Origin of the sequence: Olivibacter sp. 47 (assembly GCF_030372825.1) — a bacterium.
GTDB lineage: Bacteria > Bacteroidota > Bacteroidia > Sphingobacteriales > Sphingobacteriaceae > Olivibacter > Olivibacter oleidegradans.
Window position 1 is genome coordinate 4,938,019 of the sequence record NZ_JAUCNR010000001.1, and the last position, 57,671, is coordinate 4,995,689.

The 57,671-nt window shown below is 41.5% G+C and carries 56 protein-coding genes and 2 pseudogenes (2 of these 58 only partly in view); 33 read left to right on the forward strand and 25 right to left on the reverse strand.

The features are described from left to right. The 7 genes from QT327_RS21390 to QT327_RS21420 form a co-directional block, all read right to left on the reverse strand. Window positions 1–481: the 5' portion of a DUF3164 family protein gene (locus QT327_RS21390; protein WP_289553991.1), read on the reverse strand. The gene continues 146 nt to the left of window position 1, outside the view; only the first 481 of its 627 coding nucleotides appear in the window; its start codon is at window positions 479–481; its stop codon lies beyond the left edge, outside the window. A 134-nt stretch (window positions 482–615) separates the two neighbouring features. Next, window positions 616–1,251, reverse strand: coding sequence for a helix-turn-helix domain-containing protein (locus QT327_RS21395; protein ID WP_289553992.1), 636 nt, complete (start codon window positions 1,249–1,251; stop codon window positions 616–618). Further along, on the reverse strand, window positions 1,248–1,637 hold the full coding sequence (locus tag QT327_RS21400; RefSeq protein WP_289553993.1) for a hypothetical protein: 390 nt from the start codon (window positions 1,635–1,637) through the stop codon (window positions 1,248–1,250). Before QT327_RS21400 ends, QT327_RS21395 begins: the two co-directional genes overlap by 4 nt. After that, the gene (locus tag QT327_RS21405) at window positions 1,637–2,497 is read right to left on the reverse strand and encodes an AAA family ATPase (protein ID WP_289553994.1); all 861 of its coding nucleotides are present in this window, start codon (window positions 2,495–2,497) and stop codon (window positions 1,637–1,639) included. The genes QT327_RS21400 and QT327_RS21405 overlap by 1 nt, the downstream gene beginning before the upstream one ends. A 47-nt stretch (window positions 2,498–2,544) precedes the next feature. After that, window positions 2,545–4,527: a hypothetical protein gene (locus tag QT327_RS21410; RefSeq protein ID WP_289553995.1), complete on the reverse strand. Its 1,983-nt coding sequence runs from the start codon at window positions 4,525–4,527 to the stop codon at window positions 2,545–2,547. 60 nt (window positions 4,528–4,587) lie between these two features. Further along, a complete protein-coding gene (locus tag QT327_RS21415) occupies window positions 4,588–5,061 on the reverse strand; it encodes a hypothetical protein (RefSeq protein ID WP_289553996.1) in 474 nt (157 codons plus the stop codon). Between the two features lie 4 nt (window positions 5,062–5,065). Then, entirely contained in the window at window positions 5,066–5,302 is a 237-nt protein-coding gene (locus QT327_RS21420; protein WP_289553997.1) for a hypothetical protein, read from the reverse strand. 86 nt (window positions 5,303–5,388) lie between these two features. Here QT327_RS21420 and QT327_RS21425 point away from each other — a divergent pair, with 86 nt between their 5' ends. Beyond that, on the forward strand, window positions 5,389–6,297 hold the full coding sequence (locus QT327_RS21425) for a S24 family peptidase (protein ID WP_289553999.1): 909 nt from the start codon (window positions 5,389–5,391) through the stop codon (window positions 6,295–6,297). 213 nt (window positions 6,298–6,510) lie between these two features. Here the strand turns inward: QT327_RS21425 and QT327_RS21430 are convergent, their stop codons facing one another. Further along, window positions 6,511–7,227, reverse strand: coding sequence for a ferritin-like domain-containing protein (locus QT327_RS21430; RefSeq protein WP_130856259.1), 717 nt, complete (start codon window positions 7,225–7,227; stop codon window positions 6,511–6,513). A gap of 339 nt (window positions 7,228–7,566) precedes the next feature. After that, the gene (locus QT327_RS21435; protein ID WP_242627199.1) at window positions 7,567–9,666 is read right to left on the reverse strand and encodes a CehA/McbA family metallohydrolase domain-containing protein; all 2,100 of its coding nucleotides are present in this window, start codon (window positions 9,664–9,666) and stop codon (window positions 7,567–7,569) included. 246 nt (window positions 9,667–9,912) lie between these two features. Here QT327_RS21435 and QT327_RS21440 point away from each other — a divergent pair, with 246 nt between their 5' ends. The 4 genes from QT327_RS21440 (at window position 9,913) to nudK (ending at window position 12,027) form a co-directional block, all read left to right on the forward strand. Next, window positions 9,913–10,203, forward strand: a complete 291-nt coding sequence (locus tag QT327_RS21440; protein WP_041387273.1) for an HU family DNA-binding protein — start codon at window positions 9,913–9,915, stop codon at window positions 10,201–10,203. Between the two features lie 251 nt (window positions 10,204–10,454). Further along, the gene (locus QT327_RS21445) at window positions 10,455–11,045 is read left to right on the forward strand and encodes a Crp/Fnr family transcriptional regulator (protein WP_130856260.1); all 591 of its coding nucleotides are present in this window, start codon (window positions 10,455–10,457) and stop codon (window positions 11,043–11,045) included. 57 nt (window positions 11,046–11,102) lie between these two features. Continuing rightward, the gene (locus QT327_RS21450) at window positions 11,103–11,459 is read left to right on the forward strand and encodes a DUF4406 domain-containing protein (protein ID WP_130856261.1); all 357 of its coding nucleotides are present in this window, start codon (window positions 11,103–11,105) and stop codon (window positions 11,457–11,459) included. Further along, window positions 11,449–12,027, forward strand: a complete 579-nt coding sequence (gene nudK / locus QT327_RS21455; RefSeq protein ID WP_289554000.1) for a GDP-mannose pyrophosphatase NudK — start codon at window positions 11,449–11,451, stop codon at window positions 12,025–12,027. The genes QT327_RS21450 and nudK overlap by 11 nt, the downstream gene beginning before the upstream one ends. Before the next feature lie 215 nt (window positions 12,028–12,242). Here nudK and QT327_RS21460 read toward each other — a convergent pair whose 3' ends face one another. Beyond that, window positions 12,243–12,419 (reverse strand): hypothetical protein, encoded by a 177-nt coding sequence (locus QT327_RS21460; protein WP_289554001.1) that lies wholly within the window; start codon window positions 12,417–12,419, stop codon window positions 12,243–12,245. A 318-nt stretch (window positions 12,420–12,737) separates the two neighbouring features. On the opposite strand from QT327_RS21460, the gene QT327_RS21465 reads away from it, so the two are divergent. Then, the gene (locus QT327_RS21465) at window positions 12,738–13,094 is read left to right on the forward strand and encodes a response regulator transcription factor (protein ID WP_130856263.1); all 357 of its coding nucleotides are present in this window, start codon (window positions 12,738–12,740) and stop codon (window positions 13,092–13,094) included. 19 nt (window positions 13,095–13,113) lie between these two features. Here QT327_RS21465 and QT327_RS21470 read toward each other — a convergent pair whose 3' ends face one another. Next, complete coding sequence (locus QT327_RS21470) at window positions 13,114–13,587, reverse strand: hypothetical protein (protein ID WP_130856264.1); 474 nt, start codon at window positions 13,585–13,587, stop codon at window positions 13,114–13,116. 78 nt (window positions 13,588–13,665) lie between these two features. Beyond that, entirely contained in the window at window positions 13,666–14,019 is a 354-nt protein-coding gene (locus tag QT327_RS21475) for a response regulator transcription factor (RefSeq protein ID WP_130856265.1), read from the reverse strand. Window positions 14,020–14,332: 313 nt separating this feature from the next. Here QT327_RS21475 and QT327_RS21480 point away from each other — a divergent pair, with 313 nt between their 5' ends. Beyond that, on the forward strand, window positions 14,333–14,872 hold the full coding sequence (locus tag QT327_RS21480; protein WP_130856266.1) for an RNA polymerase sigma factor: 540 nt from the start codon (window positions 14,333–14,335) through the stop codon (window positions 14,870–14,872). Between the two features lies 1 nt (window position 14,873). Further along, complete coding sequence (locus tag QT327_RS21485; RefSeq protein ID WP_130856267.1) at window positions 14,874–15,707, forward strand: anti-sigma factor; 834 nt, start codon at window positions 14,874–14,876, stop codon at window positions 15,705–15,707. Between the two features lie 57 nt (window positions 15,708–15,764). Here the strand turns inward: QT327_RS21485 and QT327_RS28345 are convergent, their stop codons facing one another. The 3 genes from QT327_RS28345 to QT327_RS21495 form a co-directional block, all read right to left on the reverse strand. Then, the gene (locus QT327_RS28345) at window positions 15,765–16,118 is read right to left on the reverse strand and encodes an OmpA family protein (RefSeq protein WP_354004830.1); all 354 of its coding nucleotides are present in this window, start codon (window positions 16,116–16,118) and stop codon (window positions 15,765–15,767) included. 76 nt (window positions 16,119–16,194) lie between these two features. Continuing rightward, window positions 16,195–17,799, reverse strand: a complete 1,605-nt coding sequence (locus QT327_RS21490) for a hypothetical protein (RefSeq protein WP_130856269.1) — start codon at window positions 17,797–17,799, stop codon at window positions 16,195–16,197. Window positions 17,800–17,929: 130 nt separating this feature from the next. Next, entirely contained in the window at window positions 17,930–18,904 is a 975-nt protein-coding gene (locus QT327_RS21495) for a YihY/virulence factor BrkB family protein (RefSeq protein WP_130856270.1), read from the reverse strand. An 872-nt stretch (window positions 18,905–19,776) separates the two neighbouring features. On the opposite strand from QT327_RS21495, the gene QT327_RS21500 reads away from it, so the two are divergent. From QT327_RS21500 to QT327_RS21515, 4 genes are read left to right on the forward strand one after another with little or no spacing between them, the layout of a single operon-like run. After that, window positions 19,777–22,104 carry a TonB-dependent receptor gene (locus QT327_RS21500; RefSeq protein ID WP_130856271.1) on the forward strand — a complete coding sequence of 776 codons (2,328 nt, stop codon included), beginning with the start codon at window positions 19,777–19,779 and terminating at the stop codon, window positions 22,102–22,104. An 18-nt stretch (window positions 22,105–22,122) separates the two neighbouring features. Then, window positions 22,123–22,716, forward strand: a complete 594-nt coding sequence (locus tag QT327_RS21505) for a MotA/TolQ/ExbB proton channel family protein (protein ID WP_130856272.1) — start codon at window positions 22,123–22,125, stop codon at window positions 22,714–22,716. 1 nt (window position 22,717) lies between these two features. Further along, window positions 22,718–23,062, forward strand: a complete 345-nt coding sequence (locus QT327_RS21510; RefSeq protein WP_130856273.1) for a DUF2149 domain-containing protein — start codon at window positions 22,718–22,720, stop codon at window positions 23,060–23,062. Beyond that, window positions 23,052–27,062, forward strand: a complete 4,011-nt coding sequence (locus QT327_RS21515) for a cobaltochelatase subunit CobN (RefSeq protein WP_289554005.1) — start codon at window positions 23,052–23,054, stop codon at window positions 27,060–27,062. The genes QT327_RS21510 and QT327_RS21515 overlap by 11 nt, the downstream gene beginning before the upstream one ends. 22 nt (window positions 27,063–27,084) lie before the next feature. Here the strand turns inward: QT327_RS21515 and QT327_RS21520 are convergent, their stop codons facing one another. After that, on the reverse strand, window positions 27,085–27,528 hold the full coding sequence (locus QT327_RS21520; protein ID WP_130856275.1) for a pyridoxamine 5'-phosphate oxidase family protein: 444 nt from the start codon (window positions 27,526–27,528) through the stop codon (window positions 27,085–27,087). 704 nt (window positions 27,529–28,232) lie between these two features. Here QT327_RS21520 and QT327_RS21525 point away from each other — a divergent pair. Continuing rightward, complete coding sequence (locus QT327_RS21525) at window positions 28,233–28,538, forward strand: hypothetical protein (RefSeq protein WP_130856276.1); 306 nt, start codon at window positions 28,233–28,235, stop codon at window positions 28,536–28,538. A gap of 250 nt (window positions 28,539–28,788) precedes the next feature. Then, a complete protein-coding gene (locus QT327_RS21530) occupies window positions 28,789–30,282 on the forward strand; it encodes a glycoside hydrolase family 130 protein (protein ID WP_013665400.1) in 1,494 nt (497 codons plus the stop codon). Here the strand turns inward: QT327_RS21530 and QT327_RS21535 are convergent. The 3 genes and pseudogenes from QT327_RS21535 to QT327_RS21545 form a co-directional block, all read right to left on the reverse strand. Continuing rightward, complete coding sequence (locus QT327_RS21535; RefSeq protein WP_289554006.1) at window positions 30,279–31,289, reverse strand: glycosyltransferase family 4 protein; 1,011 nt, start codon at window positions 31,287–31,289, stop codon at window positions 30,279–30,281. The genes QT327_RS21530 and QT327_RS21535 overlap by 4 nt on opposite strands. After that, window positions 31,240–33,522, reverse strand: coding sequence for a glycosyltransferase family 4 protein (locus QT327_RS21540; protein WP_289554007.1), 2,283 nt, complete (start codon window positions 33,520–33,522; stop codon window positions 31,240–31,242). Before QT327_RS21540 ends, QT327_RS21535 begins: the two co-directional genes overlap by 50 nt. Before the next feature lie 254 nt (window positions 33,523–33,776). Then, window positions 33,777–34,670 (reverse strand): annotated as a pseudogene (locus tag QT327_RS21545) (bestrophin family protein). A gap of 638 nt (window positions 34,671–35,308) precedes the next feature. Here QT327_RS21545 and QT327_RS21550 point away from each other — a divergent pair. Beyond that, on the forward strand, window positions 35,309–35,782 hold the full coding sequence (locus tag QT327_RS21550) for a lipid-binding SYLF domain-containing protein (protein ID WP_289554008.1): 474 nt from the start codon (window positions 35,309–35,311) through the stop codon (window positions 35,780–35,782). A gap of 141 nt (window positions 35,783–35,923) precedes the next feature. On the opposite strand, the gene QT327_RS21555 is transcribed toward QT327_RS21550, so the two are convergent. Continuing rightward, the gene (locus tag QT327_RS21555; protein ID WP_289554009.1) at window positions 35,924–36,988 is read right to left on the reverse strand and encodes a 3-oxoacyl-ACP synthase III family protein; all 1,065 of its coding nucleotides are present in this window, start codon (window positions 36,986–36,988) and stop codon (window positions 35,924–35,926) included. Window positions 36,989–37,303: 315 nt separating this feature from the next. Between QT327_RS21555 and QT327_RS21560 the strand changes: the two genes are divergently transcribed. Then, window positions 37,304–37,495, forward strand: coding sequence for a cold-shock protein (locus QT327_RS21560; RefSeq protein ID WP_130856280.1), 192 nt, complete (start codon window positions 37,304–37,306; stop codon window positions 37,493–37,495). A gap of 396 nt (window positions 37,496–37,891) precedes the next feature. Here the strand turns inward: QT327_RS21560 and QT327_RS21565 are convergent, their stop codons facing one another. The 3 genes from QT327_RS21565 to QT327_RS21575 form a co-directional block, all read right to left on the reverse strand. Further along, on the reverse strand, window positions 37,892–38,638 hold the full coding sequence (locus QT327_RS21565; RefSeq protein ID WP_289554010.1) for an SDR family NAD(P)-dependent oxidoreductase: 747 nt from the start codon (window positions 38,636–38,638) through the stop codon (window positions 37,892–37,894). A gap of 255 nt (window positions 38,639–38,893) precedes the next feature. Continuing rightward, on the reverse strand, window positions 38,894–39,478 hold the full coding sequence (locus QT327_RS21570; RefSeq protein WP_289554011.1) for a Crp/Fnr family transcriptional regulator: 585 nt from the start codon (window positions 39,476–39,478) through the stop codon (window positions 38,894–38,896). A 31-nt stretch (window positions 39,479–39,509) separates the two neighbouring features. Beyond that, window positions 39,510–40,103, reverse strand: coding sequence for an NADPH-dependent F420 reductase (locus tag QT327_RS21575; RefSeq protein WP_289554013.1), 594 nt, complete (start codon window positions 40,101–40,103; stop codon window positions 39,510–39,512). A 577-nt stretch (window positions 40,104–40,680) separates the two neighbouring features. Here QT327_RS21575 and QT327_RS21580 point away from each other — a divergent pair. Both QT327_RS21580 and QT327_RS21585 read left to right on the forward strand, forming a co-directional pair. Then, a pseudogene (locus QT327_RS21580) lies at window positions 40,681–40,751 on the forward strand. Window positions 40,752–40,943: 192 nt separating this feature from the next. Beyond that, window positions 40,944–42,005, forward strand: coding sequence for a PAS domain-containing sensor histidine kinase (locus tag QT327_RS21585; RefSeq protein ID WP_289554014.1), 1,062 nt, complete (start codon window positions 40,944–40,946; stop codon window positions 42,003–42,005). An 87-nt stretch (window positions 42,006–42,092) separates the two neighbouring features. On the opposite strand, the gene QT327_RS21590 is transcribed toward QT327_RS21585, so the two are convergent. Then, entirely contained in the window at window positions 42,093–42,278 is a 186-nt protein-coding gene (locus QT327_RS21590) for a hypothetical protein (RefSeq protein WP_289554015.1), read from the reverse strand. A 231-nt stretch (window positions 42,279–42,509) separates the two neighbouring features. Here QT327_RS21590 and QT327_RS21595 point away from each other — a divergent pair, with 231 nt between their 5' ends. From QT327_RS21595 to QT327_RS21610, 4 genes are all read left to right on the forward strand, one after another. Continuing rightward, on the forward strand, window positions 42,510–43,157 hold the full coding sequence (locus tag QT327_RS21595; RefSeq protein ID WP_289554017.1) for a carbonic anhydrase family protein: 648 nt from the start codon (window positions 42,510–42,512) through the stop codon (window positions 43,155–43,157). 403 nt (window positions 43,158–43,560) lie between these two features. Further along, window positions 43,561–43,755 (forward strand): hypothetical protein, encoded by a 195-nt coding sequence (locus QT327_RS21600; RefSeq protein WP_289554018.1) that lies wholly within the window; start codon window positions 43,561–43,563, stop codon window positions 43,753–43,755. A gap of 53 nt (window positions 43,756–43,808) precedes the next feature. Further along, window positions 43,809–44,300 carry an RNA polymerase sigma factor gene (locus tag QT327_RS21605; RefSeq protein ID WP_289554019.1) on the forward strand — a complete coding sequence of 164 codons (492 nt, stop codon included), beginning with the start codon at window positions 43,809–43,811 and terminating at the stop codon, window positions 44,298–44,300. After that, window positions 44,290–44,883, forward strand: coding sequence for a hypothetical protein (locus QT327_RS21610; protein ID WP_289554020.1), 594 nt, complete (start codon window positions 44,290–44,292; stop codon window positions 44,881–44,883). Before QT327_RS21605 ends, QT327_RS21610 begins: the two co-directional genes overlap by 11 nt. A 4-nt stretch (window positions 44,884–44,887) precedes the next feature. Here QT327_RS21610 and QT327_RS21615 read toward each other — a convergent pair whose 3' ends face one another. After that, entirely contained in the window at window positions 44,888–47,278 is a 2,391-nt protein-coding gene (locus QT327_RS21615; RefSeq protein WP_289554022.1) for an ABC transporter permease, read from the reverse strand. A 180-nt stretch (window positions 47,279–47,458) separates the two neighbouring features. Here QT327_RS21615 and QT327_RS21620 point away from each other — a divergent pair, with 180 nt between their 5' ends. The 11 genes from QT327_RS21620 to QT327_RS21670 all read left to right on the forward strand — a co-directional run. Further along, window positions 47,459–47,944 (forward strand): ATP-binding protein, encoded by a 486-nt coding sequence (locus QT327_RS21620; RefSeq protein WP_289554023.1) that lies wholly within the window; start codon window positions 47,459–47,461, stop codon window positions 47,942–47,944. Between the two features lie 147 nt (window positions 47,945–48,091). After that, the gene (locus QT327_RS21625; RefSeq protein ID WP_289554024.1) at window positions 48,092–48,598 is read left to right on the forward strand and encodes a hypothetical protein; all 507 of its coding nucleotides are present in this window, start codon (window positions 48,092–48,094) and stop codon (window positions 48,596–48,598) included. A gap of 104 nt (window positions 48,599–48,702) precedes the next feature. Next, window positions 48,703–49,155, forward strand: coding sequence for a GNAT family N-acetyltransferase (locus tag QT327_RS21630; protein ID WP_289554025.1), 453 nt, complete (start codon window positions 48,703–48,705; stop codon window positions 49,153–49,155). A gap of 277 nt (window positions 49,156–49,432) precedes the next feature. Next, window positions 49,433–49,951 carry a GNAT family N-acetyltransferase gene (locus tag QT327_RS21635; protein WP_289554026.1) on the forward strand — a complete coding sequence of 173 codons (519 nt, stop codon included), beginning with the start codon at window positions 49,433–49,435 and terminating at the stop codon, window positions 49,949–49,951. 265 nt (window positions 49,952–50,216) lie between these two features. After that, window positions 50,217–51,251 carry a right-handed parallel beta-helix repeat-containing protein gene (locus tag QT327_RS21640; protein ID WP_289554027.1) on the forward strand — a complete coding sequence of 345 codons (1,035 nt, stop codon included), beginning with the start codon at window positions 50,217–50,219 and terminating at the stop codon, window positions 51,249–51,251. 154 nt (window positions 51,252–51,405) lie between these two features. Next, window positions 51,406–52,026, forward strand: a complete 621-nt coding sequence (locus tag QT327_RS21645) for a helix-turn-helix domain-containing protein (protein WP_289554028.1) — start codon at window positions 51,406–51,408, stop codon at window positions 52,024–52,026. Window positions 52,027–52,130: 104 nt separating this feature from the next. Further along, window positions 52,131–53,519: a serine hydrolase domain-containing protein gene (locus QT327_RS21650; protein WP_289554029.1), complete on the forward strand. Its 1,389-nt coding sequence runs from the start codon at window positions 52,131–52,133 to the stop codon at window positions 53,517–53,519. A 230-nt stretch (window positions 53,520–53,749) separates the two neighbouring features. After that, the gene (locus tag QT327_RS21655) at window positions 53,750–54,727 is read left to right on the forward strand and encodes a hypothetical protein (RefSeq protein WP_289554030.1); all 978 of its coding nucleotides are present in this window, start codon (window positions 53,750–53,752) and stop codon (window positions 54,725–54,727) included. Window positions 54,728–54,755: 28 nt separating this feature from the next. Beyond that, window positions 54,756–55,586 (forward strand): hypothetical protein, encoded by an 831-nt coding sequence (locus QT327_RS21660; RefSeq protein ID WP_289554031.1) that lies wholly within the window; start codon window positions 54,756–54,758, stop codon window positions 55,584–55,586. A 17-nt stretch (window positions 55,587–55,603) separates the two neighbouring features. Further along, on the forward strand, window positions 55,604–56,626 hold the full coding sequence (locus tag QT327_RS21665; protein WP_289554032.1) for a hypothetical protein: 1,023 nt from the start codon (window positions 55,604–55,606) through the stop codon (window positions 56,624–56,626). A 93-nt stretch (window positions 56,627–56,719) separates the two neighbouring features. Then, window positions 56,720–57,671 carry the 5' portion of a hypothetical protein gene (locus QT327_RS21670; protein WP_289554033.1) on the forward strand. It continues 314 nt past the right edge of the window, so the window shows 952 of its 1,266 coding nt (coding positions 1–952); it begins with the start codon at window positions 56,720–56,722; the stop codon falls past the right edge of the window.

Below are 57,671 nucleotides of genomic sequence, written 5' to 3' on the forward strand. Positions count from 1 at the left end.
GATCAGTATACCTGCGAAGACCTAAGACGCGTTTTGTATCTAGCTTGCCGTTTGAAGTTTGAAATGCTTCCATTACTAAAGGCTTTACGAAGTCTTTAGCCCCGTTCAATCCATCACTTAATACCTCGTCTAGCTTTTCTTTAGCTAGTTGTATGGTGTTTTCATCGAAGGTTATAGCTTCCGAAATGCTAACTTCTACTTTTATGCTCCTGTCAAAATTGTAGAAGGTAGCATTGCCTTTACCCTTTCCTATTTTCCCGCCATTTTCCTCACAAAAGAGCTTATAAAGCTCTTCGGCCTCTTTCCTTACCCTTTCCTTGTAAGCAGCTAATTGCTCGTGTATTTTAAGGGCTTCTGTAGCTAGTTTAAATGTTGAACGCTCCGCATTACGCTCATACATAGTAGTCCTATTGTAAGGTATCTGTGTACCTGCCTCGTCAAACCATACTTTGTCTTTTGCTTGTTGCTGTTTAATTGTCATTTGTAGTAGATTTTAAAGAGTTTAACTGATCGTTTAATTCCGAGAGCTTTTTTATCATATCGAAACGGTGCTCCCAATTGCTGTTAGGGTTATCGCGAAGCCAATTCTCGACTTCCGCAATTTCTTGCTGAATCTTATGCATATACCTTATCTATTTGGTTTAGAATGGCGTTAGCAACGGTACGCTCATACCGATAGCTGTCTTCTTGAAAAATGGTTACAATTTGATTATACCAACAATGAAAGGCCTTAGCCTCAATAGAGGATAGTGTGATGCTTGTGCCTACTCTATTTTCAAATTGGCGTTTTTTGATCTTAGCTTTAAGCCTATCGTTAACCTTATCTACAATCTCGTAAAGCAAGCTTTCTCCTAGATTATCTGGCTTGTAGGCATTCAAAGCAGCAGTTACAAGTAGGGTTACCCCCTCTAACTGATTAATGTTAAGTTTTACTGTCATTTCGTCTTCTATTTTCTTCTTTTTTAGCTGTATGAATTGCTGATTTTCTATGTCAATCATGAGATTTTTATACCTGTTAGCGATCTTCCTATCGTAAGATAAAAGGTCTTCCATGACCTGAATAGCCATCACTACCGTAGTGTGATGTCTATTTAAGGCTCTTGATAATTTCACGCATCCTTCGTGTCTCAATATGTAGCAGGTCATTTGTCTAGCCTCGCTTATCTGCCTCTTTCTGGAAGGTGATTTTATGTCTTGTACCGTTACGCCATATTCATCGGCGACCAAGGCTATTATTGGGTCAAAATTCATCTTACAACCTCCTTAATTACATTTGCGATCATATTAGCATAGCTCCGTTCCATGATCTTACGATGTGGGCGAAACTCTAAGCTTTCGGGATTATGTAAAGCCATATATGCTCGTAATCTTTCCCGATAAGACATAGAATCAGCAGCCAATAAGAAAACTTGTTCACGTTTAGCCCATTGGTTTTTAAACCACTTCCAAAACGCAGAAGTGTAAGGCAATTCGTTAATAAATGGTGTGTCTCCATACTCATAGGCTAAGTACAGATAGCCCATTTCCTCTTGATATTGGGCATATTGCAACGCATCCCAAGCAAGAAGGGACATTACCCGCTCTTGGTTAGTGCGGGTAATTCTTCTTATTTGCTCTATGTAACTAACCTTCTCCATTATGCAGCCTTTCTTTTGTTGCTATGTACAAGTCTTTCTACGCGCCTTAAATCACCTTCACTTTGATTGATTATTTCGCTAGCTTTTAACTCATCTTGAATACCGTTTGCATTGATGATACCTAGCTGATCGGCTTTAGTAGGCTTAGGAAGCGGTATAAATTTGCGGCCGATTCGGCTAAAGATTTCCTTATAGCCCTTCTTGTTAAGGTTCACGCCCTTATCTATTCGCTTCTGTAAGTGATCCGTAGCCATTAGTACTAAAGCCGCCTTTCCTTCAAGCAGATTGTATAAGGAAATGAAGAAGTAAAGCACTTGATCTGTTAGTTTGTCGGCTTCATCAAGAATGATAAGCACTTTGTCCAGTTTGCGAGCGGTGGAGACAACTGTTTGCATCATTTCGCTAACAGTATACCCCCCGCCGTCTTTTCCCATTGCCTGTAACAGTTCGGCCAAGAAAGTCTTTCTGTTGAAATACTCATTACAGCACACCAAAAAAACATTTTCGTTTTCAGCAGCATACCGTTTAGCAGTGAATGTTTTACCTGTACCTGCATCGCCTATTATTGCTAAGGTAAGTGCGTGTGCTTTTGCGTCAGTCAATAAAAAATTAAGCATATCCGTTGCTTTAGTGTTTACCGCTATCCATTCAGCCCCTATGCCAGACACTTGTTTTTGAATATTACGCCAAGCGGCGTCTCCTATAGACCCCCATTTACCCGAAAGCATCATGCTTACATAGGCATTGCTTATACCTTTCAAAAGCTTGCTTGCTTTATTTGCACTTCCACCCGCCATGTTGTCCACATATTTGCGTAAGTCGGCGGCAATTTGTTCTTTTGTTTTGTTATCTATTTCCATGAGATAATGAATTAGTGAGCGGCTACCCTGCACGGTAGCTGCTCTTGTTAGTATAAATCGTATATATTTGTTATTGAATTTTCTAGATCAACTTCACTTGCACCCGCTTGAATTGCCCCAATTACTTTGGTGTCTTTATGGCTAATTTCCTTTATCAATACCCCCGCATTAATACGGCTTTCAGCATCGATTTTTGCGCGTTCTAACAACGCTTTCCTTGCTTCTAACGGCTCGTTAATCATATCAATCAAGGTCGCCTTCTCGGCCATTAAATTATTATATCTAGCTCTATCCCCTTCTTGCTGATCGGCTAAAGCCGCTTTTGTATTCTCGAATAGTGGTATGACTTCACGGTAAGTATTCCCGTCAGTAATAAGAATTTCGTCAAAGTTGTACGGGTCATATGTTACTTGGACTTTTTTACCAATATTATTGTAAATAGCCCTTTGGCTTAACTCGTAAGTACGCTTAATTTTGTTCAATTCGAATACAATACCCGCAGAGCTTACAGCTATTGGCAACTTAGTTTGCTTGCCAAATAAAGATAGTCTCGTTTCGCTGCTTATAGCCTTTTGTTTACTCTTCTCCGAGTTGTTAAAGGCGGTTATCCACTCTTCTTGCCTAGTTAGCTCCGACCCCTTTCGTTTTGTTTTGCGAAGGTTGTCGACTAGCTTAGCAATCATAGAAGGTGCCTCGCTGACGTTTGGGAAATTGGAAGTAATTAACGCGTCTGGGTTAAGTTTTTCACTGCTTGTGATATTGTGCCCGCTATAATTGGTTTTAAAAACCTTTTTAAGCTCTTGATGCCAAATCGTACCAAACGAAGCCTCAACATACTTGGTACGCGCGTTTTTATGACCCGCAGGGGTAAATGTGCCCATACTATTGTAGAATTGCTCTAATTCGGTCGTGTTTTTGCCACTTATACCCCAATGGTCGGTTTGTATTTGCCTCCATAGGTATTGTCCCCCCGTCAATTCACACACATGTGCGAAAGCATTTCGATAAGCCTCGTATATAAGTTCCTTAGTAACTACATCGCCAATGGCATAACCAAGTATATAATCGTTAAAAGCATCAATAACCACATACAGTACAGGCCTGTAATACTTGTTTTTGCCGTTAATAAAGTAAGCATCTAGGTTATTATCGTCACTGTTAATTAACAAAAGCGGAGCGCTTGCACGATCACGATGTATTTGTTTGCTTAATTTGTTGTAAGTTTTGGCTATACCTTCACGGCTTAACATCAATTCGGAAGCCCACTGCCTACGTCGATACCCTACAGTTTCAGGGCTGATAGGTTGATAATTATTTTCTTTAGCCCACTGATTGTAAGAATCGGCTATAACGGTATCATCATGCTTATTTCTATCTTCTAGCATGGCTTTCAATACCGCTTCGGATAGTTCATCATTGATTTTAGCCCTATAGCTATTACCGAATTTGTGCTTTTCTATCAAAGTCTCGTAGCCGTTACCCCTATACTCTTTAAGTTTATCTTTTAACCTTCTTTCGTTTGTTGGTAAATTGACTTTCTTGATAACTATTAGCTCCGTAGCAGTTTGCCAGAAAGCGGCCATACTTATATTAAGCTCGCGTTTTAAAGCACGCTTATCTTCTGTAATTCTGGCTAACATATTAAGCCAATTAGCCGCTTGGGTATACCTTTTAACGTAGTTAATAACAGGTTTTCCATTACTGTCTGTGTCAACAGCAGGCAATTTACCACCACTTGGCAATACGTACTCTCTATAATAGGTTTCTGCCTTGTAATCCCAATCAATAAGCTTTAGTATAGGTTCCTTAGCAATGTATTCATAAGGGTTCCCGTATATTTCAATTACCGATCTACGGTATTTATCAGGCAAGCTTTCGAACTCTATCAATACCACACGGCCAACACCACCATAACCATGTACGGTGATTTTCTTATTAGCCTTATGGTACTTATAGTTTGATTCCGTCATAATCACGGGCACAAATTCCTCGTAAGTAAGGCAAAGCTTGTTGTTATTGTGATATTGCATGGTTTTACTTGTAGTTCCCGCCCTATGGCGATGATAAGGCTACGCTTTCGGGAATGTTGTTTAAATGCTTTTTAGACGAGTTATTTTGGATTCTATTAAATGAGCGAATCTACTTCTACGTGATAAAGTGATGTCTTTAAATATGTTTTCAGGGGTAAACAAATTATAAAATGACGGTAAATACGAAATAGCGCAATCTGCAACAATCATTTTAATTTCAACATTATCCATTATTGAAATAGCGGTTTTAACGAAATTGGCCGCATCTCTATCTTGGTCTACCACATCATAATATCTTTTATAGGTTAATTGGCCTGTTTGAGGCACGTAGAAGACTGTTAAAAAATGATGTTTATTAGTAACTACCGTATCTACTATAGCCATGCAGCTAGCACCTTTCTTGATCATTTTAGGTTTATAGCCGTAGTTCATAATGCAGTTTCCTATATAATCTTTCGCCTTGTCTTCTGTCATTGATGGCGTAGAGGTATTTAACTTTGTCCCGTTATAATAAATGTCAAATAATGCTTTCATATCATTAGAGTTTTACGATTTGTTTAACTGCCTCGATTAGTTTGTTTGTACCCTCATTGGTTATTAGGTCGATTTCACGAACAAGCTTCGCTTTCGGACTGTTATCCTCTCTTGTTCCTTGTCTTATTTTGTTCACATAGCTCACACTACATGGGACTAATGCTGCTACCTGTTCAGCTGTCATCCGATACTTTTTTTGATTTTTGGTACAAGTGGAATTAATATTTGTAAATTCGCTCATGTTTGTGTCTCTTTGCTGACACAAAAATAGACATATATCTAATTAAAATCAAAATATTTTAGACATTTATCTAATATTTTTAGTGAATGAGCGGTAACAGGGTCATAGACAGGCTATTAGAATACCTAAACTATAAGGGTATAAGCAACTCTAAAGCAGAGAAAGAGCTTGGTTTGGCCAATGCATATCTAAGAAATACCGCTAAAGAAGGTAGACAAGGGTCTATTACTTCCGACATCTTAGCCAAAATTGAAAACACATATTTAGATATAAATCTAATTTGGTTGATCACTGGCAAGGGCGAAATGTTGAACACCCTAGCTGTAAACGGTTATAAAAACGGCAATACCCCCGAACCACAGTATACAGAAAGTGATCATAATTACACGAAATCTGCAAATAGCCTAACTCCTAAAAAGGGTAAAATACTAACCCCTAGACTAACCCCTAAGTTAAATATGGGTATGCCTCATGTAGTAACCATCGATAATTTAGGTCGCGATAATGTAGCATTAGTACCTGTGCGCGCTAGAGCAGGTTATCTCTCTGGTTATGGTGACCCAGAGTATATAAAAGAACTACCGTCATACAATTTGCCCACACTTAGAAATGGCACATATAGAGCTTTTGAAATTGAAGGGCATTCAATGACACCTACACTAAAAAATCACGATATAGTAGTAGGCGAGTGGGTTGAAAATCTTGACCATATCAGAGATGATAGAGTTTATATAGTAGTAACAAAAACTAGCGGAATCGTTGTTAAACGCGTTTTAAATAGGATTTTTGAGTATGGTTTTATCGTTGCAAAGTCTGACGCAGTTAACAATAGGCAGGACTATCCGAATCTGAAAATAATGCCGGAAGATATTATAGAAATCTGGTATGCTAGACTTTATATTAGTGCAGAATTTAAAGCACCGTCCGATATGTGGCAAAGGCTGAATGATCTAGAAGCGGGTCTAGAAATGGTTAAGAAAAAGCTAGGAGAATAAACCTTTCTATAACGCATTAAATTACCTTTTATAACCTTTTTAAAATTTGCGCTTTTTATTCAAGCGAAATTCAATCAAATTCAAGCTGCTTGTACAACTTGAATTATTAGCCATTTTTTAAAATCTGCGTTTTTTGGGCTGTTTGCGCATTTTTTGCTCTTTTTTTATTTACTTAAATTGGTACATGTTGAATTACCCCCCTTAATAGTCAAGTTAATAAGTGGGTAAATCTCTTGCGTTTATTTTTGTTTTAATAAAAGGGGCGGCAGCTGTTAATACCTTTGTCGGGCTTAACGATTTTTCAAGCCCATTCATATCCACTACATCGCTACCTGCAAAACTTCCGTTTTGAATTAGATCACGAATTAAGGCAGCGTGCCTTGCCTCCACCGAGACGATTTTGCCTGCCAATAGTAAATATTCTCCTTTCTCAATCAATTGTCCTGCTCCATTGTAAGCCGATACACCCAGGTCTTCGAACACTTTCGCTGTGGCCAGTACACTATCCCTACTGCCAAAGTTAATGGATGAAAAATCAACTTCTAAATCCTGAATAGCGTTCGCTTGCAAAGCCGCTTTGAAAAACTCGCGATGCGCAATTTCATGGTCGCGGATGTCGGTCAGTAAATTTTTTTCCAGCTCCGAAATACCACTATAAGGTGTTTCCGCAACCTTCGTATAAAAAGCTGCCTCTAATTGTTCTAATGCATAAGCATAGTTTAAAATGGCAATATCTCCTTTTCCCAAATACACACCTTCATCCATTCCCGGGAAGTCATCATCGTCTTTGTTACAGCCTGTAACGGCTATTGCTGTAACGGCCATACTGGCGCTGGCATATTTCAAAAAGGAACGTCTTTTTAATGACGAAGTAGTTAAGTTCTCTGTACTATACAAAGTTTCTTTTTCCTTTAAATAATAATCATTCATAGATAATTTATTTAGCGTTTGCAATTGTTTAAAGAGACTTACGATAATAAGGGGAACTTGGATTTACGTACCGCATTTTTTTCTTTAGTGTGATGAGTAAAAAAAGAAAGTTTCAAAATGGAAAGAGGGGATGATGCCAACTGCATTGCCAATGGGCAAGCAATACCGGTCAGGGGCAATCGACGATGGAGAGCTGTTAAGTAAAGATGTCTACACAGGTAATAATCTCCCGTTCTTTAGAAAATGCGTTCTGCTCATCGGACAGAAAGGCTTACGGCGAGTGAGTTTTAACTATAAATTTATAGGGAGCGCCCGATGAAACTGCCGTCATTTACCGGATTACTCCGCTATGTAAAACGACTGGCTAAAGGCTCCATTAGCGGCAACATCCCAAGCTTCAAGGCGTACCCATGCGCGTTTCTCAAGCTTGGTCTTAAACCGGAGCACCTGCGAACCAAAGGCTTCTGTTTTAGTTAAGTCGATCCTTTCCCGGTATACCTGCTGTCCATCGCCGGAGATAACTTCTACAAAATTCATGGGAAAAGTCCAATTTAGTGCCAGTTCAATGGTGGCCATTCCTGAATTATCGAGCGTTATAGTTTCACCCGAATGTTTACCGTTGATGGTTAAGCGTGGCATCAATACCTCGCCGGTTGTAGTGAAAAATCGGCCCTTTTGCATACTGTTGAGTATGGGATCCCAACTATCGGTAAACTTAGGTAGCGAGTCGAGCATCAAATAATTCACATTCATGTGAGCATACATCTCGTTTGCGGGCGTTATCGTAAAAAGATCGGCTTCAGCAATAACGGTTTTTTTTAAGCCCCAGTTATTCATATCATCCATTAAATCAAGCACGCGTTTGCCTAATCTTGGCGAAGATAAATCGGCGGGCATAGGCTTCCAGGCGGCACCCATAAAGCGATCCGATTTAAAAAAGTCCTCATTTTTATAAAGATCGGGTGTGTTTACCGAACCTTTAGTGCGTGCATGAGCGGTCCATGCAAGGCCCTGCTCTTGCTCGAGAAGCTTCAACATGTCTTTCTTGTCTCCAATATGGTATATTTTCCCATAGGAAGGGTGGTTTTCTGAATAGGCCGCTCCGTTTTCACGAGACATAATCCAATAAACCGGTTTGGGGAAGAGAGCAAGCCAGTGGCCTCCAAAGAACTCATTGGGCTCTTCGCCGGGGAGCAGAAGAAAGCGATCATCTGATAAGCGTTTACATTGTTCAAAAAGAGCATGCAGCTCTTTTAACCGTTGTTCATCAGGTCCTTTAGGGTGCGCGGTATAGTGAAACTCTGCTAAGTGCACCATGTCAACTCCCATTCGTTTAAACACGGTGACAAAGTCAGGGACTTCCGGAATGGGTTTGTTTGCCAGTACAACATTCATGATGAATTCATTATGAAAATGGCTGGACATGGTTTTATATCCGGGAAGTTTTACATAGGCATCATTGTGCGTGAATTTTTTTATGGCAGCGAAGGCATTGTCTTCATCTTCCGTACTCAACATGCAAAAAAAGTTCAGGCGCTGTTTGGTCCCCGGAGGAGCATTGAACCAGGGAACAAATCGCTTATCTCCCTGTAGGTCTTGTCGGATTCCGATGCCATATCCATCAACCATTTTCCGATAGTTGTTTCCATACCAGGTAAATTTCAAGTTGAAGGCCTCATCCAATGGATAAAAGTATTGATGTGGAGCAGGAAACAGCGTCAAAATACCCTCTTTTCCCTTTGCGGCAATGCTGCGATATTTAACCGCCACGTTTTTGGAAGTATCCGTAGCAATCATATCCGTAGTTTGCAGGCTATCCGCTGTGTTAATCCAGGATATACTTTTCCATTCCGGCTCACGACTTACCAAACCGGCGTCATAAACAATGGCAGAAGAATCTGCATTTGTAGACATGACAGCGGCAACATTAAAAAGCGGGCTGCCATTATAAAAAGTAATCTCAAGGTCGCCGCTAAAGCGATCGGCCTTAAGCGAAGAGATTTTTACTACGGTGCGACTACCGATGGTTTCCACCGTCGCGTCGGATTTTTCTAGTTTTACTTCATGCGTGTTATAAGGCTTTTGGGGAACTTTATCAAAAAAGATATTCCAGCCATTCTGCGAGACTAAATCCCGTTTACCGATAGTCAGAAGAAAAGATGGATCCAGATTCGATGAGATAAGTTTGCTCACTTTGCCTTTCGTCAGCAAAATACGACTGAACAAGGGTTTCCCTGCTTGCATATTAAGTTCAACCTGGCCATAGCGGTTATCCCCGGCAGGCCATTTTATTTCCAATATATCATTGCGGTAGTTTAAATCCGCGCCGGCTTTTTTGTCGAATTTTTGGCGGCTTACGGTTGGTGTTTGAGCCAACAACGTGTTTGTATAATAGACTAAGAGGAGGCTAATAATTAGGCAGCTGCGCATGTGAATCATTTATAATGGGTTTATACAAAAAAGGAAAATCGATTTTATCCACAAAGGCAATGCGTTTCAAAATTTCGATAATGCGTATCAACAACCTGCATAATATTGAAAATATCATAGATAATTCAACAAAAGACGCTCGCTAGCTAATATATCTTTTGGAGACAGTAGATAAAAAAGTTATATTTATGGCATATAAAACCAATGGGTATTAGGTCTATTGGTTTGCCGATTTGTAAACTTAACTCTATTACAATGAACAAAGCTGATCTTATCACAAAGATTGCCGCAGATGCGGGCATTACAAAAGTTCAGGCAGAAAAAGCGCTGAGCAGTATCACTAATTCGGTTACTACAACCTTGAAAAAAGGCGAGAGCGTGTCGTTGATAGGCTTCGGAACCTTTACAGTGGGCCAGCGTGCCGCCCGTAGTGGACGTAACCCCAACACTGGAGCCGTCATTAAAATAAAGGCTACCAAGGTCCCTAAATTTAGACCCGGTAAGTCACTTCGCGAAGCCGTAGCCTCAGCAAAAACAAAAAAATAGGACCCTGCGGACTTATTTCATGTGGTCCGATTCCATTAGATCGGACCACATAATCACCGATACGCTTACCATTCCGTCATTACCTGAATCATACTTCCGAAGAAATTACCATCAGATACCATCAATACGAAATCGATATCATCCCTGAAGCACTGTTACAAAGATCGTTTGGAACCTTACTAATTTTAGGTCTTCTTGAGAACAATGAAAAATAATTTAGATATTGTGCTTTCATTTTAAGAGACGCGCCCATGGCCTACGATGTAGTCTTGAAAAACATAAACAAACACATTTCACTGGATACGGATGAAATTTCCTACTTTACCTCGCTCCTGAAAGAAAAGAAAGTTTCCAAAAGAGCCATGATCTTAAAAGACGGGCAGGTATGTAAAGAGATCAGCTTCGTTAAATCGGGTGCTTTGCGAGCATACTACAGAGATAAAACTGGGAAAGAATCAACCATTATGTTTGCTATCACAGATTGGTGGGTTACCGATATGTTTTGTTTCGTAAATGAACAGCCCGCCATGCTCAATATTGAAGCAATAGAAGATAGCGTTGTGCTGCAATTGTTAAAAGCCGATCTGGATAAATTGTACATCAAAATTCCAAAGTTCGAAAGGTTTTTCAGAATAATAATGCAGAATGCATACATCAGAGAACAGCTTCGCGTTATTCAAAACCTCTCGCTCCCGGCTAATGAACGATATAATCTTTTCTTAAGCAAGTATCCCGAGATAGTAAAACAGGTTAAACAAAAGCAGATTGCTTCCTACCTAGGTATCACACCGGAATTTTTGAGTATGCTGCGAAGAAATAAAAGAACAAAAAGGATTTCTTAAACTACATTATTTTTTTTCTTACGTCCGTTCAGTTTTTTTGTAACAAAATAAAAAACTATGTTCATACTTATTGCAGGTCCTTACCGAAGCGGAACTAACGATGATGTAAACTTAATGCGGCAAAATTTAAATAAACTTGAATCGGTCGCTTTACCACTCTTTAGAAAAGGCCATGTCCCTATCATTGGCGAATGGGTCGCACTCCCTCTTATCCATCTTGCAGGCTCTACAAAACCGGGCGACGAAGCATGGGAGGAGGTGCAATATCCGGTGGCTCATCGCCTACTTGAAAAATGTGATGCCGTACTTCGGATAGAAGGGGCATCCAAAGGCGCAGATGAAGATGTGCGAATTGCAAAAGAAAGAGGATTAAAGATCTACTATCATATCGAAGATGTTCCCGATGCAGAGTAATGTGAAAATCCTAAAGACAGAAATCTTGTCTGATAATTGGTATATTTTGAAGAAAATTACCTACGAGTACCTAAAAGGCGACGGGAAAAAACAGGTTCAGACAAGAGAAGCTTACGATAGAGGAAATGGTGCCACCATTTTACTCTATAATAAAGAGCAAAAAACGATCATTCTAACTCGGCAGTTTCGATTACCAACCTTTATAAACGGCAACGAAACCGGCATGTTAATTGAAGCCTGTGCAGGTTTATTGGATAAGGATAATGCAATAGATTGTATACGCCGAGAAACGGAAGAGGAAACGGGCTATAAGGTTACAAATATCACCAAAGTATTGGAGGCTTACATGTCGCCGGGCTCCGTAACGGAGATGCTATATTTTTTTATAGCAGAATACACGAATGAAATGAAAATCACAGCTGGAGGTGGCTTGGAACACGAAGGAGAAAACATTGAAGTATTGGAACTCTTTTTTGACGATGCCCTCCGTATGATGGAAACCGGCGAAATTAAGGACGGCAAAACGATTATATTACTGCAATATCTTCGCCTTAAAAACCTTTTATAATAAAAAGTGATACATTGAGAAAACGAATGATACGCAGATTTTCGAACAAACTCGCTTAAATAGGATTATTCTGACCACACCGCTAGCTCGTAACCATCGGGGTCCGTGATGAAAGCGCTTACCCCCTGGAAAGTTAAAGATATCCTTCACAAGAACACCTCCGGCACTTATCACCTTACGCTTGCTTGTTTCAATATCTTCCGAATAAAGAACGATTAAAATACTTCCGTTAATTGGCTCGCCGGAAGTAAAGCCGCCATCAACATAGTCGCCTTCGAAAGCGGTGTATCCCGGTCCGTAATCCGTAAATTTCCAACGGAAACTATCTGTGTAAAATTTTTTGGCTCGATTAATATCAGTTGAGAGAAACTCGATATACTGTACCTGCTCATGCTTTAATTTTTTTGCGATTGTATCTTAGTCATAACGTCATCTTTAGTATACAAATGTATCCCTTAAATGACAAGATTAATAATTTTTTGAAATGAGTGCTATTATACGCTAAATGCCGCTAATAGTCAAAACTGAATAATATTCGATTTCTTGATAAATTTTATCTATAGTTTGATTCTGAAAAAAAGCACCATATATTATTGTCGCGCTAAAAAGGATGCATATATTTGGGATTCAAAATAGGCTTATGGCAATGCGGTCGCCTATTGCAGATGTACGATTGAGTTGCTAATAGATCTAAAACAGAATTGGCATATATGGGAACCAAAATTATGGTGCTGGAAGATGATCCTGATATCCGTCGGGTTATCGCTTTGATCTTACTTAGAGAGCGCTTCGAAGTACAGAGCTACGCCAGTGCCACCGCATTTTTAAATGAGATATCGGACATGGATGCCGACCTTTTTCTACTCGACGTCAAGTTACCCGATGGTAACGGAATGGATATATGTAATCAGTTAAAACAGGATAGTCGGACTCGCCATATTCCCGTTATCATGATGTCTGCGCATTATAATTTAGCGAAGGCCGGTGAATTTATCGCTGACGATTTTATATGCAAGCCATTCAATATTACGGATTTCGTGGACACCATTCGGAAGCATATAGCGTGATTTTGGCTTGTCATTGGTCTCATATATTGGAATCAATAATTTCTTTTCCTTTTTGGTATAAATTTTTAAAAAAAATGAAAGGCAGGTTATTCAGTGCCAAGTAATCTTTAAGCTCTTGAGCGGACATTCTCAGTTCTGCCGCCAAGAAGGAAATAACCGGAATACCCAATGCACTTAATTGCTCAATGGTTTCCAGTGTGAAAAAACCTAGGCTTTCCGATTCACGATAGAGCTGTTCAAGCCGTTCCATTCGTCGGGCTACTAACCGCTCCTGTGTGCTAATCTCCTCTTGCCTTTCTTGCAGTATATTTCCGGTAAATAGATGTAGTTGCTTTACATGATGTAACATGATGTTTGCTTCCAAGGTAAGGACATCGTTACCTTTTTTCTCCGATAATCGTATCCGGTATCTTACTTTCCCTTTCGATACTTCCTTCTCTTCCAGTTCAAGGTAAGTAAAGCCGACCTTAAACTTAATCGCTTTATCGGGCATACTGATCTCTATGGCCGTGAGAAAATAGCATTATATTTACCGGCACTCGCTGTAGATTTGGCTGCATAATGATCCTGGTTAACGTATAAGGTGCTTTATTCGACTCACCAGATCGTCGATTTCAAACGGCTTTCTAATAAAATCGGCGGGTATACAATCGCTATTAAGAATGCGATCGGTATGAGCGGACATCATAACAATAGGGATACCTGCCGTCTCTTGTCGAGATCGAAGGTCGCAACATATTTCTAATCCGTTACCGTCGGGCAAACGGATATCCAGCAAGAATAAACTGGCGTCGCTGTGTTCCTCCGCCCAAAAACTCTTAGCCTTATTATAACTCTTCACTTCCATCCCTTCTTTTCGCAAAATATATTCTATTATTTCTCTAATATCTGTATCGTCCTCAAGGATCACAACTGTCTTTTTCATAATACTTGTAACTTTTCCGATAGCTACCAAAAATCTAGCTCCACCATATTTTATATATACGAAATGAGGTAAATTTTGGTTGACCACAAGATCCCTGTATTAAAAAAGTTACGAAACTCATCCATCAGCGACTATGGCGATGCTAATCTTAATGGGCGTAATGCACAAATACAGCACAATATGAAGTTTATAAATCCTATCTACGAATTTTACCGTATATCGTTTCGAGACGACGACCAAAACAATTGCATAGAGGAACATGTTGTAAAGTGAAAAAGTTAACTATATTTACTAGATTTTTATCTGATTATCTTTGTCAACAAAATCCGTCTATACAGAAGAAGAGTTGGTAGCCCTCCTAAAGCGCAGGGATCAGCAAGCGTACAGTTACCTGTATGATAGCTATGCTGCCGCTTTTTACGGGGTTATTCAGCGTATAGTAGGGGAGGGCGAAGAGGTAACCGATATATTGCAGGAGGGCTTTGTAAAAGTATGGAAGAATATTGAACAGTATGATGTAGGCAAAGGAAAGTTGTTTACCTGGATGCTCAACATCATGCGTCATGTAGCCATTGATTATTTGCGATCGGGGATGAGAAAGAAAGAACAGCATACCGACAGCTTGGAACCCGGCACGCATGTAAGAGGAAATGAAACGCATACGAAGGTCGATCACTTGGGCCTGAGCAATGTGTTGGATAAATTGAAGGATGAGCACAGAATTATTATCGAATTGGCGTATTACCAAGGATATACACAAGAAGAAATAGCAAAAGAATTGGACATACCGTTGGGAACGGTAAAGTCAAGAGCAAGGTTAGCACTGGCACAATTACGACAAATATTGAATTAAATTGGATATAAAGGCATACATATCGTCAGGAATTATTGAGATGTACGCGCTCGGTATTGCCAGCGAAGCAGAAGCTCGTGAGCTGGAGAACCTATGTATACAATATCCGGAAATAAAGCAAGCTTTGTTGGAAGCTCAGGAAGGAATGGAACGCTTCGCTCAAGCCAATGCTTCCACCCCGCCTGCAGAGAGTAAGAACCGCATATTACAAACCTTGCAGCAAGAAGGTTTATTAAGCGATCGAGATACCCAATCGGACTCAATTGCATCGTCAACATCGGAGATTATACCCATCCACGATAGCAGGCAACGCCGAAGCTCTACAGCCGTCTTTGTCGCTGCAGCAGCAATCATATTATTGATATTGGGAGCTATCTACCATCTTTATACCGTTAATAAACTCAAAACGGAAATCCTACTAATGGCCACCCAACAGCGATCTTTAAACGCTGAGCTCACGCAATATCGAGATCGGGCAGATACACTCCGGCAACAGCTTGCAATTGTGGCTAAACCGGGCATACGGAAACTGGATCTACAGGGGGTGCCGGGCCATGAAGGAAGAGCGGCTGCTATCTATTGGAACACGACTACAAAAGAAGTTTATTTGGCGCCTAATCAATTAGCGGTACTACCGAAAGGAAAACAATATCAGTTATGGGCCATTATTGACGGAAAACCGGTAAGTGCAGGTGTTTTCAATCAAGGAAGTTTAGAGGCGGTGCAGCAGATGAAAACGGTGCAGCGAGCTGAAATGTTTGCCATTACCATCGAAAAGGAGGGCGGGGCTGAAATACCTAGCTTAGATCAAATGGTGGTTGCCGGTAAAATCTGACGTAAAGCATAAAAAAAGCAGGCCACTTAAACGTGACCTGCTCTTTCTCAAAAAGATTCAATCAACTATTTCGATCTCTACCCGACGATTTTTTTTCCGGCCCTCCGAGGTGGCGTTGGAAGCAATGGGTTTGGTATCGCCGAACTCGGTGGAGGCAATTTTAGAAGCGCTTACCCCCTTGTTTACTAAATAATTTTTAACCTGGTCTGCACGCGATTTAGATAATTTCCAGTTGTAAACATATTCACCTATAGCATCGGCATGTCCGCTGAGTTTAATGGCGTAACCATTTTCTTTTGCTACTGCTACCAGTTCGTCCAGTTCGGCTTCAAAATCTCTTGAAATAGTCGCTTTGTCAAAACCGAATTCAATGTTGTTAAAAGATTCCTTGGCTTTAACAGATTTCGTTATCTCCTTTTTATCAGATTACCATTGCAACGAATAGGTTGAGATGGTGGCCGCTGAAAATAGGGCGGCCAAACCTAAATTAATGGCTGTTTTTTTCATGCTTTCTTTGATTTAATTGTTTATATATAGTGGATTTATCGAGTATATTGATTGTCTTTTTATCCTGACCGGCACCTTGCCTAGCTATTTTTTCGGCGGATCGCCTATTACAGGCGTTATACTTAAAAATATTTAGATACATATCGCTGCATGATAAGTACAATGGAAAATATACCGGATCAATGGGGGGCGGCTGTAGGATCAATACATAGTAATGATCATTTTTGAGCACCTGTAGAAGAAACTTGAAACGTTCGCTGAGTAGACTGCGCTGTAGGAACCAATATGAATCATCGGAGACTAAAAGTGAATTTTCCTGTTTCGCCTTTAAGGATGGGGGACTGAAAAAAATGTGGTCAAGTGGCAAAGCCCTATCACGATGTACTATTTCTTCGATGTGTACAGAAGGATCCAGCACATAATCTTGTAAGAATTTTCGATCTTTATAGACTTCGAGTTCATCTCCCATGGGCGCAAGGTGTATAAGTACCACACGCACGCCAGTCTTCAGTAGCGGCTCGATTAAATTTTCTTGTAATTCTTTCGGGTAGCTCGAATACGTCAGGGCAGTAATATTGACGATGGTTCCGGCAGACAAGGAGTTGTTTTTTATTAGATTGAGGAGATTCCTTTTGGAATCGATGTCCGTCCAGACGTGAAAATGGGCCTGGTCGTTGCTCGTTAAATCCGCAGTTCTCAATACGAATGGAAAGCGATATTTTTTGTAATAAATAATGAGAAGACTTATTAGTAACGAGAGCAAAAATGAAATAACAGCGAACCGGAAAGGTGATCGGGAAAGATTTCGATTCGTTAATGGTTTTAAAGGTTTAGCTTCTGTTAGCTCAATGGATGTGACAAGCTGTTTTGGTAGTTGGTCAAAAGACGACTGATATCGGTGTAGCATGAGTTCGTATCGTTTGGCCGCTTCATCCCGAGATTTTAATAAGCTATTTAACCGATTTATCAAAGAGGATGATAAGGGGTAGTTATGCCCGGGAGGACTTAGTCTTAGCATGGAATCTAATGATGTCAGAATCGCTAACCGAACTTGTATAAGCGTTTGGCTTAAGGATACTCCGCTTTCCGAATCTGCTGCTTGGGTTTTCGCTCTTTCGGTGTGCAATTGGTTGTAAGAAATAATCAAACTGTCTAAAGAACGGTTGTCTGTCGGAAAAGTTGGGATTTGATTAAATTGGGATATAGGAATTTCAGTGTAATTTTTAATCGTTTGCAGTTTGCTTCGCCATAACTTGCTAAACTTTTTCGTTTGTGTGTGCTTTACTAACAATTTGGTCGCTTCTATACTGTCCAGCAAAGCAACTATTTTGCTATCGAATTGATGAATCACCGCGTTTTCCTTCGCCAAATCATTTTCGAGCCTTTTTAGGATAGTTAAGCCGGTCAGCTCGTTCTCTTCCATGGGTAGTTTTTGCTGATCAATTTTTGCCAATACGGATAGAACAAGAACGATCAGAAAAATGCAAGCAGCCAACGGCAGCCAGCCCTTGTTGGGCGAGCAACATTCGGCAACACTTTCTTTTAAAATGACCAGGCTGCGCCGGTATTTTCCTACAAATAACATTAAGGGTATATACGGCTGCGCTTAATGCAAGGATTTTATGTCGGATTGATTGTATAAAAGAATAACGCCAATTGTTAAAAAGTGAGAACTTTCATGAAATGCAACCGATTTTCGCTGTAACACTCGTGTGCTACAATCCTTTCAGAACCTGCTTTGCTTTCTCATCACTCTCTTGTACGGATGCCTTTCCGGTTTCTATTTCAACTTCCTTCGTGGTAACGGCGTAGGTGTTCGGTCTGATTTCGGAACCATATGCTATCACATAAGCTTTGGTGAATTCTGCACCGAAATAAAGGATCATAGCCGAATAATACGTCCATAGCAGTAAAATTACAAGAGAACGAGCAGAACCAAAGGCGTCTCCTGCTCCGCTCCGGCCAATGTAGAACGAGATGGCAAATTTCCCCAAAATAAACAGGATTGCAGTAACAAAAGCGCCTGTAAGTACATCTTTCCATCGTATACGGGCATCCGGAAGCACCTTGAAAATCACCGCAAAGATAAACCAGATAACAGCAAGCGTTATGACCTGGTTTAATATATAAAAGAATACAATAGAAACATTCTCATATCGAACGCTCAGTCGATCACTGAAGCTGTCCAAAAAGGTCGTTATAAGCAGAGATACCAATAAAATGAAGCTTAAGCTTATAATCACCGAAAAGGACAGGAATCTGTTCTGAAGCATTTTTAACCATCCTTTTTTCGGTTTGGGTTTGATGCCCCAAATGTGATTAATGGAGTCCTGAATATCGGCAAAAACCGTGGTGGCCCCTATCAATAATGTTACGGCACCTATAACAATGGCCGTGGTACTGCTGCCATTGATGTTCGCGTTCTTTATCACTTCCTGTATCTGCAAGGCCGTATTCTTGTCAAGAAAAGTACTCAACTGGCCGTATATTTGATTCTCGGCCGCTTCCCTCCCTAAAAAGAAGCCGCACAAGGCGATAACGAGTACCAATAAGGGCGCCATCGAAAATACGGTATAATAGGCTAAGGAACCACTCATTTTCGTAACATTATGCTCCATAAACCCGTTGATTGAAGCCTTCAATATCTGAAATGCCCTGGGCATTAACTTCTTTTTTTCCCTTTTTTCCATAAGATGTTAGAAAATGTTGTCCTTTAATTTCAACAATTGAAGATGCCAATGGTTGAGATGAAATTGAACTACTTGTCCCAGGGATCAGACAGACACAGAGGCCCGTCAGGCTATAAAAAGTAGTTGATAAAATTACCTTGTTTCCTGTAGAAAAATTGGTACAGGTTATTACACTGCCAATACACTAAATCATACATGTTTCTAAATTAAAATGCAATATAGTTGCATATTTGTAGGAATGGGTTTATCTTTGATATGTGTTTGTTTTAAAGAATATCACGCATAAGAAAATTATTGCCCATATATTGCTGGCATTAGTGCTGATTGTTCATGTGGCAAAAGTTTTTCATGAACATGCAGGCTGTTTGGCGAGCAGCGACAAACACGGTATCAAAATTTACCAACATCAGGAGGAGTGTAAGATCTGTACCTTTCACTTGCTGGGGAGCGGCGAGTTCTGTGAATTGCTTTTCACCTTTCTTGTACCTCCAGTAGCGGATGCATTCAATATATTGCCAGTAGATCTTCGCTATTTTAGATGTTGTGACGCCCTTTACCTACGCGGCCCCCCTAGCCGTTATTAAGCAATTTTTCATACATATTGATTAAACCATTCATCTAGGCATCGTTTTGACACCTTTGATTTACATAAAATCAAATTAATAGAAGCCGGAGAAATAGCTGGCATACTTTCAATCGTCGGTCGCCGAGGTTTGGTAGGCCGAGGTGCGAATTATAATGGTTTGTAAGTGCTCGCTATGATCGATCGTTAAAGCAATTGCTTCCTATTCATGCCTTTAATTCGTTTTTAAATACACATAGTTGCATAATTATATCCGTCCGATATTTACGACACATTATAGCTGATTTTCATGAAGTATTCTGAATATTTTACAAACTGTTCCAAACGGTTTGCACAATTCTTATCCGTTGTTATTTTTTTTCTATTAGTTGTTTTTCATCTACCTGTATCTGCTCAAAATGCCAAACCTTCGGACCTGACCGGATTCGTGACCGATTCTACAAAAAAGCCAATCTCCAGTGTTACGGTCGAAATTCGCGGGAAAGGGACTGTAGCTTCTTCCAACAGCAAGGGCAACTTTTCTATCTCTTTGTCGCAGATCAAGTCCTTTACCTTACGGCATATCAACTATCAATCTGTGGAAGTTGATGTCGATTCCATTTCCGCATCCTCTTATCATTGGGTTCTTCAACCCAAAGTCAATATGTTGGACGTTATTTCGGTCACGGCCTCTGCCAAGCCAATTGAGCTTAGAAAAATTGCATCCAGTGTTTCTGTTTTACAAAAGGGAGCCCCGGAACTTCGACAGATCCAAACGATAGACGAGGCATTGGCCTATTTGCCAGGTGTTTCAGTCGACCGCTCTCGGGGTTTAACAACTACCGGAACACATACGAGCGTCATCATGCGTGGAACCGGATCGGCAAATAGAACCCTGATACTGAAAGATGGGGTGCCCATCAACGACGCCTATACGGGAGGAGTTTCCGAATGGAATAGCTTGGCAGGTAATAGCATTGAACGCATAGAAGTGGTAAGGGGACCGGGCTCTTCGATTTATGGTTCTAATTCCATGGGAGGTACCATCAATCTCGTTACGCAAAGCCCTTCGGATAAGCCTACCCTTGGTGCAGATTTTCGCTACGGTTCGATGAATACCTATCAGGCAAGTGTTAAGGCAGGCAAGCAGTTTTCCGATCGGTGGGGGGCAATAGTATTTGCAGAATACAAGAAAACGGATGGTTATGCCTATATGGCCGACAGCCTCTGGAAGAATTATTATGTAAAGCCGAGCATGAAACTGCTCAATGTGAATGCCAAAGTAGCTTATCATTTCCCCTCTGCAGGAACCCTTACGGCCATAGCGGATTACAATCTGCAACAGCCTTTATCGGGTACTACCACCATTTACGATGATCGTAGTGTCGGGGGAAACTATCAGTTGCGTTACACCAATCCAGCAGCTGTATACGCTCCGGATGTACTTGTCTACTATAATGTGCAGGATCGTGAGTCGAACGCCATTAAATGGAATCAGGAAAGCAATGCCTTTGATGAGCGTTATTACGATTCACGAGTGCCATTGGACACCTACGGACTGATCGCCAAGGTACATCGTACCTGGGGAGCAAATGTGGTTACGGTGGGAGCGGACATCCGATTTACCGAAGTAGTATCCCGTAAATATTACTACGAACAAGGTATTCAGGATTTTACCGGCAGACAGGATTTCGTTTCTTTCTTCGTTAATGACGATTTGGATATTACAGATCGCCTCCATGCTAACATAGGACTAAGGTATGACCATTGGGCTAACCGAAACGGGAAATTCTTTGACAATATGTCTGGCAATGATATAGCCATCGCTTACGATAACGCTAGTTCTGACATCGTCAATCCCAAAGTGGGAATCAGTTACGATCTGCTGCATAACCTGCGCCTAAGGGCGGTGTACGCTACCGGATTCCGCGCACCAAGTAGTTTCTATATGTACAATGCCGCCCCCTTGGGCTCGTCTTTCCGTTTGGGAAACCCACGCTTGAAGCCCGAGCGGATGCGGTATTCCTATGATATTGGTGTGGATTTTCAACTATCGGATAAACTGGAGCTTTCCGGTACATTGTATACTTCCCAATACAGTGATTTTCTTGCGGCAGTGCTGATTGATGCCAATGAAGTTCCGGCTTACCTAGATGTTAAGGGCCTGCCGGTACGGCAATATATCAACATTGGAAAAGTGAATCTATGGGGAGCGGAAAGCTTTGCCCGTTACCGCTTAACTTCAGACTTTTCGGTACAGGCTAGCTACTTCTATAATTCATCGGAGATAAAACGGTATGAAACCAATCCGGAATACGAAGGAAATGACATGAGTGATAACCCGTCCCACAATGTGAGCGGGGCATTCATATTTGATCGCGTCCAACTGTTTCATTTGAGCCTGTGGGGCAGACATACGGGAACTTATTATGGTGATCTGGAAAACACGCCGGAAAAAACCATGCCTGCTGTTACGGTTTTCGACATCAAGTTCGGTAAGGCGATCGGACCGTTGACACTCAACGTCAATGTGACCAACCTGTTTGATAAACGCTATTACGGAAGTTATACCTCTCCAACAAGTTATTACTATGCTCCGGGAAGGAGTGTCTTTGCCGGAATAACTTATCAATTGTAAAACAAAAAACTAAAAAAAATGACCGAATTTATTGATCGTTTTCTCTTTCAGCTCACAGAGCTTCTGCATGCCCCGGTTTTATTGGCACTTTTTGCCATGGTAGTCTGGACATTGATCAGTATTGGGGCCTTTTTTCGCACCTGGTTGATGCGCGTACGAAAACCCAGGGAAGCTGTTCATACATTTTTCGCTCAGCACGAAGGCGAAATAACAGCTTTACTAACCGATAGCCCCTATGCTGATATACAGTTGACCGAACTGGTTCGCTCTTGGGAAAAAAAGCAGAACAGCCGTTTGGATAACATTCGTTTTTTAATCAAAACGGGGCCATCCATCGGCTTGGTAGGTACGCTGATTCCTATGGGTCAGGCGCTGTCTTCCCTTTCCAGTGGCGACATGGCGGCCATGTCCGGTAACATGCTGACCGCCTTTACCTCTACCATTATCGGACTGGTCTGTGGAACGGTGGCCTACCTGATTAGCTTGAAATGGGAAAAATGGCTGCATGCAGATTTTCTTGCCTGCGAAGTAGAGGCGGAAACCCGTTTAAGGTTTGCCGGTTTAAAGCAAGCGGAAACCGATTCTACCCTCATTTACAATCAATCGCTTTAGCATGAAATTACTAAGAGTACACCAGGGGCGCGAGGATCAAACACCTCTCGAGGACCCCATAAGTGGCATTGCCAACCTTTTCGATATCAGTGTTGTGCTTATTGTCGCTATGATAGTTGCGTTGATGACGGCGCTCAACATGCTGGAGTTGTTCGATCCCAATACGGAGGTAACCTTAACAAAGAAAAATGCACAGGGTCAGATGGAAATCATCTCCAAGAAGGGAAGGGAAATCAAAGTTAAGAAATTATCGCAAGAAGAAGCTGCCGGCCATGGCGAACGCTTAGGTACGGCCTATCAATTGGAAGATGGACAGATTATTTATGTGCCGGAAAATGTTCAGTAAAACAGTATTTATTCGTATCGTATTATGGAGTCAGCTTGTTCTGTGCTTTGCGTTGGAGGCTTTTTGTGCGCCTGCACCGAAAAAGATAGTGATACTGGTTTCCGAAAATTATAGTAAACCTGTTGCCGAGGCAATTGCCCAACTGCACAAGCTTCCTGGCTTCACCGATGCTTATCTGGTATCAACAGCCATTGACGGAAATGCCGTAGCGGATGTGGGAGGTGCAGATCTAGCCGTCTGCTATGTGCATACCCCGGTCGTACTACAGCGTTTTTCTGCGGAGCTACAGCGCATCGTTAAACGTGGCGGACATGTATATGCGCTTGGTAACACGCCGGAAGCGGATAGTTATGGCAAGCAGGGCATTCGCTTCGACCCGGAAGTGGCTGCTTATTTCGAGCATCCCAGCCCGGATAATCTGGCCAATATGATACTAATGCTGTTGAATAGACATTTGGAATCGACCTATCCGGTAAAGCCGGTTGTCCCCTTTCCGGAAAATGGCATCGTTTCTCTTCGGAGTGGGGAGGTATACGCAAGCTTTGAACGATATGCCCAAGCCGAAAGACTGGGGGAGCGCCCGTTGGTAGGTTTGTATATGTTCCGTTACGAAGCAGTTACCCGTCAGTGGGAGTATATGAAGTCTTATGCGGATGCCTTAGATACGGCTGGTTTCGATGTGATGCCCTTTTATGGCCATCCACTTGATCAGGCAATCGAAGATCATTGTTTGGATGCCGACGGAGGCTCTCGTTTATCGGCCCTGTTGAATTTTTCTTCTTTGCCGGGAGCGTCCAACGAACGGCTTCAGGCGGCATTTTCCCGTATGGGTGTACCGGTAATCAATGCCATCACAATCAGTGACGATACAGCAGCTTGGCATGCCTCCTCCTTGGGGATACCACTTGCGGCGCGTGCCTTATCGCTTGCCCGTCAGGAACTAAGCGGTCAGATACAGCCGATAATAGCGGCAAGCACCGAATCTGTAGCATCCGCCGGTGCGGCTGGATACCGCGTCAAATACGCGCCTGAAAGCCGTGTACGAAGATTGGTGGGGCGTGTAAAAGCGTGGTCAAGATTGCAAAGCCTGCCCAACCGGGATAAAAAAATTGCGCTGATTTATTATAACGGGCATCCGGGTAAAAATAATATTGGTGCCAGTTACCTGAATGTGCTGCCCAAGAGCCTTACGGCCATTTTAAAACGTATGGGTGAAGCGAAATATGATCTTGGTGGTCAAACTCCTGATCCCATTACCGTATTTGATGACGTCATGAACGGAGGCCGTAATATCGGTACTTGGGCACCGGCGGAACTGGATCGGTTAGTGCAGGAAACGCATCCCGTACTGGTTCCGGTGGAGACCTATAAAAAATGGTTCGGACAGTTGCATCCTGCTTTCCAAAAGCAGGTAATAAAAAAGTGGGGTGAACCGGAAGATTCAAAGATCATGACCTGGCGTGATCCGGAAGGAAAGATTTATTTTGTTTTGCCTCGAATCGCCTACGGCAATATTAACCTGATGCCCCAACCGGCCAGGGGTTGGGACGAAGACGCTCAGGCCTTGTACCACGATGTTTCGCTTCCTCCACATCACCAATACGTTGCCTTTTATCTGTACCTACAAAAAGGTATGCCCGCCGATGCGGTCATCCATCTGGGAACACATGGAACACAGGAATGGCTTTCAGGACGTGAAGTGGGGTTTGATGATGACGATGCGCCAGAAGCACTGATGGGTAACCTGGTTAACATTTATCCCTACATTATGGACAATGTAGGGGAAGGAACACAGGCCAAAAGGCGTGGAATGGCCGTGATTATTGATCATTTAACGCCGCCCTTTGATCAGGCCACCTTAAGACCCGAGTTGCGTGAACTTGCGGGGACCATCAACGATTATGATGTGGCTTCCGGCAAAAGTGAAGCACTCGCTGCTGTTCACCTGCGCACAATCAATCGGCTGGCCAGGGAGGCAAATATAGGGAAGGATCTAGGTATTGATGGCGACATTAAAGCAGAAGATGTACAAAGACTGGAACATTACCTGCAGGAAATCCAGGAGACGCTTAGCCCAATGGGAATGCATACCTTTGGGCAATCACCGGATTCGGTGATGGCGATAAAAACGGCAGAAGCTATCGTTGGGCGGATGCAGGGGATACCCAAGGATTCACTTGCCGTGCTACTGATGGATGTTTACCAGCGCATTATGATCAGTGGCCAACGAGAGCTGGATGCACTGATGACAGCTCTTAATGGAAAGTATGTGGAAGCGGGTTCAGGTAATGATCCTATTCGAAATCCTTCGGCACTTCCTACAGGAAAGAATTTTTATTCCTTTGACCCCGACCGTATTCCCACCACAGACACTTATCGAGAAGGAGAGAAGCTGGCTAATCAGTTGATCGCTGATTACCGTGGCAGACACGATGGCCAGTATCCGGATAAGGTGGGATTTAATCTATGGTCGGTGGAAACCATCCGCCATGAAGGTATTATGGAATCTCAGATATTGAGTTTATTGGGGATAAAGCCTACTTATGATGGCTTTGGGCGGTTGAAAGGAGTAGAAGCAATTGCAGATACTGCGCTTGGGCGACCGCGTATCGATGTGGTCATCACGCCCTCCGGCTTGTATCGCGACCTATTTCCCAATCTAATGCTGTTATTAGATAAAGCGGTTTCTTTGGCCTATCAGCAAGATGGTGCTAACTATTTGCGGGAACATATTGACCAAAGTGTGGACAAGCTGTTGTCTTCCGGACTCAAAGACACTACCCTCGCCCGTCAGCTGGCTAGTATACGCCTGTTCAGCACGAAGAGTGGAAGTTACGGAAACGGCTTGAACGATGTGGTTCAGGCCTCCGATAAGTGGAAAAAAGACCAGAAGGTTGGGGCTGTTTACTTTAACCGGATGGGACATTTATATGGGCAGGGTCTTTGGGGAAACATACCGGATGGGGAACTCCCGGAAACAGCAAAGGACCTAGCGGTATCGCTTTTTAAAAGTGCCTTATCCGGGACGAAGGCAGTTGTTCATAGCCGCTCTACCAATGTTTACGGCGCGTTGGATAACGACGATTTTTTTCAGGCATTGGGTGGGATGGCGATGGCGGTACGCCATGTTGACGGGGCGTCGCCCGATGTGATGATTACCAACCTGGCCGACCCGAGAAATACCCGCCAGGAATCGCTAAACAAATTTATCGGAAGGGAGATGAATACCCGTTACCTTAATCCCAAATGGATTGAAAAAATGCTAGATGAAGGATACGCTGGAGCACGGATGATCGGCCAGGTAGCAGATAATATGTGGGGATGGCAGGTCACAACGCCGGAAGCGATCGATGCACAGAAATGGGAGGATTGGATGGATACTTATGTCAATGATCAGTACAATCTGGATGTTAAAGGGCGGTTTGCAAAAGCCGGTAACACTTATGCTTACCAGACGATGCTGGCCCGCATGCTGGAAGTGGTCAGGAAAAACTATTGGAAACCCGACGAACAGCGTTTGCAGCAGCTGATGACCGAATACCTGAAAACTGCCGAAGAAACGGGACTTTCCTGCGCTGACAATGTATGTGGAAATGGAGCCTTGACAGATTTCCTAAAGCAAAGGGCTAATAACACAGAAAATAAGGAGCTAGTAAGCAATCTGATAGAACAGTTGGGTAAAATCCATACAAGTTCATCCAGCTCTGTAAAGGGTAATGCTGCGAAAGCGGTGGCAGAACCTCGAAAACCTGTTAAAGGTCGGGCAAGATCAGGGCGGTGGTCGAAAGATCCCGGAACGACTGGGCAGAATGCTCCCGTAGAAAAAGAAGCAGGGAAGTCCACTCCCGTCAAGGGCTATAAAATGGAAGAAACCAGTTGGCAAGCGAACGATAAGAATCAGAAAGCACAACACGTTTCATCAGCATCTTATGATGGTTTGTTGATAAGCGTCATTGCCTTGTTGATTGGCTTCGGATTTTGGTTTGGCAAAAGGTACTAATCGATATTTTCTTTTATCCACCCTATTGCTCCTCATGAAATTCAAAGCGTCCGGTTCCTTCTTCTATATTTATTCGATAAACGATCAAGCTATTCCGAAGCTCAGGACTTATCGCGTGAGAAGGGTCCCGTCCCGGATCATTGGTGTTTGGCATAATACGTAAAATGAGGCCTTGCATGGCCTGTTGACGCTCCATGTCTTTCAGTTCTTCAAAGGTTCCCCAAAGAATAGCACTTTTCCACTTGAACATGCTTTCAACTTCATCAACCTGAAAACAGACGCGTGGATTTTTCCGTAGCATTTCTATTTTTTTACCTTCACCGGAATGAGCATATATCGCATTATTTTGGTATACATAGTTGATTGGCACTATATAAGTTTCGCCGTTTGCGTGGCATCCAAGCCGGCCGATGAATTGGCTTTTCAATAAATCGACTATTTCTTTCTTATTTAATTCTCCAAGCATGATGCATCTTTCACTAAAAGTACGTAAAACCTTCGATCTTTAAAAGTAATAGTTTTTCAGATAGCTAGTGAGATTCTATACATTGCAGGTGTGAGCATATTTGGAACTATATAAAAAACGGATCGGAGTGCCATATTCCTCATGCCCTGATGGTATTAAATTTTTCGATCAGTTTATAAACATCCGTATAAGGCTCCCCCTTTTTCGTAGGCCGCTTCTCAAATAGTAATTATCTTCTATTTCGTAGATCTCAGTTTAGCTGAGATCTATAGAGATTCAAAAGAATAGGCTATGCGTTTATCGCTACCATCGAACTAGGTGCGTCTGGTATCGATCCCGTTAGAGCTGGTAATACTGCTATTGTACAATTCGCTGTTCGGTTATTACAATCACTTGATTTTGTGGTGTATTGAATTTTGTGTTAAATATGTCAATGATAAGTACAGTCCCCGAAATCCCTGGGCGACTACCGAATCAACAAACTTGTATAATTAATGATGTCTATGAATTAGACATCTGTCCGCCTAAAGTATAGGCATATTTTTAGAATTCAAAAAAAACGCTGCTCGAAATGTAAAGGAAGTTTCAATAACCAGATCAAAACTTTCATCTACTCAATTTTTAAAATTTGTTGCAAACTAAAAGCAAACGTTATAGATGCTCTTTTTATATAAAAATAACTATATTTACTAAATACATAAATCATGAGTGGTCACACACAAATAAAAGATCCGAACGGTGAGGCGATAATTTTACCCTATACCATCTCGAAGAAAGAAGTTCAATTGGCCGTCTACGGTATTTCCGGAAAAGAATACCGCCTAATTACATATCGAGGAACACAGCAGGTGGATTTTACGATAACTTATTCAAAAGGGCACTGGATACAGCTCGACAAAAACAACCGTGTGATATTAAAAGCCAATCGGATATATGAACTCCTGTTGTCAATTTATACACTCGAAGACGTAGTCAAAAAAAATAAAAATCTTGCGGCTTTGGTCGTATAAACTCCAGCTCTTTATTTATAAGCAGCCACTTCCATTGTTGCCATAAATCCTTTTGTTCTACACGTTTCCCATTTTCTCTTGCTTCTCCCCACTGATTTTAATCGTGAACTCAGCATAGGTGTTCGAGTGAAAACGGCCCTTACTTTTAAACAACGTCAACTAAATCAAGTTTTAAAACAACTAACCAGCTATTGATAGGAACCTGGTTTAAAGCGAATTCATAACTAAATAACGCCATAAAATAAAGAAAATGCTATTAGAGACAATTAGAAAAGAAAAAATATTTCAACCCGATTCACGTCGGGTCATTGCAAGGTTTCTGTTTGCCGGAGAAGAACGGGCAAAACGTCTGATTTTGGCGATATTAGATCTCAGTCACCAGCAACAAGAAGAACAGTTTGATCAAGTCATCCGCAAATATTCCAGAAGGCATCGTAATATTAGAAAGCGGCTAACCGGCCATTTCCACCGTCTTATACCCTTGATGGAGCAAATGGAGCTTAATCCCGAAAACTTACGAGAACATCTGCAATTACTCATCGGCTCCTATTTTACCATGGAGTATTCCATTGAAGCTGCGGCTTTTTTTAACCCATCTATAGTGGAGCATCCCGACCAAACGCAGCTGAATACAGGGCAAAAACGCATCATAATTAGCTTCCGTGCAACGGGAGAGGGGCATATCTCTTCCATTGTTTTTAGAGAGGGGATACTGGATAGGAATCAGAATATCGAAATCTTCGAACCTGGGATGTTGTTAGAAGCTCCTGAACATGTAAAGAACCATGTCTACCATAAAAAATCTTTTTTGAGGAAGCTAAGAGAAATGTGCGACGAAAGCGGACAACATAGTGAAGAAGCCTATCAAACCATAAGTAAAGAACTGCAAGATACGTTTACCTATGATGAATTGAAGATTTCATTGCAGAATGCGCAAGCAGTGTTAGAAGTCAAACAGGAAAATACCCTCTTTTTACAAGAAGCGAAATGGCTGGCATCTTCTAATTATGAAATGACATTCTCAACAGACACATCCCTTAGTGAGAGAGTGATCTTTCCGATAGCGGATACAGAGAGAAACGGTATTGAAGATGCTCGCTTCGTGCGTTTTGTGTCGGAAAGTGGTATGGCAACATATTACGCTACATACACTGCCTATGACGGCACTGCTATATTGCCTAAATTACTGAAGACCCATGATTTCCTACATTTTGCGGTCATGCCGATTCATGGGTATATAGCCCAAAACAAAGGTATGGCATTGTTTCCTCGGCAGATTAACGGCCGTTATGTTATGTTGTGCAGAATCGATGGGGTGAATAACTATATCGCCTATTCAGACAATATCAATGTTTGGCGCGAAGCAAAACTGATACAGACACCGAAGTATCCCTGGGAATTGGTTCAAATGGGAAATTGCGGTTCACCTTTGGAAACCGAGGCTGGATGGTTGATGATTACACACGGAGTCGGCCCTATGCGTGAGTATGTATTGGGCGTATCCCTCTTGGATCTCGATAATCCAGAGCGGGAAATCGGACGTTTAAGTGAGCCAGTGCTTATGCCGAATGCCAAGGAGCGGGACGGATATGTGCCCAATGTAGTTTATTCCTGTGGTGCCTACATACACGAAGGTGAGCTCGTCATACCTTATGCTATGTCTGATTATACGTCCACCTACGCAACCATCAATGTGAAGGTGCTTTTGGCGGAGATCCTTAAGGAAGAAGTTGCTAGCACTTAACCGCCCAAAATCCGACGGTATACGGTAATATAGTCTTCCGTCATTTTTTCTTTCGTAAATCGGCTTGTAGCCCAATGATAACATCTATCTCTACCAAGATCATGGATACGGTGTATAGCTTGCACCGCCTCTGGTACATCGCTTACCAAAAAGCCTGTTATGCCATCTCGGATCAGTTCGGGCATTGCGCCCTTATTCATCGCAATTACAGGAGTACCACATGCCATAGCCTCCGCGACGCTCAATCCAAAGGGTTCCTCAAACTCGATCAAATGAAGCAATGCTGATGCACCACGCAGTAAATTACTTCTGTCGGCTGGACCGACGTTACCCAAGTACTGAATCTGATCATTGTCAATATGCGGTAGAACCTGTTCGGTAAAGTAAAGCTGATCTTGGATCAATCCTGCCAAGAGCAGCCTTTTCCCAGCAAGCTTGGCTGCCCCAATAGCCAAATGGGCCCCTTTTTCAGGGTGTATACGGCCAAAATAAAGCAGATAGTCTCCTCCGATGGCCGAAAATTGCAACTGAGAGGTGTCGATGCCATTATAGACAGTTGCTATATAATCCAACTCGGAAGACCGATCCGAATTGCTAATAGCAACATAAAAACTATGCTTGTTGTATTTTTTGTAAACAGGAATAATTTTCGGAGATGAAAAACCATGGATGGTAGTCACCATAGGGGTATTTATCAGTTTTGCGTAAGTAAGCGGCAGAAAATCAAAATGATTATGAATGATATCGAAGTCCGCTGCGTTTTCCATAAGCTCACTAATATGCAAGCATTCTTCTACCTTCGGATCCAATGTAGAGTCCTCCGCATAACCGGTAGGACTACTATATCGAAGCTGCGCGTTCGTCAAGGAATCTGCTGTCGCAAATAAGGTCACGTCTATACCCTGTTTAAGCAGTCCTTCCGTTAAATTCGAAGCAACTTGTTCCCATGGGCCATACTTACGTGGAGGGGTGCGCCAGGCGATTGGGGCTAATATTGCGACTTTCATCTTCTATAAATTTGCCGTAAGGTTTTTCAAATGTATGTTGGACAGCAAGGTACGAAATGATATACGCAAGCGTACTTTCCGCTCCCTGATTGCGGTTTACACCGTCTGGTTGCAGGCCATCGCAGCACCCGTGTGTCTCGAAGTCGTACAGGCTGACACGAAGATCGTTCTCTCCCAAAAACCACATGAAAGACGTATAGAGTGAACCGAGATAGCTGAGTTTTCCACTATAGTTATAAGCCTGCAGATATAGCAGTACCATGGCCATGGCATCGATAGGTTGTTGTGCAAATGGTGAGGGTGTCTCTGTTTGCCGATACCAATTCTGATTGCCGATAAGGCTCAAATGGCCTTTCTGTAAGGTGTGTAGCTCTAGAAAAGCCATACTTTCAAAAGCAGTTTCTTCATAGGTTTTATTTGTTAATACTTCGGCGGCATATAACATCGCCAAAGGAAGCAATGCATTATCGTAAGCTAAAAGTGATTCGTACCAATGCCATCCGTCTTTACGGTGAATTTGGTACTCGTGATGAAGACGAGCCGCTAATTTCCTTATCAATTCAATCATGCCCTCGTCTGAAGGATTATCTTGTAAATAATAGTACAGACCTATAATGGTGTTGGCAATACTACGTATCGACCGGAGCCTTTCGAATTGCGGCATCGCTCTGAAGAAAAGTTGACGTGCCATCTGGTAATAGGCATCCATAGGTGAATAGGCCATTGCATAGCCTAGGGCCCAAACAGCGCGACCGAAAGCGTCTTCAGAGCTTATTTCATCGAGGAAGCTACGATTAAACCCCATAAAATTCCGGAAGCTGCCATCTGCGTTCTGTGCATAATTAATATAGCCTAGGTAGATTGCGATGTATTTAATTGTCCTTTCACTTTTTGTCCGCCGGTATGCCATTAGCATCATCAGCAGCGCACGGGCATTGTCATCCAAGCAATATCCCTCGTGATAATTTGGAATACCGTACGTAGCATGCTGAAATATTCCTGTACTATCGGTCAATCTGTCAATATGGTCGAAACGCAACGGCGGGAGTACATTGAGATCCAAAGCCGGATCTTTCTTGATAATCAATTTCGGTGTGATTTCACTCAGGTGTTCGGCCAGTGCATAATACCTACCTCCGGTTTTGGGCCAAGTGATGGTTTTTCCATATTCTCTCGCGCAGGAACGCATTGTCTCTAACTTATTGGGATGAGCAAGTAAATCTAGCAAAATAGCAGCTAATTGCTTGTCATCATTGAAGTTGAACAATTTGCCGCGCCCGCCATCCAGCAATTCAGCGGCATGCCAATAAGGTGTGGATACTACGGCCGATCCGACGCCAACGGCATACGATAGGGTACCGCTTGTGATCTGTGCCTCATGAAGATAGGGGGTCAAATAAATATCCGAGGCACTGAGATATTTGAATAAGTCATCTTGAGAGGCATATTGATTCAGAAATATAACATGATCTTCCAGATTAAGTTTTTTAACAAGCCTATGTAAAAACAAACGATATTCTTCACCTGCATGTCTCACAACGTTGGGATGTGTTTTGCCAAGAATGATATAAACGGTATTCGGATATGCCTGTACCACGCTAGGTAATGCGCAGATAGCCGTTTCAATGCCCTTATTGCGCCCAATGAAGCCGAAGGTTAGCAGAACGTGTTTTCCTGTAAGCCGCAATTCCTGTCGTACCATCGTTCTATCATATCGAATGTCGGGTACCCCATGCGGTATCATTTCGATTTTTTCAACAGGCACGTCATACAACTCACTGAGCATTTCTACGGCCTTGTTCGTCATTACAACCACTTTTTCCGCTGCCCTGACTATTTCTTTCAAGATCATGGACTCATTGTAAGATGGCTTTTTCAAAACCGTATGAAAAGTCACTATTGCCGGTATTGCTATATGATGCAGTAGGGTTAGGACAAATACACCGTTTTGCCCACCAAAAATGCCGTATTCATGTTGCACCACACAAATATCAATGCCGTTATTGTTTATATAATCGGCAGCTTTGAGGTAGCTATGATGATCATCTTGTTCAATGATAAACTTTACCTCCGGAGGATAAGCGTAAGTATTGTCGGGATCATTGATGGCGATTACAATGTTTTCGGATGCTTGGGAAGATGCTAAATCCTGAATGCTTTCAAACAAGTTCTGCGAGAAAGAGCCAATGCCACACTGCCGAGGTGCATAGGTGCCTATGAATGCGATTTTCATTTTCTTTTTGTTTATCTGTGTGCGTGCCCTTTATCTATAATACATAAAGAAAAGAGAATCTATATTTGTTTGCTTCGGATCGATGCGAATAACGAGGTAGATAGTCCGAAGGATATCGAAGTGATTAAATATACTCATTTTTAATGAGATATACCCTGTCTTTTCGTGGCAAAATGAAATACATCGATCAGGTGCACTTGTTATTGAAGTGGAACTACTGGTTACGCTTAATACCACTCAGAAACTTCCGGTAATCACATGATAAAATAATCGTTTGTCTTTCTCTTCGTCTGCTTGGTGTCTTCGCCAAGCAGCTGCCGGATATTCATTTCGATTGTCTCGGCAATCGTTGTTACAGGTATATCACTCGGGAGGTTTCTGAATGGGTCTTGTAGATGGTAAGCGATTTTTTCTATACAAAAGAAGCCAGCAGAGATTAATAATAATAAAGGTATAACAAAAATATTATTAGTGTCTTTCAACGATATGGCCAATGTTATTACGAAAAGATAGATAATAAAATGTAAAGTTAACCGATAAGTGGAGGGAAAGATGGTACCATTAATTAGCTCGGCGCTTCCCATTGAGTCTGTAAGGCGAATAATCGTCTCTTGTAAGTGAATGTGTTCGAACAAATCAATTAATTTATTCGCGCGTAATTCCTTTATATCTTTAGCAGTTAGCTGTAATATCGCCAGCGGTCGATTATTCTGTTTTAAGATTTGAGCTTTGTCTGCTGAACTTATTAAATGATCTAAGTTCTCAATCGAATCAACACCTCGCAATGACTTGACAAACAATTGGCATCAGGCTATCTGCTGATAAGATATTCTTTTAATTACACGTGACTGATCGGTGCCCAAAAATGACTGCAATTGTATAATAAGGCTTCTTGAATCATTGGTGATCGCTCCCCATACTTTTCGGGCTTCCCACCACCTGTAATATGATTGATTCATCTTGAATGAAAGAAGTACAGAGATAGATGTTCCTAAAAAAGCGGGTATTGTAAGTGGCATTCCAGGAAGGAACTTCGTGAGTTCTAAGGCACTGATATGCGTAATTAGCGCTAACGCTAGTACTATTACCAATTCATATTTAATAATGCCTAGCAAGTATTTAAGAGGTACTTTCGATTCAAGTATCATCGTTGGTTATTTTTTATATTGATTCCATTTTAAAATTCACTTTTGTGTTGCCTGTTTTTTTATGTGTTTAAGACCTGTAAAGAAGCAACAACATCATCAGCGGAATGTTTCCTGCCACTGCAATTAAAACAGGTATAATAGACAATAAGTCTTTATATTCAGATAATTCCTTTGCCTAGATAATCTTAACTAAAAGAATAAAGGATTGTAGGTAAATGGAATTGAATTTTTCAGTATTTAAATTTTTAGATTACTAGGAGTTTTAACAAGCTATTGTTTGCTTTATCGGTTATTTATAGTATACATTAATAAGAGCAGCTGGCCATGAAAGCTTCCGATCCGTTGAAATCCATCCGCTTCAACAATCACCGGTAACGTTATAAGGAGTTGAGGGGCAGTATTGATAACTAACAGCAGATGCACTTTGTTTTCATTCAAAGTATAGGCTAAAGCGGATCAAATGGATAATGACGAAGAAACAGATCACCCATGGTTTTATTCACAGCCGCAAAGCAAGAAAGTGAAGAAGCGAAAAAAATTGAGAAATCGGCGGAAGTCTTGCAAGACTTTGCTAAAATGAAGAGAGTATACCCTCCGATCTATTAAACCAATCGGAAGGTATAGTGATAATTCCGAATATGATCAACGCTGGGTTTGGAATAGGAGGTAAACGGGGCAAAGGGCTTGCAATGGTAAAACAAGCGAATGGCGAATGGAGCAATCCGGTTTTTATCACCATTACCGGAGGCAGCATTGGTTTTCAGGCGGGTGTTCAATCAGTAGATCTGGTTCTTCTTTTCAGGCATAAAGATGTTCTCACTAAGGCACAAAAGGGAAGTTTTACCACGGGAAGGGATGTCTCTGCTGCTGCCGGCCCTGTTGGGCGTAGCGGAAGTGCAAATACTGATTATAAACTGGAAGCCGAAATTTATTCATATTTACGTAGTAAAGGATTATTCGCTGGATTAAGTATCAACGGGTCTAATCTATCTTTTGATAAAAAAGCCCTTAGGACTTTCTATGGACGAAATGCTTCTACTGCGGAAGTATTTGCATCCTCAATTTCAGAATCAACTGGCGTTCAAACCTTGAGGAAGACGCTTGGATTTTAATAGAGTAGAAGTGGTCAACAATGAACTTTTTTTGGACAGTGCTTTATACCATTATTCAATGCCGCCGCCTTCTTATAGTAAAAAAGAAGTTGAATTACAAGAATAGCCCAGCATTCAAGAAATAACCAATGGCACCTTGTATTACCATTTATAGGTAATTGCGTTAATGTTCATTCCAGCGCCTACAGATGCCAGTATGATTACATCACCTCGTTGGAGTTGAAAAGAACCAAGGTCGCCTTTTAACACCTGGTGAAGCAGGGTAGGAATTGTTGCAACAGAGCTGTTGCCCATCAATGCAATATTCATCGGCAGAATGTTTTCCGGAAGTTTATTGATCTCATATAACGCATAAAACCTTTTAATGATGGCTTCGTCCATTTTTTCATTAGCCTGATGCAGAAACACCATCTTTAAATTTGAAATTCTCTCGCCGCTCCGATCAAAGCATTCTTTCATAGCCAGTGGTACATGCTTCAGTGCGTACTCATAAACCTTGCGTCCGTGCATTTTGATGAATCGAGGCTCTTTTTCCGTACCATTATTCGTTCCACCCGAAAATATATAATCTATTTCATCACATGTGTCAGACCGGACCAATGAATTAATGATCCCATTATCGTCCTCCCGATTCCTTTGCAAAATACAGGCACCTGCACCGTCTGAAAAAATCATGCTGTCGCGGTCTGTATAATCTAATACCCGTGATAGATTTTCTGTGCCAATAACAAGACAAGTGCTTGCGGCGCCGACGCGTATGGAAAGATCGGCTTGGATAAGAGCCTGTAGCCAGCCCGGGCAACCGAATATGATATCATAAGGCGTACAGCTTGTATTTCGTATGCCTAGTTTATGCTTTATCTTGGAAGCAACGGAAGGGACCATGTCTCGCGGCGCACCAAGGTACCTCATGTCTCCATAGTTGTGTGCAACAATAATTTGGTCTATAGATTCCGGATCAACTTCTGCTTTTATAATCGCCTCTTTCGCTGCTAGCGCTCCCATATCTGAAGCTGTAATGCCCTGAGGAGCATAACGCCGTTCTTCTATGCCGGTAATGGCCTTAAACCTAAGAATGACCATTTCGGTCGGCTGCTCGATAAGCGTGCCATCCGCGTCAAAAAATGTATTGCTTAAAAAGTACCCATTCGGAATTTTATCTGTGGGTATATAAGCTCCCGTAGAAATTATTTTAGATCGAATCATTAAGTTTTACTTTGAATTTGAAGATATATTAACTAAATCGGACAAACGAATATCAATTCTTCAGCCAAAAACGACCGACCACCGCCGGAAACTGCATCCTACTCCCGTTGAGGACATCGAGTTTCATTTTTATATTCGTGCTTTCCATACCAAAGCAGTAGCATGCAGGCATGCAAATATCGATGGCCTTTAAGGCAGTAATGCATCATATGTCTGTTATAAGTGTCATATAGAAAACACTTTATTTCATATAAAGTTGTATAGCAATAATTTATATGTATCTTCATAGCAATTATTTATTTTAATTTATTTTAAATGCAAGAAGGCGTAGTAAAATTTTTTAACGAAACCAAAGGTTTCGGTTTCATCACCCCTACAGACGGTGGACGTGAAATTTTTGTTCATTCATCGGGTCTTAAAGACCGCATACGGGAGAATGATGATGTATCTTTTGATGTAGAACAAGGCCAGAAAGGTCTTAATGCAGTAAATGTTAAATTGATCTAATTAATTTTCGCATATATTGTGAAAGCCGTCTCGGATTTTTCGGGACGGCTTTTTTATGTGTCGTTAAATCGTTACTCTATGTAATTTAGATGTTTATATCCCACAGAACCTGTAACCACATTGCTTGCAGCAAGCTTAGACTTACAGTATATTTGATGTAAATATATATCAGAAATTCAGCGTAAATACGCTCCTTGCTAAAGTAATACCGCGCATTAGGATAGGTACTTCAGATAATCCAGTTGGAACAAGATGGTGCACCATGGCATCGCGCGTAGTTCATCTCAGCTACTTCTACATTACGAGGGTTGTTCTTGCAATTTAAGCTAAACTAACCCAGATCTCCTTATAGCTACAGCTATAATATGCTCCTTCATATAGTAAATCGACTTCTGACTAAGCATTTTGTCCGCCATCTACCGTCAAAGTGGAGCCGGTTACGTATGAAGCGTCGGGGCTTGCAAGAAATGAAACAGCAGCAGCGATTTCTTCGGCCTTTCCATATCTTCCAAGTGCCAAACCCTCTTTAACCTTGTCGGAAAACTCAGTTCCATCCGGATTCATATCGGTGTCGATTGGGCCGGGCTGAATTGTGTTTACGGTAATACCCTTTCTGCCTAAGTCCCATGCCCAACCACGGGTATAAGCCGCTATGGCTGCCTTTGAGGCGGCATAGTCAGCGAATCCTGCATTGGCAAGGCGATCGGCAAAAGTTGAGCCGATTGAAATAATCCTTCCTCCATTACCGATATATTTTGTGGCGGCCCGCACAATTGCCGCTACGCCTGATAGGTTCACCGCAAATAATCTATCAACATGAGAAAGATCGTCACCGGCTTCGTCCACTATACTGAATGCAGTAACGCCGGCACTGTTAACGAGTATGTCCAATCTGCCGTACTGTTTGATAGTCTCTTCTACCACTTTTTTGGCCGATTTTATATCGCCGCTGTCGGCTTTAATGGCAATGGCTTCGCCTCCGGCATTTTCGACTTCTTTAATAAGTTCCCTAGCTTTATCTGCTCCATTTAAGTATGTAAAGGCGACTTGATTGCCGTCGGCTGCCAATCTTTTTACTATTGCGGCGCCAATGCCCCTGCTACCACCGGTTACCAGGGCAACTCTTTTTGTTGTTGTTTTCATATTCCTTGTATTTTATTGTTTTCGATAAAACAAAATTACGTTGGCAGGGTAGCGATATCCAACGTCATTTAACGGCATTTACTCTTGACAAAAGTCAAGAAATTACAGTGACTATTTTCTCAGCGAACAGATAAAAATTAAGTTATGCTTTTCAATACTATCGCAGTTATTGGATTGCCTCGAAGAGTATCCTAATATGGCTGATCTCGTCAAACCATAATACGGGTTAAAGCAGCGAAATGGCGATGCAGCGCATTACTTGTTTTTTCTGGCATTTTGAGACCTGATCCTGGATAAGGTTTCAGGTGAGATGCCCAAATAAGAGGCAATCATGTGCAGTGGTACACGAGCGGTTATATCGGGGTATTTTTCCGTAAAGTTGAGATACTTTTCTTCGCTGGTGTAAGTGATGTTAGCGTGTATCCTTTCCTGACTGGCGATATAAGTTCTGTTGAGCAGGTCATTCACCAATTGATTGAATGCGGGAATCTCCTTACAAAGGTTGTCGAAGTTTTCCTTGGTAATCATGATAACGACCGATTCTTCCAACGCGTCGATAAAACAGCGGGACGGGTTACCGGAGAGTAAACTTTCCCGATCACCTGCCCACCAATTCTCAACACAGAATTTTAATATATGCTCGTTTCCCGCCTCATCCAGACGATAGATTCGTAGACAACCTTTGGAGACAAAAGCATAGTGTTTCCATATATCTCCTTCCTGCAAAAGATACTGTCTACGGCGAAGTTTTTTTATGATGCTGACAGAAGAAATTCTTGTCAGTTCCGGATCGGATAGTGTAATCTTATCGGTTAGATATTTTCTGAAAACATCAAACATGCAGGTAAATCAATTAAGATTACCGGTAAAGCTACGCAATTTTTATTAGATTAAGCGTAGGTAGCGGACCGCCTGGAAATTGCTGTAATTTACCGCCTTCATCCAGTCTGCCCAGGCCAACCCCGGCAAATCCTATTTTCTCAATGATACCGGACACGGTTTCCTTGGCAGATTCACTGTTTCCTGAATAAAAGATTACCCGGTTGCCACCTTTTTCATGTGGATCAGCCGCCGGTACAGCTGGCGTAAGTGTATTGAAGGCTTTCACTACCGTTGCGCCATTTGCCCAGGACGCTACCATTTCGCTAGAGGTTTTGCCGCCCAAATCTGCCAGCCTGAAACCGGGCAGGATTGGATTGGTAGGATCGATGAGCACCTGACCGTTCCATTTAATGCCACTGAGAACCGATTGCAAGTGCTGCCACTGAAGACCTACAAAAACTACATCCGTAGCAACGACTTCGTCCACTGTTGCAGCTGTCGCATTATCTCCCAATGTTTTTACCACCTCTTTCAGCGATGCCGGGCCGCGACTGTTGCTGATCAATACGTCATACCCCGCTTTTGTTACTTGTTTAGCGAACGCCATTCCTATTGCGCCTGCGCCGAGAATTCCAATTTTCATTTTAAATAATTTAAGTGATCAAAATAATTGAGCAAATATCACGATCAGGTGTGTCCTGTTTCAATGACTTATGAAGGAAATTTATCATGACAAATGTCAAGACGTTACAATTGTCCCAACATCAAAAAAGCGTTACGGCTGTTGATCCATTTACAAAGCTGTAAAAAACAAAACCCCTTTTGAATCAGGGGTTTTGCTATTACTAAAACAACTTGTAAAACTATAACTTTTAATGTATACAACTACTTTAACAACAGGGCAATCATGTTAATGTTTGTAAATCTTCAATAAATGTTTGGTAAAGTGCTTTCTTCAAACTGTTTTTTTCAAGCTCGATAAGTCTTTGGTACTTCTTGATCAGTAAGGATAATTGATGTTTATTCATTTGGATGTGTTTGGATGCCACGAAGCTAATGCCTTAAGATGAAAAATGCATAACCTTTCTGTAAATTTTTTAGATACATTCTAAATAATATTCAATACCCTTTGGAATAAGCAACGCTATTTGTGCAAATTTCGGGCAGGAATTGGGTAGTGCAAACTAGCCGAACATTCTTAGATTTGCTTCCACAAAACAGGTCGGATGGCTGAGTGGTTAGGCAGAGCTCCGCAAGAGATCTCACAGTGGTTCGAATCCACTTCCGACCTCAGCAGCACATAGATGTAGTTTTTATTTGTAAAAATAGCATCTCGACACAAACTTTTTCTCTTGATCAACGTTTGATAACATTAGTTAGAGTTGTCGGCTGTTCTTACGCATAACAACACGACGGACGCTGAAACGGTTTAAAACTACTTATTGGTCTGTAGATTAATAGCAGTAAAAAATTATTTTCTTTTATGACTATACTGCGGCCCATCACCTCGTTAACTGAAAGTTCTAAGTTGCTCTTCTTCTCGTATGATTGCAAAACAAACAGGTTTACTTATGTTAATCCTGCTTTCGAATCTTTTTTTGGACGATCGAGCGACAACTTAGATCTTGCTTTTCTGTTTGAAAAAGTTCATTACGAAGATAGGCAATATGTAAAAGAGAAATTGCTCGATTGCTTAAACGGTCAGGTAGTTCACAGTCTGGAATGTCGAATTGTTTTGAATGAAAAAAAATATTGGTTCCGAATTGAACCGCATTTAGTACGTGATGACGACAATCAACTGCTGGTAGGACACGCAGAAGACATCAGCCTTTATAAAGAACATGATGAAAACCTAAATAGACACAACGATAAAAAAAATGCTATTTTGGGTATCATGTCGCATGATCTCGCCGGTCCCATTGGACTTATAACAAACATCACGGTGCTTTTGAATCGGGAAGTAGATCCCGATAATGTTAAAGTCAAAAAATTTCTATCCATAATTGACAGGGCAAGTAGGGAATGCTTACATCTGATACGCGATTTTTTGGATACGGAATTTTTGGAGACCGCGGAAATCAGATTACTGAAAAGGAGGGCAGACGTGGTGCAGTTAGTTCAGCGTATGATAGAGGAGTATGCCGGAATGCAAGTGGAGTTGAATCGGTCAATATCCTTTGAGTGCAATAGGAAAACCATTTACGCAGACATTGATGAAGCGAAGCTGCCACAGGTAATAAATAATCTCATTTCCAATGCGCTTAAATTTACGAGGGCGGACGACCGCATTACAATCTCACTTGACGAAAGCGATACAACTATTTACATAACCATTGCCGATACCGGAATTGGCATCCCGAAAGAATATCATGCGACTTTATTTGATAAATTCAGCCCCGCAAGGCGTAGAGGCCTTGGTGGTGAGAGCTCCACAGGCTTGGGCATGCATATCATTAAAACGATTATCGAATGGCATGGAGGTACTATAACCTTCGAAAGTGAAGAAGGCCAAGGCACTACTTTTTATATACAGTTGCCGAAATAGGTGCTGGCAATGAGCTGCATAAGAGATCTCAGCGTAGTTTGAATCCGAAATTACTTCACCTAATACACTACTTTCAGTTTGGCTGTTCTAGTTTTTTTGTACTTTCTTTTCTCTTAAGACTTCACTTTTTCCGGTGGTATCTCCATCAGAGTCCGGATCAAATTGCGGTTCGTCCTTATCGATCTGCTTGGCTTTTTCTTTTTCAAACTTTTCCTTCTGCCGCGGAGTAGCCGCCGGTTCGGTAGCTACTTCTTTTTTCTTATCCGATTTCATATACCTATTAATAATATAAAATAAATGTCGTATTGAAGTACACTTGCGACGATGGTGATGTACACGGCTGAGCTTGATACGTTCCGGACATGTTTCGTTTCGATCGCTGTTCTGCCATATAGGTTGGAACAATGCGGATAGGTTTTTGTTTCACATTGAAGTGCGACGTGTCCTTTTTACTTTTCAACCTTTTTCATAGATTGCACAACATAAGACATCTAAAACATCAAAATGAGAACGCTAACAAAAGAAGATCAACAGGCAATAACACCTCAAAAGGCCTTAAACCTATTGGAAGAGGGCAACAAACGGTTTGTTAATAATTTAAAAATCAATCGAAACCTTTTGCAACAAGCAAATGAGACCTCAGACGGCCAACATCCCTTCGCTGTAATTCTAAGTTGTATCGATAGTCGCACATCAGCCGAATTGATTTTCGACCAAGGCTTAGGCGATGTTTTCAGTATCCGGGTTGCCGGTAATGTTGTTAACGAAGACGTTTTAGGAAGCATGGAATTTGGGTGCAAAGTGGCGGGTGCAAAAATAATTGTCGTGTTAGGCCATACCAAATGCGGTGCAATTAAAGGCGCATGCGATCATGTGGAAATGGGAAACCTAACCGCTTTACTCTCGAAAATTAGACCCGCTGTTGATGAAGAATTGACCATAAAAGAGAACCGTAGTTCTAAAAACAGCGAATTTGTTGAAAGGGTCTCTGCTATAAATGTTAATCGTTCGGTCAAATCGATAATAGAGCGTAGCCCAATTCTCAAAGAAATGATAGAAAGCGGCGAAATCGGAATAGTCGGCGGCATTCACGATATCACAACAGGCGTAGTTACCTTTTACCCGGATACCTCAATCTTCGGTAAAAATTGATCACGGTCCGGTTTTACCAACCAGAGGAGATGATATGGTAGCCGGCCATTTGATCATTAACACCTATAAGAAAAGTAAAGGCTCTCGATCCCTGATCGAGAGCTTTTTCATTTAAGTTTCGGCTGTAGAAAAGAGGCTATGTAGGCACCTACACGCTGGATGGCGGTTATGGTATGTTGCAAATATACCTAGCGGATGGCAAATTGTACTCCGCCTACCAGCAAGAGCTATTACCTAACATACCGCTACAATTTTCTGACGATAATTCGCTTATGACCAAGAAAAGAATGGCTACGATATCAGGTATCAATTCGCTCTTAATAAAAGAGTAAAGCTAAAAATTTCTGACGCAACCTGTAAGGTTTCCCCCATAAAATGCAACTAACCTCCAAAAATTATTAATATGAGAGCACTAGCCATGATTTTTCTTTTCGCAATAAGCGCATGTGGTCGCGAATCTTCTCCGGAAGGCAGGTCGATTATTCGAGACAAACAGATCGTCGAACAGCTTGACTCATTGAAACGGCAGAACCACGTACTTCTTGATAGCCTTGGTGCCCTTAATAAAAGAATAGAAAAGCTAGAAAGGATAAGGTGAAAAGGAAACAGTCGCAAAAGTATTGATATCTTAGCAGAACGCATGCCCATAGTATGAATGAAGACCAATTTTTACAACTTGTTTCAGTCCACCAGGGAATCATTCATAAGGTCTGTCGATTATACCGGGACACGCCGCCTGATCGAGAAGATCTATTTCAGGAAATCGTTTTTCAGCTATGGCGTTCTATTGATGATTTCAGGGGGCAGTCAAAAATCAGCACATTTATCTATCGTATTGCTCTTAATACCGCTATTGCAACATTCAGGACTGATCGAAAAAACGTGATAAGCTATGTGGATCAAGTGCCGGAAATGTCGCCCCAAAACGAGGATGGAGCTTTAGCCGATCGTAAGGACCGCTTGATGGCTGCAATTAAACTGTTGGCAGAAGGAGATCGTGCCATTATAGCTTTAGTCCTCGATGAGTATAGTTATAGAGAGATCGCAGAGATCATAGGCATTACCGAGAACAATGTTTCCGTGAGGGTTTCCCGGATAAAAGATAAAATCAGAACACTATTAACTGGCAATCATGAGAATTGAAGAAATGAAAAGCCTTTGGGCAGCACAGTCCATCGAAGTAAAGCAGAAAGAAGCACTGGCAGAAATGCTTACAGAAAAATCTCATCCAATCCTTAAAGGAATCAGAAAGCAGCTGTTACTGGAAATCGGCTCGTGGCTAATTATCTTATGTGTATACTACAATATGTTTGACGGTGAAAAGCGACCTTTGGCAGCTAATCTGGTATTTATAATCTGTGTGTTCCAAGCAATAGCCTTTAATTTTACCGGCTATTTGGCCGCAAGAAATCTTGTATACGGTGATAGTATAATAACTTCAATAACCGTATATCTAAAGAAGCTCAAGCGATTTAAATGGGGCTCCTTATGCTCAAGAATAATCTTCACGGGTGGCATGCTGTTTTTTTTCTTTTATGGATTGGATGTGGCTATTTTTAGGATATTATCTATTGCTTTTATCGGCCTTGTATTTATAGGTCAACTCTGGTTACTTCAAAGACAGTGGTCTCAAAGAATTAAAAAGCTCGCGGAGTTAAAGTTCGAACTGATAAATACCAACAAAAAAACTAAATCGGCGAGCACCCTCGGAAAAGGGATAGACTAAACAATTATTCATTTCTCAGGCTTTTTGCCGGATCAGCCATGGCGGCTTTCATCGATTGAAAACTAATAGTGATCATTGCTATGAGGAATGCCACGATACCCGCTACTAAAAACATCCACCAGCCAATATGAATACGGTATGAATAGCTTTGCAGCCAATTGTGCATGATCCACCCGGCACAGGGAAAAGCAATTAGGCAGGCGATACCAACAAGTTTTAAAAAGCCTATAGATAGGAGGGATACGATGCCCGTGATACTTGCACCCAGCACCTTTCTGATGCCGATTTCCTTGGTTTTTCTTTCGGCGATATAAGCAGAAAGCCCAAATAGACCAAGACAGGAAATCAAGATGGCAAGCACGGCGAATACGGTAGAAACTTGACCGGTGAGCGCTTCGTTTTTAAATAGTTGATCGAACTGGTCATCTACAAACCTGATGTCTAACGGATAATTGGGATTATTCTTCTTCATAACGGTTTCTATCGTTGAAACCGCTTGTCCGATATTGGCCCCGTTCTTTATCCGTGCATAAATAAAACTTTGAAATTCAGGTTCCTTGCAGAAAAGAATCATGGGGTCTGCCTGTCCATAAATATTGCCATATACGAAGTTGCTTACAACTCCTATTACGGTCATGTCAGTAAAAATTCCATCCGGATTACCGCGGGGCGATTGTATAATTTTTCCAACAACAGACCCTTCGCCTATCAGGTCTGCCATGGATTTATTAATAATAACGTTCGCTCTTTCAGCCAACGTGTTTCCGCCAAAATCTCTCCCCTCCAAAATTTTCATACCGGAGGTAGAAATAAATTCAGGACTTACATGCCGTTGCGCTACCGGTATTTTCTGATCCTCCGGCTTGTTCGCCCACCTGAATCTGTCGTCGGTATCACCTCCATAAAGCGTTACATGACCAGCAAGGGCTGCATTTTCTATCAGGCCCGTATGCAAAAAATCCTGCTTTATAATAGGAAATATAGCAGAAACGTTATGCTGCGGATTGATTTCAATGAGATTGCTTTTGTTGAAGCCCAGGGGTCGGTTCTTCACATGCTGTATCTGCGCATACACCACAATTGTACTGATTGTAAAAATGATAGAAATAGCAAATTGGGTGACCACCAGCCCTTTCCTTACAAGAGCGGCACCATGCGTTTTAATTTTAGCCCCCTTTAAAACTGCAAGCGGATCGAAGGACGATAGATAAATGGATGGGTAACTTCCCGCTAACAATCCGCAAATACCTGTAACTGTGATAAGGAAAATAAGATGATTAGGATTGAGGATATTCAGCACAAGATTCTTTTGCATAATTGTATTGAATGCTGGCAGTGAAATATACATGAAGAGCACTGAAAAAATTGCAGCAATAGCAGCCATCATAAAAGCCTCGCCAATGAATTGTGCCAGCAGTCGCTTCTTTCCCGATCCTAAAACTTTGCGCACGCCGACTTCCTTTGCTCTTTTTTCACTTTGTGCGGTCGCAAGATTCATAAAATTAATACAGGCAATTAGCAATATGATCCACGCAATCATTGAAAGCATGCGGACTTGCGCAATACGACCGCCACCAGTGGGCTTTCCATTGGCAAATGCATCGTATAACCGCCACTTTTCCATAGGAAAGAGAAAAACCTCGCTTTTTTCAGCAGGTGCTTTTTGTTTAATGTAATGCCTTAGTTGATTGTTGACCGCTGCAAAGTCTGCATTTTTATCCAGTTCAACGTAAGTGAAGGGCCCATAACTGTCCCATTCATCGATATTTTCTGACCGATTTTCCATGGTGATGTCATAGGGAGCCAGCCATTCAAACTGAAGTGATGAGTTTTCGGGCATATCTTCTACGACACCTGTGATAACATAGTTCTGTTTATTATCTATCCGTATAGTTCTACCAATGGCATTTTCTTCGGTGCCAAAGAATTTCTTTGCCGTATGCTTTGTGATCACAAGTGAATATAATTGTGGGAATGGATTGGATGCATTTCCCTGCAAAAAGGTAAATGTAAACATACTGAACAAAGATGCATCTGTATAACGACCTGTTGCATATACGGATGTGTTATCGAAACTGAAAAGCAGTTTTTGGTCTCCGTCTGAGTATCTTGCTGTATTGGCTATACCTGGGATGTCAGCCTTTATAGCTGCAGCTAGGGGGCGTGGTGTAGACTCCATCGTAAAGACACTTTCATTAAAAGGTGCATTCACTTTCAGCTGATAGAGTTCGTTTTTTTTACTATTAAAATGGTCAAATGTCAGTTCACTTTCACCCCATAGAAAAATTAAGCCCGCACAGGTAATGCCAAGGGCTAAGCCAAAGATATTGAGAAAGCTGTAGGCTCTGTTCTTCCAAAGATTGCGCCAAGCGCTTTTGATATAACTTTTAAACATAAAATGGTTAAAATGGTTTCTATTCTACAAGACGCAGCGATTCAATAGATGTTGCATTTTACCGGAAATTGATAGCGGTATAAGCGAACCGGATCCGCCAATTCTTGCGATATTTGTATCTTTAATCTACAGTGTACCGAATTTCTGAAGGCAAACTTATCATGCTATCATATGCTATCAATGACCTCATCGGCAAAGCGTATTTATTTAACGGGAATGTCCGGAACCGGTAAATCTTCGATAATAACCAATTTACAAAATCACGGTTACCACGCATTTGATACCGATTACAATAATTGGAAAGTATTTTCTGAATCCGATAGAGAGTGGATATTAAACGAAGAAAAGATGTATGATTTTTTGGAGTCAACAAAAGAGGACGCTCTTTTTATTTCCGGATGCTGTAGCAATCAATCCAAATTCTATGAACTTTTTGATTACATTATTTTACTATCTGCTTCAATTGAAACTATACTTAAAAGAGTTTCCGAGCGGCAATCGAATGCTTACGGGCGGACCGTAGCAGAACGGAACGAGATTATCCGGAACTTTAAAAATATTCAACCACTATTGAAAGAGACAGCGGACATTGAGTACGACACAGAAAAGTTAACGATCGAACAGATCACCAATAACTTAACGAGTCTTCTGCGCCACTGCAAATGATAGCTATTATGTCAATAGGGGGAATAAATGGTATTCATGTATCAATTCAAGGGATTATTCTAACGGTTTTATTTTTACGTTCATGTAGCGAATCAACTATAAAAAGTGTTTTCTTCTAAGAAATTGCTAACGATTAAGACCATAAATATGAAAAATCAACCGCTACTTAGATCATCAGTGCTCATGCTCGCTTTATTTTCAGTATTTTTTTTCAGCTGCGGAAAGGCGAACAACGAAACGCATATTGAAGAGCCATATAAACTGGAAACCAACCTCTTCGTGGGGAACCAGCTGTTCATCAACACGATGAAGGCTCGAAATTCGGAAAACGTTTTCGAAATTTTGCAGGTAGTCCGGAAGAATGATATGTTGGATGTCACAGTAAAAGGCGGGGGTGCCGCAGCGTCATTTCAGTTCATTTGGGATGGTCTCGTACAAGAGTCATATCCAATGGGAGTGCGGTTGATAATGCTATACGATAATACGAATAAAGATTTCGACCGAAATAAGGAAATATCCGTATCTGTGAACCTCCAAAAAATAGTTGGTGAACGAAATAATGTGAATGACTATCACTTCCATGTGATTAATGGATCAAAAAAACAGACAGTAATATTGAATCCGGACGGCAGCACGTCCAAAGAAGATAAATGATCAGTTTAGTTGGCATTATATCAGTTATGTAGATTTTGAAGAGCACTGTACAACCCGGTGTTGCTGCATTAATTCGATATTTACGTTACTAAAAATAAAAGAAGATGAATGATTTGCATATCAAGAAGTTGTCAGTCAACGACGTATCCTGTTTCGAAAATCTTATTATCATGTTTGAAGAAGTTTTCGAAATGAAAAAATTTTCTATGCCAAAAAGTGAATACCTCGGTGAGTTGCTGGGGAAGGAGAGCTTCCATGTCTTTGTAGCTCTGAAAGAGGATTCCGTAATAGGAGGGTTAACCGCTTACACCTTGAATCAATACTATTCAGAGAAACCGTTGGCTTACATTTTTGATTTAGCAGTCGCCGGCCTATGGCAACGGCAAGGCATAGGAAATGCCCTGATTATGCACACAAAATCTTACTTCCGGCAGAATGGTTATTCGGAGGTCTTTGTACAAGCCGATAGAGTAGACGATTATGCTGTCGATTTTTATAGGAAAACAAACCCTACAGAAGAAGAAGACGTGCTGCATTTTTACTATACATTGGATTAAAGGTCCAAATTGCCATGTCTTCCAATATCTGATTGACTGTCTGTTAGGGCATTTGCCGCAACTTTAAAGAAAGTTACCAATTTATTGGTTTTATTATCCCACATGCCCAATAAAATGTGCTATTGATTTGCGATGATTCCGGTTACCACGTAGAATATCGGATTCATACTTTGATAAAATTTCTGAAACAAAATAGCCTCGAAGATTATCAATTCATATTTGTCGTTATTCTGGATTACAAGAAGTCAATACTTGTAGTACCTTTACATCGGGGACTATGAAAACAACTAGACAAGAGGAACATCCGAAACTCCAAAATGAGCATGTATTGTTAGTACCTCTGCAGCTTGCAGACGCAGACAGCTATTTCAACTTATATTTAGCATTGGACGCTCTTAATATATATGAAGAAGCTGCTATCCTTCCAAAGGAAACGAAATGTGATTTTACCGGCAGAATCGCTTCCCTTTGCACCTACATTTGGACGATTCGATTAGCCGGCGACCCTGACCGCATAATTGGTGACTGTGCATTGCACCATTGGAATAAAACGAAGCATGAAATAGAAATCGGAGGTGCTTTATTTCCAGTCTACTGGGGGCGAGGGATCATGTCGCATGCTTTTCAACTGGTAATGAAATTTGCAGCGATGACCCTTGAAATAAAAACCATTGTTGGATCCACTCAGACCAACAATGTAAATGCACAACGAATGGCTCATAAACTGGGGTTTAATATTGCATATGCGGACGGCAAGAATACAGTATTGAAATTGAATGTTTCCAAGAGCATTTGATGGGCTTTACTGATGGCCGCCCGACTTATCATGTAGTTCGATGTCGCCATTAGCAAGGTGCAGTTCCGTATCTGTTGGTAAAGATGATGATTCTATTAGACAAATAGATACATCCAAATACATGAATCTTATTCCGGCATCAGATCATTTAGCTATCTATATCCATAATAAAGTTGAGCGGATTTGCATGAGATTGAACAGCTTTGAACCTTTAAAATCCACTAAATCTACCCATGTTTGCGCCAGTGTTTCTCAATGATCATTTATGAATAAATTATTCATCGGCCTATTTTTCGTCTCCCTGTTTCCTTTAATGAATATGCAGGCCCAAACCTTATTTGTTGATCCTGTAAAGGGAAAGGATACCGGTACGGGGACTGAGCATGATCCGTTAGCAAGTCTTGGCAGAGCGGTTACCATGGCTAATACTTTTACAGGTAAAGATCCCATAAAAATTAAACTGTATCCGGGGCTCTATATGCTCACCGATCAGCTGGAGCTGAAACCACCTGCAGGAAACGGATATGCTACAGATTATACCATTGAGGCCGTAATTCTGCCAGATGATAGGGGTTGGATGCCTTCGGCCATGCCGGTTATTCAATCTATTTCTCCGAATAATAAGAACTGGGCAAATTTTGACCATTGTACCGGCCTGCAGGTGGAACGAAACAATACCCGTTTCAGGGGACTTAAGTTTGTAGGCAATACCAATCCTGCCGTGGTTTACTATTATGCCATTGAGCGCCACTTCCCGGAATTGAAAGGAATGGAGATCTCCCAATGCATTTTTGCAGGGAGTAGAAATACAGCACCGATCCAAGGCGCCGTATTTGCTCAGGGAAATGACATTAAGGTTGATCACTGCATATTTTACGAGTGTAAGAATGCCCTTCTCCTGTTCCTTTCAGTAAATGGTTTTTCCCTAACCAATTCCATCATCTACGGTTCTTATGAAGGTGCTATATGGTTCGGTAAGTATTCTGATTTTGATTTTTGCAACAACATTATAGCAAACAACAAAGCTTTTTGGATAGGTATGAAAGATTACACACCGCATTATACCTTCGCCAACTCTCTTATTACCGATAATGAGATTTTTATGGGTCTGAATAATAATGGCACTATCGAGCTGGACAGTAGGAGCAAACCCGAAACAAAAAATGTCCAACGGTCTGGAAAGGTTGTATTAAATGTAGCGAGTTCGGATACTATTCCCGCAAATTATCTCCACCCATCAGCAGTTTCAGCCGGTAAGAATATCCCCGCAGGAATTTTCCGTACTAATAAGCGGGACTGACCGGGCGATCGCTTATATATCATTTCATTTAATTTTATCGAATCGTTGCATTGAGGACAATAGCAATAAAAAAAATGACCTGTATAAGTAGGAGCGTTATATATTTTGTCTCGATATAAAAAATAGTTAAATTTGGTATAACCCACTTTTAACGGTGAAAAAGACATTAAAGCAATTCAGGACACAGCATCACCTGTCGCAACAGCAGCTAGCAGAAAAGTCTGCCGTATCATTGAGAACCATCCAACGTATAGAAAGTGGCGTATCTACAGGAAGCCCCTATGTAATCAGGCAACTATGTGATGCGCTGCACATTGCTCCGGACGAATTAATGCTTACCAATGGAGCATCAATTTTGAACCAGCAAGATATCACCTTGCCCGTAAAGGAGGAATCAAACGCGGTATATGATAACAATATTAAATATATCAACTTTAGCGCTTTGATTGCGCTTTGTTTCCCGTTTATGAATCTTATAATACCAGTGGTACTTCGTTATATCTTTCGGAAGTCGTTAACGGACAAACACAATAAAGCTGCCGCAAATAAGATACTCAGTTTACATATTTGGTGGTCGGTCGTCACCTTGATTGCGCTAATTGCCACTCCAGTAGCAGATCTTTATTTATTTAAAATTGGTGAAGTATTAGAAATCCCACTTTTCATTTGGTGCTACCTAATATTCCTTATTGCCCTCGTGTTGATCATACTGAAAACCGCTAACGACATCAACAGGGAAAAGGAACTGCTCATTTTCGTTCCGAATATCGTTTAAAGACCTTATTGACGGCATTGGCGCGTATTTGTCGCTAAAATGACGGCCTTTCTGCGTAGCACCCATTACTTCTATGGCCTACCTTTGCCCAAAACCAATGTCATATGAACATAAGTAAACTGATTTATTCAAATCTAAATATGTATGCCAGCGCAATTTGCCTGACCGTTTTATATAGTAATGCTACCGCCCGGCAATCGCTGAGTGACTCCACCATTGCGCAATTGGAGCTAGCTGTTGTAGGCTTTCAGGAACGATACCACTCGCCTAGTATAGCCGTAGCTATTGTACATGAGGACCGCATTATTTTCAGTGGTGCACGGGGGTACACCGATATCGAGAAGAAGACACCTGCTACGATAGATTCCAAGTACCAGATTCAGTCTGTTACCAAGGCATTTACAGCCACTATGTTCATGCAACTAACTGAACGAGGTATCATAAATTTCATGGATCCTGTAAGCAAAGAAGTCCCTGAGTTCGTCGGCAACGCTACTTACTTTGAATTGGCTACACATAACTCGGGCCTTCCAAGAAACTCTCCTGCCGATATCCAATTTGCAAAGCAGGTGGATAGGTGGCTGATGCAGAAAAAAGATGAAGGTCCGCTTCGATCAGCGGATAAAGCAGATTTTATCAAATCGCTGGCTTTCGTAACCGGACAATATCCAAGCTATGATTTTCTTCGGCAGGATACCCGGCACTATTCCAATCTCGGGTACGGTCTGCTCGGCCTCGCTTTGGAACGAGCAGCGGGCAAAGATTATGAGGCCTATATTCTTTCCAATATTTGCCAACCTCTCGGCTTAAACAATACCGGTTTCGGAACAGTAGGGGATTCAATTGCTAGGGGTTATTATTACCAAAGTGATTCAGCAGGCTTCATTCGGAGCCCGGATTTCTATCCCGGGTCGATGGTGCCTGCTGGAGGAATGTATTCCACCGCACGTGACATGGCCAGGTTTATCAGTGCGCAGTTTGATGAGAACAATCAGGTAATTTCTGCTAAAGGACGGCAAATGATGCAACAGTTGGGGATCGGTTGGCTGCGAAATCACCCCTACATTCAACAAGAGGGTTTCATGCTCGGGGCCCGTGCCGAAATCGTTTTCCACCCAGCATTAAAAATCGGTTGGGTGATACTAGCCAATACCACTGATTTCCCCTTCCAGCGTATCAATCAATATATTGCCGACTTGATCGTGCCCCCTTACCAGCAAAAACCGATTTACGATCTGCAGAAATATGTTGGTACTTATAAGCTGGATGGTGGTTATGGTATGCTGCAAATTTACCTGTCAGATGGGAAATTGTATTCCACTTACCTGCAAGAGCTATTGCCCAATGTACCGCTACAATTTTCGGGCGATTATTCGCTTACGGCCAAAGGGAAGGACGGCCACGATATCAGGTATGAATTCATTCCCGGTACTGAAAATAATATCAAAGCACTTGCACTCAACCAGTTACTGTGGAAAAAGCAAGAGAATTAGTTTGTTTGGACGCCATATACCGATAAATTATTTTATGAAAAGCAACTCGCCGCCCACCCGGAAATAAGTACACAAAATGCTAATCATAGCAGTTGCAAGACCGATTAGATTATGTCCGGTTGACAATCGGCCCTTCCATATTGATCTCCATGAGCAGGTTGCAACATTGTTGGCCGTTATATAAGTCACATATCTTTTAGTTGATGATAGGAACTGGAAAGCCGACTAGCATGAAGCTGCTTACGATTGTTCTTAGTGAGACTTTACATCTTCTTGTACTCATTTTATTAATGGGTGCTTCGGGGATATCCTATGCCCAAAATACCTTTCCCGCTACAGGTAACGTGGGGATAGGTACAAGCAGTCCGACCAATAAATTAGATATCAGAGGTACCATTACTATGGAAAATGGAACAAACGCCTCAATTTTTACGGGCATTGGAAGCTCGGAATTAAACCGATATCTAACATTGCTAAATTCCGCTACGTTGGCTTCCGCATCGGGTCTAAAGGCAGGCGGAATTTTGGTTGCAGATGCCTATGCTTATGCAAACCCTGGTAAAAATGACTTGATTGTGAAAGGAAGTGTGGGTATTGGTACGCCCTCTCCTCAAGCTAAACTTGATCTTCAGGGCGGTGGCCTTTCTATTAGCGGTTCAAACCCTACAGCGGGTATCAACGGGTTTAAGAATGTATTTCAGATTAAAGCGACCGACCATGCCGCCATTATTTTCAATCCACGTGAAGCGACTGAGTTGATGTTCGGCTTTCATACCAACGGAAGTTTCTATTGGGGTACAGGAGCAAACTACGTTATGCAGTTAAACAAGACTGGCGACGCTCATATTTCAAACACACTTTCAGTCGGTGGAGCATTGAAATCAGGAAGCAAATTATCCGTAAAGGGAAAGATCTCAGCTCAAGAAGTAGAGGTAACCACAAGCAATTGGCCTGACTATGTCTTCGATGAAAATTATGAGATGAAATCCCTCGCCGAAATCGAAGCATTTGTAAACGAGCATAAACATCTGCCCGGTATACCTAGCAAAAAAGAAGCGGAAGAAGCAGGTGTTAATCTGGGTGACATGAACCGTAAGCTGTTGGAAAAAGTAGAAGAATTGACTTTGCACTTAATTGAGAAGGATAAAGAGCTTACTGATGTAAAGGATCGGCTGCTTCTCTTAGAGCAAGCCTTTTCAAAACAGTAACGAATACGATCAAATTCGATTCTTAGATATGATAAGGAATTTTTACACACTATTGGCGGTGATGCTCCTATCGACATTCACGGCGTACACGCAGGTAAATATACCGATGGTATCAAACGGAGGGCCTGCGGGGGCAGGTTCCTGGATCCTCTTTCAATCGGGGAATCAGAACACCTCAATCCAGGAGAATTTCGGCATAAATATCTATGGTGATGCCGGACGACCGGTTAGGATTCGAAATACAAACCTGATGGTTGGATATGGCCCCAACAATGCACCGATTGGAAACAATCTTTTTGTCAGTGGAAAAATTGGCTTGGGCACCCTTACTCCGGAAGCAAAACTGCATATCGATGGTAATATTTATGCCCTAGGCAGTGAATCCAGATTTTCTTACCAAAGCTTTGTAGACCCGCATTCGGGGGCTGCCTATGGTATTAAAGTGGGTGGCGCCGGTATAGCCGTAAGGGGAAAATCAGTGTTTCTGGATAATGTCGGTATAGGCACGACTAACCCACAGGCAAAATTAACCGTCGAAGGAAATATTCTAGCTAAAGAGATCAAAGTGAAGACAGATATCTCTGTACCTGACTATGTTTTTGAACCGGATTATAAAATGCGATCGCTTGCCGAAATCGAAAATTATGTCAAGGAGCATAAGCATTTACCGGAGGTTCCATCAGCTAAAGAGATAGGTGAAGAGGGGCTAGATCTGGCAGCGATGAACCTGCTTTTATTGAAAAAGGTGGAGGAGCTCACAATTATACTGATTGAAAAGGAGAAGGAAAGTAATTGTATGAATACAAAGCTCGAAAAATTAACTTCTGAGGTGAAGAAGCTTCAAGATAAAATTCACTAAAGTAAACATAAGTCTTTATGAAAAAAAAGCTACTATTATCCATTCTTTTAATAGGTTGTGCCAAAGTTTACGGACAAACTAAACTCACCATTCCAGACACACGGGATGCGGTAACACTACCTACTTCTTACGCGCAGGCTTTTGAGGTTCATTTTAAACGAAATACATCTGTTAATCTTTCGCTTCCGGGTACCTATTCGACAATCGTTGGGTTACGTGGATGGAGAGATGATTCGGGAGGTAAGGCCCATGAATTAGCCTTTACCAATGGGGATATCTATGTACGATCCGGATTAAACGCTGGTTGGGAGGCATGGCGAAAAATGTTATCCGAAGATATAAATGGTAGAGTGGGGATCGGAACTACATCACCAACAGATTTATTGGAAATTAATCATGGTGCAGAACGTAAGGGAATAACACTTATCGGCGAAGGAAATGCTAGTGCCTACACAGATATCGGTTTCAAAAAAGAAAGTATAACAGCATTACCTGACGGGACGGTTTGGGCTTGGTACATTAGTCATCGAAAGGACGGATATTTTTCAGATAGCGCCTCACCCGGTACTTCCCTTGAGTTTTACGGAATCAGAAAAAATACCGGTTATTACGCACCACTAAGTTTCAAGTCTAACGGAGATGTCATTTTGGCCTCTGCTAAGGGTGCAACCAGTGGTAATGTAGGCATAGGCACAACAAATCCCCAAGCCAAACTAGCTGTAAACGGTAATATCCTCGCTAAAGAAATCAAAGTAAAAACGGATATATCCGTGCCTGATTACGTCTTTGAACCGGATTATAAAATGCTCTCATTATCTGAAGTTGAAAATTATGTAAAGGAACACAAACATTTACCGGAAATTCCCTCAGCGAAGGAAATTGGAGAGGACGGTTTGGATCTAGGAGCGATGAACCTGCTTTTACTGAAAAAGGTGGAGGAGTTGACTTTGCATTTAATTGATAAGGATAAAATAATCAGTGAACAGCAAAGTGCGTTAACACAATTGTTTGAGCGTATGGAAAATCTAGAACGTCAATAAAGCTTATCCTATACGGGAATGAAATACCACTTTGTTATACTCTTTTTGCAGTTCTTTATTCAACGTTTAACCATAATAACACATTTCTGACTTATGATCAAAATCAATAAACAGAGACTTATACAAAAGTACTTTTATCCACTTGTTCTCTTCGCGATATTAACGAGTAAGGTTAATGCGCAAGTTGACGTATCAAAGGTGCTTAGTCAAAATATTATCGAACCTTCGCCTACGGCGACGTCTCTAGGCAAATATGGAGAATATCCAGTATCTCTGTATAACGGACTGATAAATATTAACCAGAACCTATTAAAGATAAATAGTGGAGAACTGTCTCTCAATGTTTCGCTCTCTTATCATGCAGGAGGAAATAAACCGTCTGATATTCCCGGGTGGGTGGGCTTAGGTTTCAGTTTAAACGCAGGTGGGGTCATCACAAGGATAGTTCAGGATTTACCGGATGACAAGCAAGGTGGTTTCTATACTTCTCTTAACGAAATAAAAGCTCAAATGACGAATTATGTGCCCAATTACGTTTTCATACAACATTATATGGAAAGACGTTTTGATGCCAAATCAGATAGATATTTATTCAACTTTAACGGGTATAGCGGAGAGTTTATGCTGGATTGGGAAGGAAATGTTCAGTTTTTAAAAGCCGAGCCTTTCAAAATTACGATTAACAAAAGTTTATTCAGTTTCGATTCGTTCGATATCACTACGGAAGATGGCACTGTCTACACATTTGCGAACCCTGAGCAATCGCGGTATACAACATCACAGGGCTCGGGGGAATACTATAATTCTTCTTGGTATCTTTCTAACATTAAAAATGCAAAAGGATCAACTATTACATTTCAGTATTCGACCGGAACGAAATATAGATACAAACAACATTCGTCAGAGCGTTTAGCGATAGGTGCACTTACAACCCATCCATATTTATACATTCATGACGAACAGATTGCAACTGGAAACGATGTCGATAAAGTGATTTATTTGGAGGAAATCACTTTTGACAACGGCAAATTAATTTTCCATACAT

What these genes read in the sequence shown, in the direction of transcription:
- QT327_RS21425 (WP_289553999.1), top strand. Translation starts at nt 5,389, where the DNA reads ATGAGCGGTAACAGGGTCATAGACAGGCTATTAGAATACCTAAACTAT.
- QT327_RS21405 (WP_289553994.1), bottom strand. Translation starts at nt 2,497, where the DNA reads ATGGAAATAGATAACAAAACAAAAGAACAAATTGCCGCCGACTTACGC.
- QT327_RS21640 (WP_289554027.1), top strand. Translation starts at nt 50,217, where the DNA reads ATGAATAAATTATTCATCGGCCTATTTTTCGTCTCCCTGTTTCCTTTA.
- QT327_RS21510 (WP_130856273.1), top strand. Translation starts at nt 22,718, where the DNA reads ATGAAATTACTAAGAGTACACCAGGGGCGCGAGGATCAAACACCTCTC.
- QT327_RS21635 (WP_289554026.1), top strand. Translation starts at nt 49,433, where the DNA reads ATGAAAACAACTAGACAAGAGGAACATCCGAAACTCCAAAATGAGCAT.
- QT327_RS21540 (WP_289554007.1), bottom strand. Translation starts at nt 33,522, where the DNA reads ATGAAAATCGCATTCATAGGCACCTATGCACCTCGGCAGTGTGGCATT.
- QT327_RS21555 (WP_289554009.1), bottom strand. Translation starts at nt 36,988, where the DNA reads ATGATTCGATCTAAAATAATTTCTACGGGAGCTTATATACCCACAGAT.
- QT327_RS21660 (WP_289554031.1), top strand. Translation starts at nt 54,756, where the DNA reads ATGATAAGGAATTTTTACACACTATTGGCGGTGATGCTCCTATCGACA.
- QT327_RS21400 (WP_289553993.1), bottom strand. Translation starts at nt 1,637, where the DNA reads ATGGAGAAGGTTAGTTACATAGAGCAAATAAGAAGAATTACCCGCACT.
- QT327_RS21560 (WP_130856280.1), top strand. Translation starts at nt 37,304, where the DNA reads ATGCAAGAAGGCGTAGTAAAATTTTTTAACGAAACCAAAGGTTTCGGT.
- QT327_RS21655 (WP_289554030.1), top strand. Translation starts at nt 53,750, where the DNA reads ATGAAGCTGCTTACGATTGTTCTTAGTGAGACTTTACATCTTCTTGTA.
- QT327_RS21630 (WP_289554025.1), top strand. Translation starts at nt 48,703, where the DNA reads ATGAATGATTTGCATATCAAGAAGTTGTCAGTCAACGACGTATCCTGT.
- QT327_RS21565 (WP_289554010.1), bottom strand. Translation starts at nt 38,638, where the DNA reads ATGAAAACAACAACAAAAAGAGTTGCCCTGGTAACCGGTGGTAGCAGG.
- QT327_RS21530 (WP_013665400.1), top strand. Translation starts at nt 28,789, where the DNA reads ATGCTATTAGAGACAATTAGAAAAGAAAAAATATTTCAACCCGATTCA.
- QT327_RS21395 (WP_289553992.1), bottom strand. Translation starts at nt 1,251, where the DNA reads ATGAATTTTGACCCAATAATAGCCTTGGTCGCCGATGAATATGGCGTA.
- QT327_RS21415 (WP_289553996.1), bottom strand. Translation starts at nt 5,061, where the DNA reads ATGAAAGCATTATTTGACATTTATTATAACGGGACAAAGTTAAATACC.
- QT327_RS21470 (WP_130856264.1), bottom strand. Translation starts at nt 13,587, where the DNA reads ATGCCCGATAAAGCGATTAAGTTTAAGGTCGGCTTTACTTACCTTGAA.
- QT327_RS21605 (WP_289554019.1), top strand. Translation starts at nt 43,809, where the DNA reads ATGAATGAAGACCAATTTTTACAACTTGTTTCAGTCCACCAGGGAATC.
- QT327_RS21450 (WP_130856261.1), top strand. Translation starts at nt 11,103, where the DNA reads ATGTTCATACTTATTGCAGGTCCTTACCGAAGCGGAACTAACGATGAT.
- QT327_RS21445 (WP_130856260.1), top strand. Translation starts at nt 10,455, where the DNA reads ATGGCCTACGATGTAGTCTTGAAAAACATAAACAAACACATTTCACTG.
- QT327_RS21525 (WP_130856276.1), top strand. Translation starts at nt 28,233, where the DNA reads ATGAGTGGTCACACACAAATAAAAGATCCGAACGGTGAGGCGATAATT.
- QT327_RS21465 (WP_130856263.1), top strand. Translation starts at nt 12,738, where the DNA reads ATGGGAACCAAAATTATGGTGCTGGAAGATGATCCTGATATCCGTCGG.
- QT327_RS21590 (WP_289554015.1), bottom strand. Translation starts at nt 42,278, where the DNA reads ATGAAATCGGATAAGAAAAAAGAAGTAGCTACCGAACCGGCGGCTACT.
- QT327_RS21515 (WP_289554005.1), top strand. Translation starts at nt 23,052, where the DNA reads ATGTTCAGTAAAACAGTATTTATTCGTATCGTATTATGGAGTCAGCTT.
- QT327_RS21550 (WP_289554008.1), top strand. Translation starts at nt 35,309, where the DNA reads ATGATCAACGCTGGGTTTGGAATAGGAGGTAAACGGGGCAAAGGGCTT.
- QT327_RS21520 (WP_130856275.1), bottom strand. Translation starts at nt 27,528, where the DNA reads ATGCTTGGAGAATTAAATAAGAAAGAAATAGTCGATTTATTGAAAAGC.
- QT327_RS21490 (WP_130856269.1), bottom strand. Translation starts at nt 17,799, where the DNA reads ATGTTATTTGTAGGAAAATACCGGCGCAGCCTGGTCATTTTAAAAGAA.
- QT327_RS21615 (WP_289554022.1), bottom strand. Translation starts at nt 47,278, where the DNA reads ATGTTTAAAAGTTATATCAAAAGCGCTTGGCGCAATCTTTGGAAGAAC.
- QT327_RS21460 (WP_289554001.1), bottom strand. Translation starts at nt 12,419, where the DNA reads ATGAGCAGGTACAGTATATCGAGTTTCTCTCAACTGATATTAATCGAG.
- QT327_RS21410 (WP_289553995.1), bottom strand. Translation starts at nt 4,527, where the DNA reads ATGCAATATCACAATAACAACAAGCTTTGCCTTACTTACGAGGAATTT.
- QT327_RS21665 (WP_289554032.1), top strand. Translation starts at nt 55,604, where the DNA reads ATGAAAAAAAAGCTACTATTATCCATTCTTTTAATAGGTTGTGCCAAA.
- QT327_RS21505 (WP_130856272.1), top strand. Translation starts at nt 22,123, where the DNA reads ATGACCGAATTTATTGATCGTTTTCTCTTTCAGCTCACAGAGCTTCTG.
- QT327_RS21440 (WP_041387273.1), top strand. Translation starts at nt 9,913, where the DNA reads ATGAACAAAGCTGATCTTATCACAAAGATTGCCGCAGATGCGGGCATT.
- QT327_RS21575 (WP_289554013.1), bottom strand. Translation starts at nt 40,103, where the DNA reads ATGAAAATTGGAATTCTCGGCGCAGGCGCAATAGGAATGGCGTTCGCT.
- QT327_RS21650 (WP_289554029.1), top strand. Translation starts at nt 52,131, where the DNA reads ATGAACATAAGTAAACTGATTTATTCAAATCTAAATATGTATGCCAGC.
- QT327_RS21430 (WP_130856259.1), bottom strand. Translation starts at nt 7,227, where the DNA reads ATGAATGATTATTATTTAAAGGAAAAAGAAACTTTGTATAGTACAGAG.
- QT327_RS21495 (WP_130856270.1), bottom strand. Translation starts at nt 18,904, where the DNA reads ATGGAAAAAAGGGAAAAAAAGAAGTTAATGCCCAGGGCATTTCAGATA.
- QT327_RS21620 (WP_289554023.1), top strand. Translation starts at nt 47,459, where the DNA reads ATGACCTCATCGGCAAAGCGTATTTATTTAACGGGAATGTCCGGAACC.
- QT327_RS21595 (WP_289554017.1), top strand. Translation starts at nt 42,510, where the DNA reads ATGAGAACGCTAACAAAAGAAGATCAACAGGCAATAACACCTCAAAAG.
- QT327_RS21420 (WP_289553997.1), bottom strand. Translation starts at nt 5,302, where the DNA reads ATGAGCGAATTTACAAATATTAATTCCACTTGTACCAAAAATCAAAAA.
- QT327_RS21610 (WP_289554020.1), top strand. Translation starts at nt 44,290, where the DNA reads ATGAGAATTGAAGAAATGAAAAGCCTTTGGGCAGCACAGTCCATCGAA.
- QT327_RS21600 (WP_289554018.1), top strand. Translation starts at nt 43,561, where the DNA reads ATGAGAGCACTAGCCATGATTTTTCTTTTCGCAATAAGCGCATGTGGT.
- QT327_RS21500 (WP_130856271.1), top strand. Translation starts at nt 19,777, where the DNA reads ATGAAGTATTCTGAATATTTTACAAACTGTTCCAAACGGTTTGCACAA.
- QT327_RS21475 (WP_130856265.1), bottom strand. Translation starts at nt 14,019, where the DNA reads ATGAAAAAGACAGTTGTGATCCTTGAGGACGATACAGATATTAGAGAA.
- nudK (WP_289554000.1), top strand. Translation starts at nt 11,449, where the DNA reads ATGCAGAGTAATGTGAAAATCCTAAAGACAGAAATCTTGTCTGATAAT.
- QT327_RS21535 (WP_289554006.1), bottom strand. Translation starts at nt 31,289, where the DNA reads ATGAAAGTCGCAATATTAGCCCCAATCGCCTGGCGCACCCCTCCACGT.
- QT327_RS21435 (WP_242627199.1), bottom strand. Translation starts at nt 9,666, where the DNA reads ATGATTCACATGCGCAGCTGCCTAATTATTAGCCTCCTCTTAGTCTAT.
- QT327_RS21570 (WP_289554011.1), bottom strand. Translation starts at nt 39,478, where the DNA reads ATGTTTGATGTTTTCAGAAAATATCTAACCGATAAGATTACACTATCC.
- QT327_RS21625 (WP_289554024.1), top strand. Translation starts at nt 48,092, where the DNA reads ATGAAAAATCAACCGCTACTTAGATCATCAGTGCTCATGCTCGCTTTA.
- QT327_RS21585 (WP_289554014.1), top strand. Translation starts at nt 40,944, where the DNA reads ATGACTATACTGCGGCCCATCACCTCGTTAACTGAAAGTTCTAAGTTG.